The sequence below is a fragment of the Ectobacillus sp. OTK genome, from assembly GCF_059698935.1.
The window spans coordinates 167501-225171 of record NZ_AP048547.1 but is presented as its reverse complement, the minus strand read 5'-3'; the positions used below and the strand labels follow the sequence as shown (position 1 = coordinate 225171).

Sequence of the window (57671 nt, the reverse complement as noted above, 5' to 3'; positions counted from 1 at the left end):
TCATTATTATAAATTTCAATATCTAAAAAGCTAAGGTTCCTGCCAAATCCAGTTCCAACCGCTTTTGCATATGCTTCCTTAGCAGCAAAACGTCCTGCAACAAACTCCGTTCTCCGCTGGCCACGCAGCCGTTCTGCTTTCTCTCGCTCCCGTCCCGTTAAAATACGCTCCAAAAATTTCGGCTGCACCTCCATTAGCTTTGCAATCCGATCCAGCTCAATAATATCAATTCCCGTTCCAATAATCATAGAAGCACCTTCCTTCTTCTAATTCTCTTTTTCCATTCATAGTGTAGAATAGCAGAGACAAACAACTTTTCGCAAAAGGAGGGTAGAAATTGATTGTACAATCCCGTTATCTACCGATTCGTCTTCCTCCCGTTACCGTCGCCATACTAGCAATACAGATAATCGCTTGGAGCTTTTCTCGCCTGCTCATTCCACTTGGGGCCGGCTGCAATTCATGTACAGCTGCGGGGGAATGGTGGCGGCTCCTAACGCCCGTTTTCCTTCATGTAGATCTTTCTCATTTACTTTCAAATTGTCTAGGTCTATTGCTCCTAGGAACATATCTTGAACCTCAGCTTGGTAAATTGCGATTTTGTTCCCTTTTTCTTTTTACAGGTATTTGCGGCAATATAGCTACCTATTTTCTCATGCCTCTTTCCTTTATACATATAGGAGCATCTGGTGCTATTTTCGGCTTGCTAGGAATGCAGCTTTATCTCTTCTATCTCCAAAAACATCGCTATGAGAAACAACATCTAACCATATTCATTCTGCTTCTTTTCCTAGTTTCCATGACCTTCCTGGAAAGCTCGGTAAACATTGCTGCTCATCTAGGCGGACTGCTCTCCGGGGGAATCCTATCGCCATTTTTTATAAAAGAATGAGGCTAGCTCTATTTGACATAAAAGCTAGCCCCATCCACTATTTCGATATCTTCCTGCTTTTGCATATCATGCATAAGCTGAAACAACGCTTCATCCTTTCGCTTTGCTTCAATACCAGAATTATGCTTTAACAACCGTAAGCAATTCTCCAAATTCGAGTTTGCAATACGCTCAAGCTTTCGGATGGCTGCTTCCCGATCTTTCAAGCGCTGAAATTGTGCAAATGTCATCGTTTGAGACGGCGAGGCGTTCTGAGGATGGACGCTCATGGCAACGTAGCCAAGTCGTACGAGCATACAACCCCTCTTTTCTTAATTAGAATGTATGTAGTATTCCCAAAGTATAAGAAAAAGAAAAAGCGCGTTTTGCCAGTACACTAGGGAAGGTTATTTTGTAGAAGGGAGCAGGGCGGCACCCAAAAGGTATACGTTCTTACCTGCAAAAAAAAGAAACCTATACTAGTCGTATAGGCTTCCTCCATATATTCTATCTTACAGCTGCTTCGCTACAGGTGATTTACGGCTGCGTCCGTCACCGCTGCGTCCATCATTACGATCTCTTGGGAAATCCTTGCGAGGACCGCCTTTGCGGTTTCTTGCTCCACGATCTCCGCCACGGTCTCTTCCACGATCCCCGCCTCTGCTTCGATCGCCGCTTCTGCCGCGGTCTCCGCCTCTGCCACGGCTTCTATCCCTTGACACGACAGGCGGCTCCTCAGTTAATTGAACCGGTGTTGTATCTGGCTCTTTTGTCATAAGCTTTAACGCTGCCGCTACCACTGCTACAGAATCATTTTCTTCTAATAGCTCTTCAGCCATGCGCTTGTAGTAAGAAAGGTTTTCTGTTTCCAAAACGCTTGCCAGCTTTTCGGCAATCAGGCGCTGCTGTCCTTCCAATGCCTCATCTAATGTAGGCGGGTTCATACGATCCATCTTACGGTTTGTTGTACGTTCAATATTTTTCAGTTGTCCGAATTCACGCGGCGTTACAAACAGCATTGCAATTCCTGTTTTTCCAGCGCGTCCTGTACGGCCAATACGATGTACGTACGATTCTGGATCTTGCGGGATATCGAAGTTATACACGTGTGTAACTCCGGAAATGTCTAAGCCTCGTGCAGCTACATCAGTTGCTACAAGCACTTCAATAGAGCCTTCCTTAAACTTTTTCAAGACGGAGAGACGCTTAGCCTGAGACAAGTCGCCATGAATTCCTTCAGCAGCATATCCGCGTAGGTTTAAAGCCTCAGATAATTCATCTACACGACGCTTTGTGCGTCCGAACACAATTGCTAATTCCGGAGACTGAATATCCAGTAGACGAGTTAAAATGTCAAACTTCTTCTTCTCCTGCACTTCTAAATAGAACTGCTGGATATTTGGCATTGTTACCTCTTTTGCCTTAACCTTAATAACCTTAGGCTCCTTCATGAAGCGCTCAGCAATGCGACGAATCGGCTCTGGCATTGTAGCAGAGAACAATAATGTTTGATGCTCTTCTGGAACATCGCTTAAAATAGCCTCAATATCTTCAATAAAGCCCATGTTCAGCATTTCATCTGCTTCATCTAGGACAACTGTTTCAATATTTTGCAAACGAAGTGTTTTACGGTTAATATGGTCTAAAATACGTCCCGGCGTTCCGACGATAATATGAGGGTGTTTCTTTAAAGAGCGAATTTGGCGGTTAATATCTTGTCCGCCGTAAATCGGCAAAATGCGCACGCGCTTATGATAGCCAATTTTGTATAACTCTTCAGATACTTGAATTGCGAGTTCACGTGTAGGGGCAATAACAATACCTTGAATCGTGTCAGATTTTGTATCGATTTTATCTAATAGTGGCAATCCAAAAGCCGCTGTTTTTCCCGTTCCTGTTTGTGCCTGCCCAATAATATCTGCTCCCTCAAGCGCAGTTGGGATTGTTTGTGCCTGAATCGGCGTCGCTTCTTCAAAACCCATTTTTTCTACGGATTTGATCAGTTGTTCACTTAATCCTAATTCTCTAAATGTTGTCAATGTTTACTTCTCCTTTTCTCTTTCGTATTGCTACCTACTGAAAAAAGACATTCCCCGCACCCGCAGAAAATGCCCTTAGCTGATATTTCCCAAAGTCGAACTTTTCACTTATGATAACGGGCGAACTTCATTTATAAATATTGGAAAATACGAACTCTCATGTACTTTACCCATTATAAGTTTTGCGGTTGGAAAAAGCAAACTCCTTCTTCCATTATTTCGAATAAGGGCATATTAATCCGCTTTCTAGTCCCTAAACGGCCTCGGGTAGCCTTCTTTACTAAGTATTGTCTCGTTTCATATTTATAATCCATCCGCGTATTCTTTTTTACCTGCATAAAAGAAGAAAAAAGAACATGTGAATTATCTATTGAGAAATGACTGTTTCAGCGGGCAGTCTGCCTGTCTCCTATACCTATACGTACAAGGTGGTCCTTATGCCTCTTTCATAATATCCTCTCTTTATGTATATACGAAAGAAAGTATATCATGCTTTGAGCTCAAAAACAGCAAGACTCTAGTGAAGTCTTGCTGTTTCCCATCTTATTGCAGCCACGCGATTACTTCTTCAAGCCGCATACCGCGGGACGCCTTCACTAACACAACATCCTGCGCATCTGCAAGCTCTTTTAAGTCTTTTGCCAAAGCTTCTTTATTATCATAAGCCTTCACACGATTACTGCCAAGGCGTTCAGACGCTCCTTTTGCAATATACTTCCCTAAATCACCGTACGTAAATACGTAATGAATGCAATCCGGACTGATGCTTTGCCCAATTTCATAATGAAACTCTACTTCTTGATCACCAAGTTCTAGCATATCGCCGAGAACAGCAATTTTACGAGAAAAGCCTTGCAGCTCATTCATCAGCAAAAGTGCTGCCCTCATTGATGTTGGGCTTGCATTATATGCATCGTTAATAACTGTCACACTATTTGCCGTCTTTATAACCTCCATACGCATGCCTGTCATCTGCAGCTGCTCTAATCCTTGTTTCATCTCCTCCCATGTTACGCCGAAGAACTCCGCAACTGCCATGCATGCTAACGTGTTATACACATTATGCTTGCCGAGAACAGGGAGGAAAAAGGACATAGATGAAGCACGATTCACCGTAAACGTTGTACCCGTCGCTCCTAGCACAATAGAAGTTGGATAATAATCATTCGTTTTGCAATCGCCAAAGGCCGCCGTGGTTACCGGCAGATTCATCGTACTCACCCTTGATGCAAGCAGCGGTTCATCACCGTTATAGACGAACAAGCCCCCATCCTGCAAGCCAAGCACAATCTCTAGTTTTGCTTCCGCAATACCGGCACGTGAACCTAGCTCCATTAAGTGTGACTCTCCGATATTCGTAATAATGGCAGCGTTCGGACGAGCCAATTTAGAAAGAAACTCAATCTCGCCGCGTGCAGACATGCCCATTTCAAGCACAGCCATCTCTGTATCCTCTTCTAGGCGTAAAATCGTAAGTGGAAGACCGATATGATTATTGAAGTTACCTTCTGTTTTTTGTACCTTAAATCTCGTGCCCAATAGGCTTGTAACGATATCCTTCGCCGATGTTTTCCCGTTGCTTCCTGTTACCCCAATTACCTTGACGTCCAATTGATCCCGATAGCTTCTTGCCAGCTGCTGCAGCGCCTTCAACGTATCATCTACCAAAATCACCGGCACATTGTCAGGGGGATTTTGTACATCCTGTTGCCAAAGGATCGCAGCTGCCCCATTTTCTAAAGCAGACTGCGCAAAAGCATGCCCATCAAAACGTTCGCCTTGAATTGGAATATACAAATTACCGCTGCTTATTTTGCGCGAATCAATAGACACTCCCTGTATGCGTACATCTCCCCATTTCGCATCTAAACCGCTCCCATTTACCATTTGCTGAACCTGCGATAACGATCGTCCAATCATAAAAAACTCTCCTTACAGAAAGGAAGCACTGCGAGCAGGGCTTCCTTGTTTTTAGATAGTATATTTAATTTTTTGCTTCTCTTCATACCGCTCAATTGCCAGCTGTACAAGCCTTTCAATCAGCTCTGGATAAGACATGCCAGAATGCTGCCAAAGAAGCGGGAACATGCTGAATGGGGTAAAGCCAGGCATTGTATTTACTTCATTAATATATACGTTTCCTTCCTTCGTTAAGAAGAAATCCGCTCTCGTCAAGCCTGCTCCATCAAGTGCTTTAAAAGCTCGAATTGCATACTCTCGGATTGTCTCATACTCCTCCTGCGTCACCTCTGCTGGAATTATAAGAGCTGTATCACCATCTATATATTTTGCCTTATAGTCATAAAATTCCTTTTTCGGTGCAATCTCTCCAACAACAGAGCATTGCGGATCATCGTTACCGAGTACGCCGATTTCAATTTCACGACCCGTAATATTTTCTTCAATAATAATCTTTCGGTCGAATTGAAACGCTTCTTCAAACGCAGCCTCTAGCTCCTCTCGGCTTTTACACTTGCTAATGCCTACGCTAGACCCTAAGTTAGCCGGCTTTACAAAGCACGGATAGCCCAGCACTTCTTCAACCTTGATATAAGCCGTAACGCGCTCCTTTTCCCACTCGCTGCGAATAAATGAAACATAATTTGCTTGCGGAAGACCCGCCTGCGCAAAAATATTCTTCATCGCAACCTTATCCATACCAGCCGCGGATGCCAATACACCATTTCCAACATAAGGAATATTTAAAAGCTCTAATAAACCTTGTACTGTACCGTCTTCTCCATTTGGGCCGTGAAGCAGCGGAAATATAACGTCAACTACATCTTCTTCCTCAGAAGACGGCGCAAGCTCACGACTCAGTGAAAATGGAGATATCTTCCGGCCTGTATTTGCCATTTGAAGGGCCTTTACGTCTTCAACCTCCCCTTGCAAACAATCGCCCTTGATCCAGACTCCCTGCTCTGTAATATAAATAGGATATACCTCGAACTTTTCTGTATCCAGCGCTTTCGTAACAGCAAGAGCTGTTTGCAGCGAAACTTGATGCTCTGCAGATTTGCCTCCATATAACAAACCTAACTTGATTTTCATACAAAAACCACCTTAATCATTTTTTCTCATCTTTCTATTGTAGCACTTTTTAGGAAAATAGATAGCAACTGTTTCAAAGGGAGCTATTGATTTTACATTTCGACCTAGTCATTCACCTATGTCAGTATATGAACGAACGCCTTTATCGGTTACCGTTCTTGATGATGAGCTTTGCTGTGTTACCTTAATTTTCTATAAGTTTATCTTTACCACCCTACAAAAAGAAAACGCATACAATTACAATACTTAAAAAATGAATAGTTACTATCTGGAAAACTATCATGTATGATAGATAGGGAAGGAGTGATCACTATGAAACTAATAGCTATTGATATGGATGGCACCTTGCTATCTCACGAGTTACAAATTTCTGAGCGCAACATGAATGCCATTCAGCAAGCACAGCAGGATGGGCATATTGTGATGATTTGCTCTGGACGAGCAAAGGATGATCTTTTAGGGCTGTTACAGCGCTATAACCTATCCCTTCCTCTTGGGACAAGCAATGGAGCTGTTGTATATGTAAATGACACATTGCTTCAAGCTTCCTACATAAACAAAACGATTGCGCTGCAGACAGCGCTGCACCTTGAAGCGGAAGGTTTCCCGTATAAGGTCTACACAAATCGGGGGATTTATGTACCAACCAATTGGAACGAAAATGTAATGCGCGCATGGCAATCAGCCAGCTCACAATCTCATAATTTCACAATAGAAGATCTACAGAAAGTGACTGAGCAACAGCTGAAATCCAATGTCATTCATTCCTTTGATAATATATCCACCCTTCTGTCATCAGATGAATTGCAGGTAGAAAAGTTTTTTATTCTAACATTGGATAACCAGACACGAATACAGCTTCTAGGACATTTACAAGCAATAGAGGAAATTGGCATTACCGCCTCTGCGCCGACAAATCTGGAGGTAATGGATCGAAACGCCCATAAAGGGAATGGCTTACGAGCGATGGCTGCACACTTCGGCATCCCAATGGAACATACCGTTGCGATCGGCGATAATTTTAATGATGTTCCGATGCTGCAGGCAGCCGGCTTTTCCATTGCAATGGGGAATGCAGAACAGGAAGTGAAGGATCTGTGTGATGCTGTCACACTTTCAAATGACGAACATGGTGTGGCACACGCGCTAGAAACATATGTCTTACAAAAAACAAAACAGTTATAAGAAACAGCCGATATGACCTGATTTGATTGCGAAGGGGACAGTTCTCAGCACAACGGGGCGCTTTTTATCTGTTTGGAAGGGAGGCTTTCCCCACAGCAAGCAGGTCATGGGAGCTAAACAGGGTCCAAAAGGGTTGCTTCCTTAAAGGATAAATTACAGAAGCCTTCCATGACGGAAGGCTTCTTTTCTACTCTTGGGCCGTTAGCAATATCGGCCCTTCCTCTGTTATCGCAAGCGTATGCTCATACTGTGCGGACAACGACCCATCCACTGTTCTGGCCGTCCAATTATTATCATCCATTTTCGATTGCCATGCACCAATATTAATCATTGGCTCAATCGTAATCACCATGCCTTCCTTTAAGCGAAGGCCTCTCCCGGGTAAACCGAAATGCGGAATATGCGGTCCTTCATGAATCGATGGACCGATACCGTGCCCAGTGAACTCCCTTACTACAGAATAACCCTTGGGTTCCACGTAAGATTGAATCGCATGACCAATATCTCCAACGCGGTTCCCTGGTACCGCCTGTTCAATTCCTTTATACAGAGCTTCTTTTGTTACCTCAAGCAGTCCTTCTGCCTCTGCAGAAATGCGGCCGACTCCATATGACCAAGCAGAATCCGCCAGTGCACCTCCTAGGTTAACAACCATATCAATTGTCACGATATCCCCTTCCTGTAAAGGTGTTTTTCGCGGAAAGCCGTGACAAATTTCATCATTAATAGAAGCACACGTTGCATACGGGTAGCCCTTATATCCCTTTTGCTCCGGCTTGGCTCCATGCTGAAGCAAAAACTTCTCTGCCGCACGGTCAAGCTCCATTGTTGTAATACCAGGTTCAATAAGCTTTGCCAGTTGCTTATGACAAGCAGCTAACAGCTTCCCCGCTTCATGCATAAGAGCAATTTCTCGTTTTGTTTTTAATGTAATCACACAAACACTTCCTAACAAAATTTTACTTCTATCTCTCTCTGGACAAGCATAACATAGTACAAAATAAGAGAAAAGCAGGAGGAAACGATGGAGAATATCTTTTCCTATATCGCAGGCGCATTTGCGATTATTTTTGTTGTACTAGTAACGCTACTGCTATTTCCCTTTTTCCCGATGCTGGCATTATGCTTCGTGATTGCCTGCATGTTTGCCACTGCCATTATTGCAACCTTCGCCCCCGAAGCAAATGAAGAAAACGAAGAAAACGGAGTTGAGCGCATGGAAGCGTAAGCTCCGTTTTTTGTTCCCAAAATGCATCCTTTTCCCCATCTTTTTAGTTAAACAGGGGCCTTTAGTGTCATTTTAGTAAATCGGAAAACCTGAATTAAGAACCAACAGGAAATCGGATAGACAGGGATGGAATAGTATAACTTCCATCCTGTATACGTAAAAACATCATTTTTTACATTTAGCCACTCAAAAAACACTCCAAATGCATCCCAAGTTAGAATATAAAAGACGAGGTTTTTTCCATGTAATCTCAGCTTTTCGTAGAAGTAGAGAAAAATAAACGAAAATGCGGGATATAAAAATATATGTATCAAGGTTGCGGCTGGTTCGTATATCTTATTATCTACTATACTGTACGTCAAGAACAAAGAAGATATACAGGAGAGGAGCCCTTCTTTGACATAAACATCTGGTTAAAGAAGTTACACTATGGGTTAAGAATGAGCATAAGTATCTTTTCTCCTGCTGAATTACAAAAACCCAATCCAATAAAAATTGGATTGGGTCTTCTAGGAACAGGTTTCCTTATTAAAGGACAATTTATCAGTTCCCGGCTTTATTGTAATTTAACAACTTGTTGAAAGACAAAAAAGTCGTGTACTGAAATAGAGCTATATAATAGAAGGAACCATGTCCCATATCCCCCCATCCCTTCCCTGCCCTATCTCTTGCTATATGGGGCTTCAGGGGGGTTTTTAATCAAACGTTTGTTGAAATGCAAAAATTTCAGGATCGTTCCTAAAATTCCTTCGGTTTGGGTACATCCTTATTTGTTAAGAGTAGGGTTTGTTTGAGTGGAACAACAGATGAAACCCTCGAACAAAGCCCTGTTTTTCTAGAAATTTGCTATACAAAAACCGCCTACCTTCGTTAGTGATAAGCATGAAGGGACTCCCATTATGAACTGCACCCGATTGTTAGTTGTGTCTAACAATCGGGTGCAGTTCACAGATGGAGGTTCTTTTTTGTTGTTATCTGAACATCGAATGTACAATTTTGTGATACAATCTTTCCTCTTTTTCAGTAACTCTTATCTTACAAGAAAGCGGATGTACGAAAAGATATATTTTCATACATTCAGACTTTTTACTACTCTTAAATTACAAAGAATTGTGATACTTCCATCAAAAAAAAAGGCAGCCTTGTGGCCACCGATACCTGTGTAACTCGATGTAGATTCCTTGTTCAATCAACTCATCTTTCTTTCGTTGGGCTTGTTCTGCATTCATATCTGTTACTGCAACTATTTTTGCTCTTGTTAACGTATGGGTAATTCTGCGAATATGATCCTGTCCAATGGCACATGTTCCAATTATGTCTAATCTCAATGTCATAATAAAATACCTTCTCTAATCATTCCTAAGTAGCTAGTAGCTATTACTTCTTATATTTCGCGATGAACTCGTCTACATTCTGTGCTGTTACAAGTTGGTATGGTACGATTACATTCTCTACCTTTTCACCTTTCGCTGCTTTTACAGCTGTATCGATACTGGCTGTGCCTTGACCAACTGCATCTTGGAATACTGTTACTTCTAGCTTCCCAGCTTTTACAAGATCTAAGGCTGCTGGTGTCGCATCAATGCCTGCAACTAAAATGTCATCTAACTTTCCTGCCGCTTCGATTGCTAAAATAGCACCTATTGCCATTTCATCATTATTCGCTACTACTGCATCAATTTTCTTTCCGCTTTGCAGCCAGTTTTCCATCAATTTCATAGCGTCTGGACGGCTCCACTTTGCTGAGCTTTGTACAGTAACCTTCATATCAGAATGTTTAGCGATGATTTGTTTATTTCCTTCTGTGCGCTTAATTTGTGCCTCATGACCTAACTCGCCATCCATAATTGCGATATTGCCTTTTCCATTCAGCTGTTTTGCCACCTCTTCCATTTGGAGTAACCCTGATTCAATGGACTCGGAGCCAACATAAGCAGTTGCTTTTTCTACACCGTCGAATGTCTGATTAGATACGATAATGGGAATGTTTTCTGATGTAACGCGATCTACAATATCTACTGCGGCAACTGTATCAACCGGAGTGAAAATAATGGCATCTACTTTTAATTCAATGAAATTTTCGATTTGGTTCATCTGCTTTGCGCTATCGTTTTGAGCATCGCTGTACATAAATTCATAATCTGGATACTTTTCCTGCTCTTTCTTCATCGCATCGATCATATACGTACGGAACTCATCACTAAAGTTAGATAGCGAAACCCCTATCACCTTTTTACCACTGGACTTCCCTTCCGCCCCTTTTCCGCTTGTAGTCTCACTCCCGCTACTGCAAGCTGACAGTACCAACATCATGAGTAGAGTGAAAATCGCTACCAGTTTTCTCTTTACCTTCATTACCCATTCCCCCTGCGTTATAATGTAATAAAAGCAAAGAAGTGTAATCGCTTTAATTTATAGGTTTATGCAAAAAATCAAAAGTAATCGATTACACTTCTAAGTATATGGCACTCTATTATAGAGTCCTTATCTTAATAAGATACATTTTTGTTTTTGTGGAGACATCCTGCTCAATAGTTATAAATTATGAATTTACTTTGCTGAAGCTTCAACCGTATTTAAATCGTTCTGGGTATCTCGATTATCGTAGGTACGGAAGTAATGTTCTAGCTCTTCAAGGGTGCGTCCCTTAGTTTCCGGCAAGTATTTCTTCACAAAAGCGATAGCTACAAATCCTATAACCGCAAAGGAGAAGAATGTTGCGGACAAGCCAATCTTATCGAGTAATATCGGGAACATCAGACCAATACAGAAATTCGTTACCCAGAGGAAAAACACGCTAATGCCCATACCTAATCCGCGCAAGCGCAAAGGGAATATCTCAGAAAGTGTAACCCACAATACTGGTCCGATAGCTCCCTGCATGAAAGCTAGAAATGTGACTGTCAGGGCAAGCATAATATACGGAAGTGAGGCAGACCCCTTAAGTACAAATGAAAATATTCCAATGAGCAAAAGTACTAGTGTAGTTCCTGTCAATCCAGTCAGCATCATTGATCGACGACCAACCTTGTCAAGGAGCCAAATGCCAACGAAAGTTGCCAAAACTGAGATTGCACCATTGGCAATGTTTCCAATCAATGCAGCGGATGTCTCAAATCCGGCATCTCTAAGAATTTCAGTTCCATAATACATAATCGAGTTAACGCCCGTAACTTGCGATACAACACCAACTCCAATTCCAATAAACACAATGCGGCGTATCCACGGTACGGATAAATCCTTAAAAGTGGCTTTATCCATTTTTGATTCCTCAGCTAAAGCAGCCTTAATCTCATTGAATTCCGACTTAGCTCGGTTTTCCTCCCGTATCTGTCTTAGAATACGAAGGGCCTCATCATTCCTCCCCTTTGAAACAAGCCAACGTGGACTTTCTGGTACTCTAATCATACCAAAGAACAGGAACACTGCTGGAAGTGCTGCAATGGCCAACATGTAGCGCCAAACATGTACGTTATCAGCCATTGTGTTACCTAAGATGGCATTAAAAACGAAAGCTAATAGTTGTCCACCAACAATCATCAATTCATTCTGGGTTACCATTTGACCACGGCTCTCTGCGGGTGACATTTCTGCTAAATAAGTTGGAACTGTTACTGATGCACCTCCCACAGCAAGTCCAAGCAAGAACCGGAAGATAATCATAACAGTAACGTTCGGAGCAAGAGTACATCCCATTGTAGCAACAAAAAACAATACCGCAAGATAAAGAATGTTTTTCCGGCGACCACTATAATCAGATAATCGACCACCGAATACTGCACCCAGCGCAGCTCCGAAAAGCAGTGAACTTGCTATAAGACCTTGAGTAACTGAATTGAGACCGAGAGCTTTAGACATAGAAGGCAAGGCGCCATTGATAACACCCGTATCGTATCCGAAAAGAAGCCCGCCGAATGTTGAGATTATGATAATCGTACGTAAAAACGAACTTGGGGTTCCGTGTTTACTCATGTTAATTTCTCCCCTCTTCCTGTTAAAAAATATATAAATACTTTTTTTGTTTATATGTTTTCGTATCAATAAAGCGTCTACCAATGTTAACGCGTTCAGAATACGCTTACATTATTGGACTGAAACAATTTATACAGATGAATCTTAAGGATTGCTTGTTTAGTTGATCATTTATATTTATAAAAGATAGTTACTATTCAAAACGTTTTCTTTAGTTGATGATTAACTGAAGAAAACGTTTTGAATTTCCAGTAAAACAACTACTTTTTGTGAAATAGATTTTTCAAAGAATGTATTAAACCTTTAACTTACTTTATTCCAATCAAAAAGGTGATCAGTTGTCCTTATAACTGTATATATCATGTTAAATAAGATCATTATTTTCTATTGTAAAACACATTGTTTGCTGTAAAATGCCGGACGTTCTGGTATAGAAATTGGAACAATCTGACCTGTATGCTTGGCTTTCACACAAGCATCCGCCGTCACTGCTACAACATAACCATCCCAAGCTGATGGTCCATTCATTTCACCTTTTACAGTACAATTAATCCATTCTTGCAGTTCAACATCATAAGAATCAATGAAACGATCCTTCCAATCTACTAGAATTTCCGTTGAAAGCTTCGCTTCGCTTCGCATAAGTACACTGGATGGCTCAGGTAAGTTGGCTGTACCTGTTTCTCCAACAACCTGACATTGAATGTCATATCCATATTGACAATTTACAAATATTTCGGTGCCAATTCGGATTCCTTGTTTAGTTTCCAGTAAGACGATATGCGGATCCTGTACCCCTTCAGCTGCAAAACGTGTGTTTCTTGGCAGAATTACCTGGGCAGAAACATAATCGTCATTGAGTAACCAACGCAAAACATCTATTTCATGAGGAAAAGAATCAGTAAGCGCCATATCACCGGTACAGCCTGGAGCTGAAGGAGCTCGGTGTGCACAATGCACCATTAACGGCTCACCGATTCTTCCATTATCAACAACACGTTTCAATGCGCGATACCCCTTATCATAACGTCGCATGAATCCTACTTGAACCAACTGTTTACCGTGCGCAATCTCTGCATCAACGATTCTCTTACATCCCTCAGCAGTTGTAGCAAGTGGTTTTTCGCAGAAAACTGGTTTACCCGCAGCAATGGAAGCCAAAACAAATTCTTCATGAGTAGGGCCCCAAGACGTTACGATAACTGCATCAACATCGTCGGAGTTAATAACGTCATGTCCATTTTCGTAAACCTTTGCATCAAGATTTTCATTTTTAACAACGGCGTTAGCTTGTTCTGCATTCACGTCTGTCACTGCAACAATTTTAGCTCCCGATAAAGTGTTGGAAATTCTTCGAATATGATCTTGACCAATAGCACCTGTACCAATAACGCCTATTTTTAAAACCATACAATATATACCTCCTTATTTTATTTATTGGTTAACAATTGAATAAAGGTTTGAGCTTTTATTCTTAAAATCTCTAGGTAACGCTTCTTTGAGAACATCCATAGATTTTTTAACACCAGTAAGCGGTTCCATTGTTAGATCTTCCATTTCAAGAACTACCGGTCCCTCATATCCTGTCATTTTCACGACAGTGAAGAACTCCTTCCAATAACTAACATCGTGTCCGTATCCAAGTGCCACATAATTCCATGAACGATCAGCAAAACTTTCCATCGGTTTCACGTCGATAAGTCCATGTATATCATTTACTCCTCTTTCTATCCGTACATCTTTAGCATGGACATGATATATTGCACTTCCTAATGCCCTTGCTGCTGCAATCGGATCTCCACCCATCCAAAATAGATGACTTGGGTCAAAGTTCATGCCAACCATATCTCCGACTTCATTTCTTAATTTGAAAAGTGTTTCTGGATTATGCACTAAATTACAACCAAGATTCTCAACGGCAATTTTTTTGACGCCGCGTTCTTTCGCAACTTTCACGGCTTTTTCCCAGTATGGAAAGGCCACTTCATTCCATTGCCATTCTAGAATTTTAAAATGGGGAGGTAAAATAGGGTGTGTTAGCCAATTGGGCGTCACATCATTTGGACCCCCGCTAGGGCAACCTGACATCATAACAACTGTTTCTACCCCTAAAAGCCCTGCAAGTTGAAATGTTTTTTCAACAACTGCTTTATGAGCTTCTCCCTCTTCCGTTGGTTCGAGTTGATTTCCTGAACAATTTAAAGCTGCAATTTCAAGTCCTCTGCTTTTAATAGCATCTAAAAACTTCTCGCGTTTAACAGCACTCTCCAGCAAACCATCTAAATCAACATGTGGCGCTTTAGACCAATTGCCGCATCCTAATTCTAGAGCTTCAAATCCCAAATCTACACATGTATCAAGCATTTCTTCCAACGGCATGTATCCTAAAATATCAGTAACTAAGCCAGCTTCCATCATCAATACCTCCATATATAATAAATAAACATTGAAAGATATACTATTTCATTTTAAAGACATACAATTACAGGGAAATTGGTTCATAACCTTCAATATTAGCCTACCTTTTAAGTTACTATTCAGCAGGAAATTCCTAATGTAATCGTTGTCATCACTGTTAAACCTGAACAAAAATTTCTCATTTACAATTATGATTATAGGATATTACACAATACGTGTATTTAGATTATCAAGACGCGTTTTTACACTTTTCAGACACGCTCTTTCTAAGAAAACCATTGACTCATCGTATACTTATCTTTTTAGCAAAAAAACCCCCACGTTAATGCATAGCATTAAGCGAGGGGGAATTCAATACTCTGTATATTCAATTGTTTTTGAGTCTATATAAAGCAAGCGAAAGATTCCTGGTGGACTACCCATCACAGAGTGAAAAACACGAGTAAAATAGTGAACCGTTTTAAAACCAGTTTGTTTTGCAATATCCTTGATGGATAAATCTGTTGTTTTAAGTAATGCGGCAGCTCTCTGTATTCTCTCATTTTGAACAAACTCTGAGTAACTTACACCTAATTCTGATACAAACATTCTTGACAAGTGCCGGCCTGATATGTGGAACTGACTAGCTACATCGTTAAGTTTTAAAGAACTTGCTAGATTATCATTAATGTATAACTTTGCTTGACTAAGAAGGGGAGAAATCATTTCAACAGGTTTTTTTTGACTCTTACTGTGCGAATAAGGAACAAAAATTTGTAGTAATGAAAGAATAAGAGAGTAAGCTAGATTTGTTAGCATTTCTTCATAAAAAACCTGTTCATACTTTGTTGTTTGGATAAGAAGAGATTTCCAAAGCAATACAGCGATTGTGTCATCGCTTACAGGTACAATTACTTTGGAACATTTCCGAGCTTCCCTTATTATTTCTATCCATTCTTCACTTGATTCTGATTCTGTTAACTCAAATGCTACATAAAGAAGAGCTAATCCATCTTCACTTTTTATTTGGTGTGAAACATCTGGTCTTGAAAGGAACATCGTATTTTTTTGTAGAGAGTAAGTACAATCGCCTTCTATATAATACCCTTCACCATCAACCACAAAACAGATCTCAAAAAAAGAATGTTGATGCGGTACAACGTCATAATGCTTTGGCATGACTCCCCAATAATGTACATGAAAAGATGACCCATTTTGTACTAAACGATGAATATATTGATTCAAATAAAATTTTCCTGATATAAATTTACTTAAATCCAAAAAAACCCCTCCAGTTAAACGTGAGTTGAATCCGTAAAATAGGAAAATACACAACACCTATACTACCTGTTTCTTGCTTCTATGGGGGACAGGTAGTGCAACTTCTCTTGAATTCGCACACAATTATACTAATGGAGATATTCTGACACAGCTTTTTACCCACTTGTGTTGGATAATTTTGTTATTTCTTCTGAGTAGAAAGGCTCTCTTTCTCTTGTTACTATATCTGTTATAAGAAGTGAACTTCCCTTTTTAACGATTCCCATATTCCAAGTATTTTATCGATTTTGATTTTTTACTTTCCTCTTTATATTTTTCGTGCACCTCTTGCTCATCAATATTTGCATACCTCACGTAAAAACCAAAAAGTAATCGATTATATTTTTAAATATATTACACTCTAGTATAGGAATCCTGATAGTACAAAAACATCTTTTTGTCTTTTAAAGAATAGCATTAAAAATTTTATCTTATGAGGCTATATTTTTGTCTTTTAGAGACATCTTGTTCAATTCTTATGGTATCTAATCTACCTTAACTTCTGGAGTATTATCACCTGCAAAAACTGTATTGGAAAGTAAGTCAAGTATACCTACTTGCTTTATCCTACTCTCTTCATTTTACCCCCATTACTTCCCCGGTATCTGATACACCGATTATTATGCAACAATCCCTGTCATGTACCGTATTTGCAAAATTTCAAAGCCACAACCTGCGCTTGATGTAGAGATATAGAGTTAGCAGATCCAATGTATAGAAAAAAGCATCGGTATTAAACCGATGCTTTTTTCTATATTGATCAGTACTCAACTTTGTTGTCCAGTTCCTGACTTTATTGTAATTTAACAACAACTGTTGAAAGACAAAAAAGTCGGGTACTATAAAACCTTTAAACCCGCATTCTTACGTTGTGTGAAACACTTCACGGAAAACAAAGTTGGGTACTGAATTTTTATTAAACATGGCAACAAAGTCGGGTACTCAGCATCCTCGATTTCCTTCATATATTAACGTTTCTTTTAACCATTTCCCATTCATTCGTAATGGCAGGATTTAACCTGTGGAAAATTTTACTCGATAAGTGAACTCCCATACTTGCCACAACCGTTTCATATCGAAAGACAAGATTTAATATGGAAGCAATGGCTTGATCATTGCTGTTTAATCCATTTGTTAAAAAGATTTGTCTAAACTCCTTAAATAATTGGTTACATGTACTTCTCAGAATTTCCAACTTCATATGGTTTACAATCAATCCGGTAGTAAATACTGTTTGGGCTATAATAGCTATAAAATTTAAATCTACATTTCGAATAAGAATGGCAATTAACCAAATTAATAAATAGATAAAAACCTTTATCCTTTCCTTTTTTGCCATTTCTTCGGTTACCCTCCAGGTGAATAAGGAATTTTCAAAAACATTGACACCTAAACGTAATATGGAAGGGCTATGTGAATTATTGTAATACAGATTTGTTTCTTCATCATCGAGTCTTACTCCAAAAGAATCCGATAATAAATGTATTCTTCTTTTACTTTGAGCTTCCCTTAACAAAAAAAAGCTAAGCCAGTTACTGATACCAAAATAAGCAACTGTAGTAATAATAAAGATAATATTCAAAATGTAGTTTACAGCGGGTTTATTACTTGTAAAAAACACAGCAATAGAACAAATTATAGAAAACCAAAATAAAAAGCTGCTCCACGAGTTAACTCGCGATACGTGTTTAAAATAAACATCTACTGTATCAATTCTTCCAGTCGTCATCTTTTTTATCTCCTTTTAAAAGTCAGGAAATATTTTTTCTATTTCCAATTGGGCTGTATAAGGTAATCCCTGTTTTTCATAATCTTTCGTATTAGCTATTATTTTTTTTGCACGGTCCACTTTATCTTTATACCATTGTGGGTCACTATAATTATAATCTAGTGTTTCAAAGGTATTATAAACAAAATCCTTTAGATTGTTACAGTTCCAATAGAATCTGTCCGTTATCCAATTTTCTAATCCATACGAAGAAAGATAACTTCCATTTAATCGGTTCCAATATTTCATAAGCCGAACCAGTGGTTTAATTTGGTAGTAATAATTTATGTTTGCATCTGTTAATTTTTTATTAAATGCATTCGGGTCAGTCTGCATCCAATCTTCATAAGAAGAAGACGGAGATGGGATATAAATAGTCCCCCACATATCCTTTTTGGCAGGTACCAATTCAAATTTAATGTGATTTAACTCAAGTACAATCGTTGGATGGGATTGGTAAATCTCTGAGGTGCTGTAATAATACTTAACAAAGTCTTTTAAATGATTTAACAGCGTTTGAGGTTTATAATTATGTGGATTTTTAAAAATAACCATATAATCTACATCGGAATATTCATCAGCTTTTCTTGGCAGAATAGTCCCCCTTGTATATGAACCAAATTTAAAATGATCAGTAAGTTGACCATCAAAATATCTGTTTAACCTGTCCGATAAAGTATCAATCGATTTTTTTACTTTGTCTTTTTCGTCTTGTTTTAAATTTAATTTACTTGATAAATTATCCAAATGCGATTGAACACTCATTATACCTCGCCTACTCTCAACTTATATTTTGTAAATATTAGTATAACAGACATCTAGTTATAAGAGCATATATTCTTGTCCTTTAATTAAACTATGAAATTAAATTTTATTAAGATGAAAGATGAAAACAAAAAACCGCGATTTTTATTTTAAAACGCGGCAGTTTTTCACATTTATTATTATTTTAGTTTTTTTGATAGAGTGTCATACTCGGTTACTCTTAATGTAATTAACCTTTTTACCTCATCTGAAACCGTTGAACGAAGAGCTGCCTTTCTATAAATATGCCATTCAAGAATTGGCTCTCCCTCTTTTTTTAGTTTTTCAACCCAAAATTCAACCCTCCTCTTTTGAAAAGCTACTATATCCTCCGATACTTTACTAATGTAATCCATAGTTTTTGGCACCTTTTCTGCTTTTTTCTGTAATAATGATAGTTGATTTATCTTCTTACCGATAGAAGTAGCTGTTATTTGGGTTATTTTTCCAACATCTAAATCCCAATTTTGTACCACTTTTTTCACTTGCTCCAATAATTCAATATCACGTTTTTCCCAATTGATTCGTTGATTAGGAGCCTGGATTCTTTTCTGAGTTGGGGAAAATTCATTGAGCCAATCACGGTCATTTCGGTATAAAAAAGCATAAACATCAGGTACCAACTTTCGTAATTCCGTTTTTGATTTTTCGGGATATTCATCTTGAAGCCTTAACCACTTATTTTTTCTTTCATTTAACTGAGTCTGGTAGTCTTCCAAAGGCTCACTTACGTTTTGCTCTTCGATTTTCGGCATTTTCCAAGGAGCCTTTAGTCCCAAATCAGCAGCATATTTTTTGATTGTAGTTCGGTCTGCCTGTAATTCCTTAGCTATTTCTGTAAGAGTGTTTCTCTCATTAACCAGTTCTGTTAATTTTTCTTTCCAAACATGACCGTAATCCTTTATCGTGCCTATACGATACTTATCATCATTGTTTTGATCAGGTCCTCTTCTTGAAAAGACAAAACCACAATCGCAGCGGAATGTACCAACTGGATTTCCAGTATCGCAACACCTCGTAATCGTTAATGATTTTACGACAGGTTTATGATAATTTGCGCAAGCAACATTAAGGCATAGCCAAGGTTCGTTTCCAAAAGGAGTATATTCCTTTTTATCAAACAAATTATCTAATTCTGTATCTAAAAACAGCATTACTAATATATGACGAATCGGATGAAAAGACTTGCGGTGTTTTTGAAATATCATTGTTAACCAATCAGTTTCTTCGAAAAATACTTTTGATTGTAACAGTTCTAAACAACGGTCAGAGAATTTCGTACCAAAACTTTGGTATAGTCTCTCCCTATTCAAAAATCCATTAACACTTGCGTATCTCTTTTGTTTTAACAGCTGTAAATAATTGTTTCGAACAGTGTTATCCGTTGTTTGAAGATGAATATTGAGTAGAAGAGATTCAGTTAATTTAGCAACAATTACCATTAACTGAAATTCCTCTTTGTTTAATCCATCTAGATTTATCTTTGTTCTTTCAACAAAAGGCGTAGCAATATTAAATTCATGTTGGTTACGGGCTTTTACAGAGACTGTTGTTTCTTCTAATAATGTTTGATGTTTAGGACAAATAAAAACACCTGGAGCTTGATGCACCCTACGCCAGTATGTTTCGCCATAAGTATCCATATCTTCTTTTATACAATCACTACATACCCAAAGGTTGTTTTTTAATTTGACATTACTTGCAGATAAACCAATTCGAGTATGTATCGTGCTCCCCTTTCTATCCAACATTGACTGTTTTACTTGCCTTGCCTGTTTTGGAAGTAAAAAAGCTGCATAATAGGGATACATCGTATGATTAAAAATTAATTGATCTGCATTCCAATAGGAACCTAGTTGTCCCAGCAAAGTATTTAAATTTGCTGGTAGATCCCAAACCGACCGAACTGTTCGTTTTTCAAACAACTCTTCCATCGTTATTTTTGGACTAGTGTTTCCGGATCTTACATGATATCTAGCAAACACGCTGTATAACAGCTCATCAGGATACGGTGTCGGAAACCAGTTCAGCATTTTTTTCATCCTCCCAAAACTCATCTAATGGTTGTTTAATGATATGTTTATCCAGAAAATATTCATAAACCGATTTTTTCTTCTTCCTTGCTTCTTGCAACAAGCGACCCAAATAATTTTCATTCGCAGACAAAGTTTTCTTTTTCCTATTAGTGCTGTTTTCTTTCTTTTCATCTTTATCAATAAGAAGTTTTACCGTTTCTTTTAACACTATGGATTTTTCAAGATCATCCCCTAATTTTTCAAACACTTTCTTCACAGAACCTTCGACTTCTTTAGGGTCAAAATCCATGGATAGCAATTGTAATATCACTTCTTCTAGAAGAGATTGTTCCTTTTTTTCACGTTTTTGTTTTTGTAACTTCTTTTGAATACGAATTTTTTCATGCAAATCAATCGATGCTTTATATTTTTCGATTTCCTCAGCCATATCAATTGGACGGATATCTTCGTATTTGGCAATTTCACTTGGAATACCTGATTTTAATGCTGCTAACATCGGTTGAACCAATCTTAAACTGTCCTTACCCACTTGCTGAATAATTTGCTCGGTTAATCTTTCTTCCCCTGTGGCAATTGCTCTTATCTGTGATAGCATAAAAAGTTTTACAGCAATGTCTAGAATGCCTTGGCTTTCCTCATAAAGCAGGTCACTCAATTCTTTTGTTAGTGGCGTATAGTTCGCTGTCCACTGATACTCCCACATACCTTCGACAAACAATTCCCATGATTCATCTTGCGGCATCTGGGACCAAACCATATCCCCTTGCCCACTTCCACGTCTTGCCTGTCGAAATTCACTTTGCAAAACGGAAATAGCTTTATTCGTTCCTACCAATAAAACAGGAATACCGATAGTGTTTACCAGTGTAACGAAGAAGTTGAGCATTTTATCCGAACCTCCACTTTTACTGAGGCTTAGGTGTTGAATCTCATCGATAATGAGTAAACCAATCCCGTGAAGGTTTGCCAGATGCGCCATTCGTTGCAGCATTAAGTCTGTTGTATTTCTTTGTGAACCGAATTTGTTTAAATAGTTAGAACCTAATAGCCGGTCTAATTCTGAAAAGAAACTTATACATAAACCTTTTAAAGAACCATCAAATGGGCAATCAAGTTTCATCCAACTAATCTGAGTAAATAAAAAGGGTTTTCCTTGGTATTCTTGATGTTTGATGATTTGCGGATAAAAAGACAAAACCCGTTCAATGGCGGTTGACTTACCGATTCCGGAAAGACCAATGATAGTAAAACCAGCAACTGTTCTTTTAGTTTCTGTTTGGTACCTTTTTAGAAACTTCCCCGCTTTTATTGCTTCATAGCTTTCATGAACCCGCATGACTTCTTCTCTTTTCATCGGACTTCGGTGTATGTATCCTTGGCGAATGGATCTTGAAATTTTTTGTTCAAGCTCCAAATGCTTTTCGAATGGCTGAAAATATTGAAATAACCTTTGCACACAATGAAATCGATAGTTTGCATTTAAGGACCGCTCTTTTTCGTCAAAAGGAGGAAAAACTGATATTTGGTCGACCACCTCGTCCTCCGTAAAAATAGGTGGAAGTGCTTCGATTAACGGATTTGATGCATAATCTTGGACAATTTGGTCAGTATAAATAGCATTTACCATTTCTTCACTAGGAAAAATCTTAGCTTCACTTACTGCTAAATTTTGCATGCTTTAACTTCTCCTTTTGTTTTTGACGTAACAATTCAATCCTTGAAACAGACTGTTTAGGAATTATTTCTTCGACAATTTCAGTTTCATCAGGTTGGTAAAAATGTTCTGCATCCGCCAGTAAAAAGGCTTCTTCTTTTCGTCTTGTCTCTTTTTCCATCGACCTATTTTCACGGATTCCTTTGACAGCCTGATTCTTACTAGTTTCTATCTTTTCTTTTTCCAGTGATTCTTGTGCCTTTTGAACAATGTGTTCAATTTCACTAGTCAAGTCAACTTTTTGTTGTGTTTCTTCATGAGCATACTCTTGATTTTTCAATGTTCCATAATCAAAATAATACTCCACTTCTTCCATTGTTTTTCCTTGGTATTTTTTTTGATGTTCAAGTAAAGTCGCTATCTCATAACTCCTACCATCTTCGCTTGGTAAATAAATGTGTGACATATTTCGGGGATCATAACAAATAGGAATTTTCCACGTCTTCTCTCTTGCTTCTCCAAACCAATTTTCTTTTAATGCTGTTTCGCTGCTAAAACGCATCCTATTAAATTCAATTCCTTGGTACGTTACTGTTGCTTTTGCGGTCGGCAAGAGATGAAGCTTTACAAGATCTTCTGGATAAGAGCGAAGTTTTCCGGAACGGTTTTTTATACCCCAATTCCATAATTCGCGAGGAATAAGGGAAACCTCATCATCAATCATCATTTCATCTCGGTTATAATTCTTTAACAAATGATGATTGTTGTGATAGAGAACGCACCTGATAATAACGCTTGTAAATTCTTCTATTGTCAAAGTGGCATCTAAACGGTAATCCTTATCACCTCTTACAGCATCTTTGTCCACCACCCCTGGTAAAAATGGTTTAACTCCTCTTAAATTAATAGTCCGGAAGTGTTGCTCAACAATACCTTTCCAATCCGCACGGTATGGCGATGTATTTTCAACTTTCAAGTTGAAAGTAGAAATTAGTCGCTCCACATTATAACCTTCTAATTCACCTCGGTCAGCTAACAACGTTTGAGGAAGGTAATGGCAATTCCATTCCTCCTTGGTTATCGGAATATCATATTGTTTACAATAAGAAACTTTATCGCTGGCAGTGTTGGCTAATGCCATCATTGCTCCGACCCAAGACGGTCCTTCCAATCCTATATACAGTCCAACGACCATGCGGCTAAATACATCAATGACCACATAAATGACAGGGCGACCAATAATCCAGTTTCTATTAAATGAGCTAACGAGATAAACATCAGCAATTGTTGCATCGATTTGATATTTTGTTCCTGGTCCGTACAAATCACCTACGGATGTTCCTAATACTGCACGATGATTCAATTCGTATTTTCGGTTCCCTTTTCTTTTTCGGATTTTTTCTTCTATATTATATGTATTTTCATACCAATATCGGAATTGTCTAAAAGAGGGGAGTTTATCCTGTTCAAGGAGAATAGGCTTTTTCACACCATTTTCATAACGATAATCTGCGACAAAAAAAGTTTTTAATATTAAATCAAATGTCGTTGCAAGCGAAATTTTTTTAGTGGTATGATAAAACCTCTTAACACCAACACTAAAAATTCTTTTGATTTCATCAGTGATAATGATTCCCTCTCCAATGACATTTTGGAACTTTCTTGGTCGTCCCGTTTTGGTAGTAAATTCTTTTTCTTTCCCTTTTCCTCCGGAATTTTGATAGTCGGGCAGCAATGCATTTTTCACTTTTCCTCTTTGCCAAAATTGAGTCATATATTTATAAAGCAAACGTTTTGTCTTCCCAGTCCTCCCCATTGCTAAATTAATAAGGGGACCTCTTTTTTCTTTTCCATAAATTTCCGGCTCCTGCATTACCAATTTTTCAATACTTGCCCACCGTTCCTCTCTAATTGTTTTATTTGTTTCAGAAATTTTATCCTCATCTTGATAGATAAATGCAAAAGGATCTGTCTCGATTAACACCAATAATTCCTCATGATGTAACTGCTGCAAATCAGCGATTATTCGTTTTATTGGGAGCGCCTTTTCTTTCTCAATATTGATGGTATAACAAATTATGTTACCTTCATCAATCCAAAGAATGCGTTCTATTTGTTCTTCTCCGGTAGCTTCTTTAATACTGATAATGTCATTAACTACAAACATTCCGTCCCCTCTTTCCTAATCTAGTTTTATAACGTCTTCTACCCAAAGATGAGTGTAAATTTTTTTGTTAATATCAACAGGTAATTCTTTATGTGCAATTAAGTGCTTTAAAATTTCTAACCCTCTCCCATTATCTAGTTGAAATTTTTGATCAAATTCTGTTACAACTTCAATAATGGAAGTATTCATTCTTTTGATGGAGGATTTCATTTGCTGAGCATATCTTTGGAGTGCCGCCCTCGGTAGATCTTCTATTTCAAAGTAAGAGGAATGAAGCCATTCAACATTTTCAATCAGATTTTTTAGCATTTCTTTTTCAGTAACAATTCCCCAATCAATTCCGCGACTTTCCCAATAGGAACGTTCAATTTCAAATTTCTCAATCGTTCGCTCATTTTCCAAATCCTTTGACGGCTTAATTGTTCTTGCAACATGTAGGTTTCCTTCTGGAGCAGCTATTGTAATAAGAAAGTCGGTTGTCATAACAATGGGTATTTGAGTTTTTGGATCAGTTGGATGTTTAATCCCTTTATTCTCTGCTAATAACATCGTATCTTCACGAGTTAATGGAAACTGTTCTCGAATATCCACAACAGATTGATTCCACTCTAAGAAATAAAAATAATCACGTTCCAATTTAGAAAGAAAATGATGGATTCGATTTGTTTTCCACCCTTTGCCTCTGGTTGACAAACCAATAGAGGGGAAGTCTTGGATGTTAATCCAAGGTTTATAATTCTCTCCTTCTCCTTGACCCCGCCCCTCCTTTTCCATTTCCGCGATTTTCTTTTCGGTTAAACCAGTTTTTCTTTTTGCCATGTGTTCTCACTCCTTTAACAAACGTTGAACCCAATTACAATTAAACACTGCAGTAAATCATTCAGAACAAAATACCTGACCATTTCTTAAATGCTCATATGTAAGTGATTTAAAGATTTTATTGACTGCTGACCTTTGTTTTAACATACATCGATTTTTCAGATGCTTTTTTTAAGGCAAAATAAGAACATTTGTTCGTTTTATTCATTATATACCAAATGTTTTCCATCTGGAACACCACTGACAGAATATTTATGTTAGTCTGACTGAAAAACAAAGTAATAATGTAAATACTAATTTATCACTTTCAAATGGCTAAATTTTTTATTAAAAAAAGAAAAAAATAAACATCAAAAAAAAATGGCGATATCACGCCATTTTTAAGATAAAAAATATTTTAAAACGACACATTATGTCGTAAAGCTTTTCAACTCATCCATGAAATCAGTAAGCATTTTCCTCATTAATTCATAATTTTTTACCGAATCAATTTTGCTTAACGATTTACTTCTAATTTCTAAGTCACTATATATTTTAGAAATATCCTTAAGTATCTTCTTGATATCTTCCGAAAGCATCTCATTTTTTTTCATAAGGCTATACAAAATTCGAAATTCTTTTATGTCACTTAGATTCCCCATATTCGGATCACTTGTTGAATTAATAAAATCACCTAATAGTTGATCCCGGTGTATATTTAAAACCTCTTCAAACATTAATACCACTTCAGCTGTTAACTCGGAATCACCGTCAAGATATCTTTCTGCTTGTCGTGGAGAAATTCCAGTATTTTCACTTATTAGCCTTGCTAGTTTAGCTTTCTTTCCCCGTTCTTTTTTTAATTGTCCCGAAACCTGATCAAAATTTTTATTAACGATTTGAGACCACTTTTGATTATCAAACCTTGGGACTGGTACATTTTTTTCAGCTAAGTCGTAATATTCTGTATCGAAAATCGCGTTTACAAGTTCTATGGGTATAGATTGAAGCACACTAAAAGTGTCCGATATAAATTCTAATGAATGAAAGAACTTCTGATCTTTTATTGTTAGTTCTTTACCTTTTGCTTTTTTTCTAAATTTTGTTATCGCTTTAGATATATTTTTATTATGGGCAGCAATATCCTGTGCAGCTAGATAAATTGCATACCGTTGTTTGTTATTCAGATCACCAAGGGTATTAACTATTTCGGGATGTATTTGATACTTAATAAATAAATCCTCCGTTAGCTTTTCTATTAATTGTTCCCTTATACCGGAAGGCATATTTGAAATTTCAACGATTAGTTCATGCCAATTCTTTTGCATCTTGTTCTCCTAAATATTCGATTTATAAGATATTCATTAGTCTTTTCATCTTAAATTATTTAATACAGGAAGACTGAATATACCAAGAAAGGAAAAAAAGAAGGTCATCTGGACATTTGTAATCATTAGACCTTTGCAAAAAAGTTGGAGTTTTCAGAGTTACCTTCTACAAATACTATCGCACTGTTTACGATATCATGCATGTGAATAGCGATGAAGTTATTAAACAACTTTCCGAAGAGATTGCTGGTTTGGACCCACACGATAGTCTGCAACTGATTATTCAACATATAGTAGAGGGCTTTGGCTTTGTATGGAATATATTCAAAAAATAAATTGATAAAGGTTTTGATTGGAACATATTGCGAATTCACTTCAAAAAGAACAAATGATATAAAAAATGACCATCTTTTGACGGTCAAATTGTTATATTCCCTTAATAAATTAGGTCTTTTTGTTATGAGATGTTTATCTTATATTTATGAGATAACATAAGATATTTATTTAAAGACATAACTTATCATTAATCATTCCCTGTATAATTTTTATCAGCATGTTCATCGAGTTTTTTTAAAATAAAATCATGGAATGCTCTGCAAATTTCGATTGAGAGTTCTGGTGCATCCCATGCTATGAATTCTGAAAGAGATAAATTCTCTCGAAACACTTCTAAAATACGCTGTTGTGGTAAAATCTTATGTTCAAGCGCAAGTAGTCTGACATCTTGTAAATTATACATTTTAGCATCCTTTTCCTTACTTAATTCATCGAAACCCCCAATACCTTTTTCATGTAAAAACCTACGAAAATTATGCAGCGATAAATTACATAACTCAGCAGCTTCTGATAAGGACAATTTATCATGTATGAAGAGACCAATCGCCATACAGTTTATACCGAACTGTAAATAAGAGATTCTCATTTCATTCTCTGCAATTATCTCACTCTCACGTTCAATATCTTCTTCATCTTCATCTTTCGTATATAGTTCAGTAATTGCATAGCGTCGATTATCATTTTCATTTTTCAAATCAGCAAGGGATTCTTGTAAATACTTCAATGCTTCAAGGCTCATTTTATCACTCCTATTGATATCGAATTAAATAATACAGAATCCCAGCAACAGCTACTAGAATCGATAAAAGAAAGTTATCAAGCAAATTACTTTTGTATTGTTTGATTGTTACTTCTACCATATTTTGAGCTGAAATCAACTCTAGCAGTGAAATAAAAATTGTAATAACGGAGATTATACAGTTGACAAACTGTGCACTCCATATGAAATCGCCCAAAAACAAGCCTCCTATTCAATAACTCTTTCAGGGCTCTTTTCCATTACTCACACTTTTTTCTAGATTTTTTAATTACCTTAAGGCTATTTTTGCGACAATCAACTGTATGCTGATACTTTATATTTGAACTTGATGCTAACCGGATGAGTGATTGGCTAATTATTATGAGTCTGTCTCGACCAAACAACAGCAAATTCATTTCCTCAGGGCTTAGGTGCTCCGTTTTTAAATTTACTATCACTTTTTCCAAATTATCAATTGTTTCTTCAAAAAGCCGACTATTCGAAACATCCCTTTGGGATATACTTCGCCGGGGCTTTTTCATATTTAACGATCCTCCTTTTTTCTCTTTCTAACAACAAATTGCTTGTACTTCTTCTGTAAAACCTGTTGGATGAATTTCTGTACTTCGGCAGGTATAGCAAGAAAAATAGGCACATCATGTCTTAAACCTTGCTGGTCCAATTTCCAGTCAGAACGCCGTTGTGCGCATTCTCCACTTACCAGAATAAATTGATGATCAGTTTGGGCTATGTAGTAATAAACAAAGTCTTGCTGTTCCCATTCAAAGCCCTCATAACCCTTTTTTTGAGCCATACCTTCTACAATGTACCCAAGCCCAAAAGCGAAAATATGAGTCCTTACAGAGAGAATCTTATGATAGTAATTCTCTGTCTCGTCAATCAATAGAATCAACTCCTAATTTTTACTAATTTTTATTCCAAATTATTGTAATAAGGTGTACTTTTTATTATAATAGAACATATGTTCTTTTATACCAGGTACAATAACAGAGTTACACTGTTAGTTATGATATAAAAAATTGGAGGTGGTGTTTTATGGAGGATATATACAGGAAAGGAATGGCACGAATTAATCCTAGTACAAAGGCGTTAAAATCGACATATTTGTATTTGCCACCAAAGTTATTTAACGAAATAAGTGATTCAGCAGATGAACTAGGTTTAACTAAAAATGCTTTAGCAACCATTATCTTAATTGCATTTTTAGAAAGATATGAGGAGGAAGGTACCTACGTATTTGCGACAATGAAAGTGCCCCAGGGCGAAAATAGGGCGAGGATGCAAGTTAATATCACCGAGGAGGTTAAAGATCAACTTGCACAAATCGCTTCCAAACAGAAACGCAGTCTTAATTCACTTGCCAATTTAGCTTTTAATGCCTTTGTACAGAATTTTAAAATAAGCGGCACAAAAGTGTTTTTCGATTTATTAGATACAAAATATAGATAAGAATAAAAACAAAGGGGATCCCCTTAAACTGGGGTAAACCATTGTTTTTTCTTTTTGGGATCAATATTCATAGTGTAGAAGTTCATATTATCAATTTTTATTTTATGTATAATAAAGAGTGATTCTCAACATTTGTGTAGTTAAGGTAAGAACGGAACAGGTAGCTAGTTTGATAGAAATATTATAAACTTTTATATAAGTAGATAAAAAAGAACATTGGGGAGATTTATTTGAGCAACCGAACGCATATCACCAAAACATTTAAATCATTAGATGAACAGATTGCACTGCTAAAACAAAGAAGATTAATTATTAGGGATGAAGAAAAGGCTAAACAAAATTTATTAGAAAAAAATTATTTTGATTTAATAAATGGATTTGAGTCCTTGTTATTAGTGGATTCTAAAGCTACCAATAAAGAGTATGATGGTCCTTATTTCGAAGACTTTTTATTGTTGTATGATTTCGATAAAAAATTGAACTTAGAGATTTTGAAAATTTTAGATAAATTTGAAATTCGTTTAAAAGCGTCTATGGCACATAGATTTTGTGAAAAACATTTTTTAACTGCTGCGGATTCCGGGTGTTACATAGATATTAATAAGTATACAAATCCACGTAGAAATCATTTAAGTTTACCTAGTGATCTAGCTAAGCCTATTTCTGGTCATAAAATATTTAAAACAGATCATCGATTCAACGGCAATACATATAATTTTATTGATTTTTGCAGAGTGAAATACCCGTATGTAGCTACTTATGATCACCCGCCGTTTTGGGTAACTATCAAAGTTCTTGAATTTGGTCCGCTTTTTAATTTGTTATTGGGATTTGAAAGAGATGTTTTTGAAAAGGTTATTAAAGATATGGGAATGCGTTACATAGATAAACAAAAATTTATAAACTCAATACGGATTTTTATTGAATTGAGAAACACTTGTGCGCATTTTCAGCTAGTCAATAGATTTCGAACGTCAAATAATATAAGAATTGATAGAGGATTGCAAAATGATTTAGGGTTGAGAACAAAAACTAATACTGCAGGGGTTTCAACTCACTATGAAATAAGATTATATGACACTTTATTAGTGCTTTCCCAGTTCGAAAACCTTAAAGAAATAAGGAAATTAATTAAAGAATTTTATTTTAAACGTTGTAATTCAAAACGTGAAAAAACATTGATGATAAAATTGTTTGAAAGAATGGGTCGAAAAAAACTTTCGGATTGGATAAATATAGGGATTAAATAAAATCTTTCGCTTTAATATTTTTAGAATATGTGTTATTATCTATGCATAAAATATATAGTGCGTGACGGCGAGTTATCCGAGACAAAGGTTAACTGTATAGTCAGGAAAAAGAGATGCCTTTAAAGTATCTCTTTTTCTTATTTATTTCGTTATGAAGAATCTAATTAAAGTAATTAAATCGCCTATTCAAATAAAAAGGAGAATTTTAATATCTAACTTTAATTAGAAAGTCACTTCTTTGAACAAACTTTCTTATTTAGCAAGAACTGAATTGGTTTAATTTGAAGCTAATATAAAGCGACTTAAGAATCCTTCTGTCATCTCAATAGTTACAACATACAGTGTTTAATGAATAAAATTAAATAACTTTACTATCATTATCCAAGTGGGTCTAAAATAGGGATTAAATATTTTTTTCTTTACTAATTTTAGGATATGTGTTATTATTTGTACATAAAATATATAGTGCGTGACGGCGAGTTATCCGAGACAAAGGTTAACTGTATAGTCAGGAAAAAGAGATGCCTTCAAAGCATCTCTTTTTCTAATTTATTTCATTATTAAAACTCTAAATGAGGAAACTTAATCAGCTATTCAAATAAAAAGGCGCATTTTAATGTCTATCTATTACTAGAGTACCACTCATGATAATTCAACTAATAGAGGTTTTAGTTCAACGAAAACTTAGAAAAAATACCCATCCAAATTTTAACCGCTGTTGCTAAAATCAACACAGCTAATACTACTTGAAGAACTTTCGTGTTTACCTTCTTCCCAGCCATTGCACCTAGTGGTGATGCAATTAGGCTAGCAACCACCATAATCAGGGATGGGAAAAATTCAACTTGCCCTGTTGTAATCTTTCCAACCGTTGTCCCAATAGATGAGATAAAGGTAATTGCTAAAGAGGAAGCAATTGTCATTCTTGTAGGAATTTTTAATACAACAAGCATAATGGGTGCCAGTAAAAATGCCCCTGCCGCTCCGACAATGCCTGAACCAATGCCAACGATGAATGCCAAAGTAGCGGCTACTATTTTGTTAAATTTTACTTGATCAAACGGTATATTATCCAATCCTTTTTTAGGAATAAACATCATTACAGCGGCAATTAATGCTAAAAGACCGTAAATTAAATTAATACCACTCTCCGGCATTAATTTTGATCCATATCCCCCAATAAAACTACCTGCTAAAATACTAATGCCCATGTAAGTAATTAATGTTTTATTTAAGTATCCTCCTTTACGGTATATCCAAACTCCACTAAGCGTGGCAAAAAATACTGGAATTGCATTAATCCCTGACACTTCATGAGCACTAAATGCTGCAACACCAAACAATGGAGGAATATATAAAAGCATGGGATAGTTAATAATGGAACCACCAATTCCTAGCATTCCTGAAATATATGACCCAACGAATCCGATTAAAAAAATCGTTACAATAAAACTTAGTTCCATGATGTACCCCCCTTTTTAAAGGAGGAAGGGTATCTTTTACATGGATATCCTTCCCTCTCGTCTATTTCTATTAACCCTTTTTAATTCGGAACTTGAGTACATCTCCTTCTTCGATATACTCTAAGAACTCATATCCTCCTGATTTTGCCCAGGCAGTAAGGTCACTTTTCGCACCTTTGTCAGTTGTATGAATTTCTAATACTTGCCCTGATTCTAATTCATTCATAGCCTTTTTTGTTTTTACGATTGGCATCGGACATGCTAAACCTTTTGCATCTAACACTTTATCTATTTTCATCATTTATTTCTCCTTTTCCCTTTAATTACTTCTCGTAATACTTAACGAACAGCACAACGGTTTGGACCAATTTCCATTTCACGTTGCTTTTCTTCATCTGGGTTGATTTTCCCCATGTTTGTTTCACGAATTTCTTGGTATGCATTTGGTTGTGGCGGTAAGTTTTCTGTCACTAATTTTCTAAACTCATCCTCATCTTCGATATTTAAACCATGATTTTTTGCGAATAAGACACCTAATTTTTCTGATACAGTACCGTCATCATTTAACTCATCAATAATCATAAAGTGAGCTGGCAATACAATCAGTTCCTCAGATAGTTCTTTGTATCTTTTGTAAAGCGTTTCTCGTAAGTCTCCTACCCAGTCTTCCGCCATACCTGCTAAGTCAGGTCGTCCAATGGAATCAATGAACAAAATATCACCTGACAGTAAAAATGTTTCATCGACCACAAAGGAAGTAGACCCAATGGTGTGACCTGGGGAATATAGAGCATGAATATTGATTGTTGTATTACCGATTATTACTTCGTTACCATCCTCCAATGGTTGGTATTCAAATGTTACTTCTGTTGCGTCTTTTGGCGGAAGATAATATGTTGCACCTGTTGCTTCCGCAATCTTTCTGCCACCTGAAATATGGTCAGCATGAAGGTGTGTATCAAATACATGTGTGATATTTACTCCGATTTCTTGTGCAAAGTCCAAGTACACATCTGTCATACGCGTTGCATCGATGAGTGCTGCTTCTCTATTTGAAACAACCATGTAGGATAAACAACCTTTACCGATTCGAACGAATTGATACAGCTCTCCACCATCTTGCAAATCACCAACTTTGATTGGCTCTAAATGCTCACTCCAAGCCTTCATTCCACCTTTTAAGTAGGAAACTGTCAGCCCTTCTTCTGATAGCATATCGGCTACCATGATAGATGAGCCTTCTTTCGCACATACAACCAATACGTCCATACCCGTAGGAATTTGATCCAAGATTCCTTCTACCCCATCCAATAATTCAAAATAAGGTACGTTTAAGTATTTAAAGTTTTCCCCTTCGATTTTCCAATCTTGAAAGTCACTTTCATTACGAACATCTAGAATAAACAACTCTTCTTTGTTAATAACTTTTCTTGTTACCTCTTTTGATGTCATTTGATTAACTGGCATCCCAATTACCCCCTATGGTATATTTTTATTTAAAAATTTTTATAAAGATTAAAATGTTAATGTTACATTCGCATCCTTCGCAAACTCTAAGAACGTCACAGCTCCACCAACTTCAATTCCATCCACAAACGCCTCTTTCTCTAGTCCCATTACATCCATTGTCATTTGACAGCCGATAAGCTTGACACCCATTTCTTGTGCCATTGCAACTAGCTCAGGAATAGATGGTACATTTGCTTTCGCAAATCCTTCCGCAAAATGTTCTTTCCCTTCTGGCATCGGAAGCTGTTTGTATGCCTCCTTATGGATTAAGTTCAATCCTTCGAATGTGAAGAAGATAGCTACTTCTTGATCTGTTGCAACGGCTGCTGTCGCAACATTGAATACTTTGTATGCATCAAATAAACCACCGTTACTTGCAATAATTGCTAATTTTCCATTCATTGTATATTCCTCCTATTGTTTGAATGCAATCATGATGTTATTAGGGTCAAAACCTACAATCCACTTCCCATTCACCTCAGTCTGAGGTACTCCTAATTTTCCTGTAGTTCTTACGAGTTGCTGCATCATTTCAGGTTTAGATTCTACATTCACTTCTTGAAAAAGAATGTTTTGGTCTGCTAAAAAGTTTTTTAACATTACACAGTACGGGCATCGAGTTGTCGTATAAACAGTTACCGTGTTCATGTTTAAACCTCCCTTAGTTGTTTGTGTTAGCTGTTTCCCCAGACCATTCACTCATACCAGGAACTACATTCAATACTCGTTTAAATCCCTTTTCAGTTAACTTTTGTGCTGCTAAATCACTACGAGTTCCTGTTCGGCATACTACATATACCTCAGCTTCTGGATTTAATTCATGTAGACGTTCCTCAAGCTCTCCTAATGGAATGGAGATTGCGCCTGGAATATGATTGAATGCAAACTCAGCCGCTTCACGAACATCCAGAACCGCTACATTCTGATTTTCTTTCAATTTTGCTTGCAATTCTTCATTTCTTACTACGTGCGGATGTTTCTTTTCTTCTTCAGCCTTTTCACTCGCTTTACGAAGGTAATGTTTTAATACGTTTCCTTCTTCCACAGTTCCTAAATAATGATGTCCTGTGCTTTTTGCCCAAGCCTGAATATCAGCTGTTGATCCCTTATCAGTTGCTTGTACTTCCATGACCTTTCCAGGTTGTAATTCATTCAATGCCTTCTTTGTACGTACAATCGGCATTGGACAAGCCAATCCTTTTGCATCCACTAAGATATCTGCCTTAATATTTTCCATCTTGTAGTTCCTCCTTGTTTTATCAATTACCCATACGGGTATATCTCCCCCTAAAAAATTACTCCATTACACCTTCCCAAGCAAGCATTCCACCTGTCATGTTCGTGACAGAAAAACCATGACCTTCTAAAAACTCTGTTGCGCGAGCACTTCTAGCACCTGAACGGCAAACCAATATATACTCTTTTGTTTTATCTAACTCATGCATACGAAACTCTAATAAGCCTAACGGAATGTTTAAGGCTCCTGGAATCTTCCCAGTCGCTACTTCTTCTACCTCGCGTACATCAATGATATTCAAGGACTGGTTTTGCTCCAAAAAGCTTTCCACTTCTTTTGGTGTGATATGTTTCATCATGACTTCCTCCTTTTGATTAGTTCCAAACATTCATACCGCCCTTTACATTTGTTACCTTTTGAAAACCTAGTTTTTTCAACATTTTACTTGCCTTATTACTTCTCATTCCACTTTGACAAATCACAACTACCTCTTTCTCCTTTGATAATCCATTTGCCTTTTGAGCAAGCTCGTGGAGTGGAATGTTTTTAAAGTTACGAATATGATTTCCTTTGTATTCTCCAGGTGTTCGAACATCAACAAACTGCTTGTTTTTATCCTGTAATTCCTTTTTCAATTCAGCAACATTAATGTGTCTGACACCTTTTGTAGGAAGAAGACGTTGTATCAGAAAGAGAATACCTAGCGAAATGATTATCACATTTAAAATTTCCATACTACCCCTCCATGTGAGTAATGTGATCTTATCCCTTACCCTGCATAATTAGATGAATAAGTTCACATTTCCCTCTTCTGCATCTGCTAAATAAGCAGCTACCCCTGCATATTCGATGTTATCCAGCAACTCTTCCTTCTGGAGTCCAAGTAAGTCCATCGTCATTGTACAAGCAATCAACTTCACGTCTTGTTCCTGTGCCATTTCGATCAATTGTGGAAGTGGCATTGCATTATGCTTTTTCATCACATGTTTAATCATTTTCGGACCAAACCCTGCAAAGTTCATCTTGGAAAGCCCCATCTTGTCAGCACCGCGTGGCATCATTTTTGCAAACATTTTCTCAAGAAATCCTTTTTTCGCCGGTACTGGTTCCTCTTTACGCAAAGCATTTAATCCCCAAAATGTGTGAAAAATCGTTACTTCATGGTCATAGGCTGCAGCTCCGTTTGCGATAATATAAGCTGCCATTGCTTTATCATAGTCACCGCTCAATAAAACAATGGTTGTTTTTTTCTTTTGTTCACTCATGCTGTATCCTCCTTGTTATTTATATCTACCCCTATGGGTATATTTAAATGTAAAAAAATTTATCCTTTTTGAATTTGAAAAATAAACACATCATTTTCTTCTTTAAAATCCACGATTGTATGACCTGTTGACTTTGCCCAAGCAGTTAAATCGCTTTTGGCACCTTTATCTGTTGTGTGTACCTCTAATACTTGCCCTGTTTCTAAACCGTTTATTGCCTTTTTTGTTTTCACGATGGGCATCGGACATGCTAAACCTTTTGCATTTAATACTTGAGTGATTTTCATTGCTTTCCCTCCAATTTATCATTCGTATACCTGTATGGGTATATTATTATATAAATTTAAGTTCGTCAACCCCTCACTATATCGAGATTGATGAACATTGTAACTTGCTTTTAACAAATAACTCGGTTACTTCTCTCACTTACATACCCATGAGGGTATATTAATACATTCAAGCTACGTTCGTCAACCCCTCACTTTATTAAGATTGTGAACGTTTCTTACCTGCTTTTTATTAATAGTTCAACCGCTTCTTTGACAAGATGCTCGGTTCCTTCGCCTTTTTCAACACTCTCTCTTACACAATGTTCAAGATTAGCACTGACAATTACCCCTACTGCGCGATCAATTGCATTACGTGCAGCTGATAATTGCGTCACAATCTCTCTGCAGTCTTTCCCTTGTTCCATCATGTGCAGTACGCCCCTGATTTGTCCCTCAATTCGCTTTAAGCGGTTTTTGACTTGCTGATTATATTCCATGTAAAGTTCCTCCCTTTGGACAACATGTTCTCATATAAGACATAGAATCACACTCGGTTAATGAATAGCCTATAACATGAAATCCTTTGCGCTTTAAAAACCTTGCGCCCATATTTATGGTGATTGCATCTGAAGCAATCAGTATGATATTTTCTCGTTGGATGGTGCTATAGTACCTTTTTAAATACGCAAGCGGTAAGTTGTACACACCGCTAACAGGCACTTTTGTTGCTTCATTATAGTCCCTTAGATCTAATAAGAGAATGTTCTTAGTATCTAAAGCACTATAATCATGTATACAGTGTAAACCTCGAACCGGGATCATTCTCACGTATATCGCATGTATAATTACAGCTAACATAAATAGGATAAGGAAACCTGTCACGATTTCTATCACCTCTTTTCTTACATACCCTATGTCGTATGTGATGCCCTCATTATATACCCCTTTAGGTATGTAGTCAAATCGTTTTGAATTGTGTTTTACATACAAAAAAGGAAGTATATTCTACTCCCTTCTTTCCATTAGACACTCCTATCAATACAGTGCTTCAGACGTTCCTCAATATCTTGTGCTAATTCTTTAATTGTTTCATCATTGACCATACTGACTAACATGGATGGCTTTGGCATTCCAATTTTTGTTTTCCCCTCATCTTCATACACGACCATTTTACAAGGAAGAAAATAACCAACTAATTTGTTTTCATGTAAAATACGCTGAGCTTCATGCGGATTGCACACTTCTAATACTTTATAGTTTTCATGAAACTCTAATCCCTTGTCTTGTAGTTTTTCTTTAATATCAAACGTCCATAATACACCGAACTTTTCTTCTTTTAAACTTTCCTGTAGGCTTTCAATTGCCTCATCTATACTTTTATTTGTTTCAACTGTGTAGTCAAACATTCCTTATTCCTCCCTATTCTTTTTATTTATTTGTGGTCTTTAAAGTATAAATCGCTTCATTTATATGTAATAATTCTGTTTGAAAACCGTTTTGGATAAAAATTCTATTCATCTTCTCAGAGGAAATTCGCTCATGAAGGGGAGGACCTATTTCAGTTTCAACTGCTTCCCATTCTAGTGCCAGTAGTACACCTCCTGGTTTTAAAATTCTTTTACATTCCTCTAATGCTTGTCCTAAATTTGGTACCTCATGTAATACAAAAGCAACAACAGCTTTATCAACACTATTTTCATCTAGATTGATCTTCTCTAAGTTGCTTACTACATACTCAATATTTGTTATATACTCCGCATCTGCTCTTTCTTTTAAAAAATCTAGCATCTTCGGTTCAATGTCCACCGCATATACTGTCTCTTCCGTTTCTTTAGCTAATGGAATGGTAAAATAACCATTTCCAGCCCCCAAATCAGCAATATGTTCCTCTTTTTGAATATCAAGAACTTTTATCACTTCCTCAGGGGGTATCAGTTTCTGTCGCTCAGGATCTAATAATTTATGTGCCTTTTCAGGTTTAAATCGATGTCCAGTCATTATTTTAACCTCTCTTCTATATGTAGTTGTACAAAAGGCTTCTTCTCTTTCTGCCAATTCATAAATGTTTCAAACATATAAGTTGAACTAAATATTTTCCCATGACCTCATCGCAGCACAAAGTCATACAGAATACGTTGCCCTACAAAGGCAATTTGAAAGATGATTTAGCAATTGAATTAAGAAGGTGTAAGAATTAAATTCAACTTATATAATTATTATTCATCCATATAGTTATAAAAAATAAGTTACATTCCAATCTATTGACCGATTTATCTTATCCATTTATAATTCTTAGTAAAAAGGTCAGTTTTATTGGTATTTGTTTTTAAGGGAGAGTGAGATAGAATGAAATTCTTTAAACTATTTTTAGATGAACGTTGTCCAAAATGTAAGAAAACCTTAGAAACAACAAAATCAAATATTCTCTACGCAACTGTTATTAAGTATTGTCCGGATAACCATTATCAAAAGGAATATCATCCGGCTTTGGAAACCTTCATTGAAAGTGATAAAGTGTCCTAAAATAAAATATCTGACCAAATTTTTAGAGAAGTTGCTAAAATTAATGTAGCCAAAATCCACTTGAGGATTTTGGTGTTTATTTTTTTACCAAACATTGCTCCAAGGGGGGCAGCCATCAAACTTGCAACAACCATGATCAAGGTGGGGAAAAATAAAACTTGTCCCGTTGTTATCTTTCCAACGGTTGCACCAATTGAGGAAATGAGGGTAATAGCTAGGGAAGAAGCAATCGTCATTCGCATCGGTATCTTTAACACAATTAGCATAATAGGTACTAATATAAAAGCTCCCCCTGCCCCGACAATTCCAGCTCCAACTCCAACAATAAAAGCTATGCTAGCAGCTATCCATTTATTAAATTCAACCTTTTCACTTTGAGTGCGGTTTGTTTCTTTTATCGGTATAAACATCATAACTGCAGCAATAAAAGCAAGGAAGCCGTATACGATATTAACTGTACCTTCAGTCATCGTTTTTGAACCATATCCCCCAATGACACTGCCAACTAAAACGCTTATTCCCATATAACTGATCAGAACTTTGTTCAAGTAACCGCTTTTTCTGTATGCTAAAACACCACCAATTGTTGCAAATAATACCTGAACACCCGTAATACCAGTTACCTCATGGGTGCTAAAATGACCTGTACCTAACAACGGGGGGATATATAATAACATCGGGTAGTTAATAATGGATCCTCCGATACCCGCCATTCCTGAAATAAAAGATCCAATAAAACCAATTAAAAAAATGGTGACAATTAATCCTAAGTCCATCGTCTATTCTCCAAAATATGAAATAGGGTACAGAAAAGTACCCCCTTGTTCAATGCTTTTTTATCCAGAATTTTAATACTCCATCTTCTTCTGTGCTCTCTAACAACTCATGCCCACCAGATTGTGCCCATGCATTCAGGTCACTTTTAGCACCTTTGTCAGTTGCATGAATTTCTAACACTTGCCCGGATTCAATTCCATCCATTGCTTTTTTCGTTTTAACAATAGGCATAGGGCATGCTAAACCTTTTGCATCCAGAAGCTTATCTGCTTGAATACTCATTTTCCTATTCCCCTTTCCTTACTCACGAATCGCACAACGATTTGGTCCTATTTCCATCTCACGTTGCTGTTCTTCTTCTGGAGTTATTTTACCCATGTTTGTTTGACGAATTTCTTGGTATGAATTTGGTTGAGGTGGGAGGTTCTCCGTTACAGCTCTTCTAAATTCATTCTCATCATGAATGTTCAATCCGTGATTTTCTTTGTATAAAACACCAAGTTTTTCAGATACACTTCCATCTTCATTCATTTCTTTCATTCCCATAAAGTGAGCAGGGAGAACAAGTAAATCATCTGCAAGTTCCTTATAGCGTTGGTAAAGTGTTGTTCTTAGATCCCCCACCCAATCTTCTGCTTTACCAGCTAAGTCTGGTCTTCCAATCGAATCAATAAATAATATATCTCCTGTTAACAGATACTGATCATCCACAACAAATGAGGTGCTACCGATTGTATGACCAGGCGAGTAAACTGCTTTTATCGTCACATTACCAACTTTCACTTCGTCTCCATCATAGATTGGGGTATACTCAAACGTGACTTCTCCCGCGTCTTTTGGTGGAAGATAATACATTGCGCCAACTTTTTCAGAAAGTTTTTTCCCTCCTGAAATATGATCGGCATGAAGGTGTGTATCAATGACATGCTTAATATTTATATTATTTTGATTCATAAACTCCTCATACTGTTCAAGCATGCGATTTGTATCAATCATGGCACCTTCACCGTTTGATTCAATTAAATAGGAAAGACACCCTTTACCGATACGCACAAATTGATAAATCGTTCCTCCACTATTCAAATCACCAATTTTGATTGGTTCCAAGTGTTCACTCCATGCTTTCATTCCACCCTCTACGGAGTAGACATTATCGTATCCAGCCTCTACAATTTGTTCAGCAACAAATTGTGAGGAACCACCTTTGGCACAAATCACATAAATGGGTTCACCTTTAGGCAACTTGTCCATAATTGGATCGATATTGTCCATGAGGTCAAAATATGGTTGGTTAATAATCTTGACGTTTTTTCCCTCGATTTTCCAATCATCAAAATCACCAGTGTTACGAACATCTAGGATAAATAAATCTTCACCACTTAAAATCTTCTTTACCATTTCTTTTACGGAAATCCCTTTGACAGCCATTTAAGTCTCCTTTTTTCCTGTTTATTAAAAAGCTAGCGTTACATTAGCATCTTTTGCATAAGTCAAAAATGTGACAGCTCCACCAACTTCAATATCCTCAATAAATTGGTCCTTATCTAAACTCATCACATCCATAGTCATCTGACAGCCAATTAATTTAACACCCATTTCTTTTGCCATGTTTAGCATTTCCTCTACCGGAGGCACATTCGCTTTCTTAAATCCCTCTTGAAAATGCTCCTTTCCCTCTGGTAATGGCAGATTTTTATGAGCGTCTTTGTGAATCAAGTTTAATCCTTCAAATGTAAAAAAAATCCCTACCTCTGCATCCGTTGCAGCAGCTGCAGTTGCTACATTAAACACTTTATAAGCATCAAACAACCCACCGTTTGCAGCAATAATTGCTACTTTCATTTGCTTTCATCTCCTGTCTGTTTAATGGATTCTCTCAGTAGTCCCTGTCCATTCCTTCATACCCGACATCACATTCTTAACATTTGTAAAACCTTTTTCAGTTAATTTTTGTGCGGCTAAATCGCTGCGCTTACCCGTTCTGCAAATAACATGAATCTCATCGTTTTGATTGATCTCCTCAAAGCGTTGTTCCAATTCCCCAAGTGGGATATTAATAGCACCTGGAATATGACCAAATGCATATTCTGCAGGTTCGCGGACATCTAACACAGTAATTTTTTCATTGCCTTCTATTTTTTTTGCGAGTTCATCTAATGAAACGACATGGGGGTGTGATGTTTCCGGCTTCTCTTCTTCTGCACTTGCCTTTCGCAAGTAGTGTTTTAAAACATCCCCATCTTCCACAGTACCTAGGTATTGATGACCTGTACTCTCCGACCATGCTTTCATGTCCGCTGTCGAACCTTTGTCTGTTGATTGAATTTCCATTACTTGCCCCGGCTCAAGGGTGCTAATTTCCTTCTTTGTTCTAACAATTGGCATGGGACAAGCTAATCCTTTTGCATCTAAAATTCTATTCACAGTAACTTCCAACATGTTTCCCTCCTTCCTATTTATTATCTTTCTAAGTCACCTTTCCATTCGAGCATTCCACCGGTCATATTTTTAATTTTAAACCCGCGTTCATGCAACCATTCACTCGCTAATCCACTCCGGTTTCCTGAGCGGCAAACAATAATATGTTCCTTGTCTTTTTCAATCTCATTTAATCGTCGTAGGACTTCTCCAAGTGGAATATGTCTTGAACCTGGAATGCGTCCTTCTCTTACTTCATTCGGTTCACGAACATCTATAATACTGTCTAACTTCCCTTCTTTAAGACGTTTTGACACCTCTTCGGGTGTAATTTCTTCAATTGTTCTTGTTTTGGTCATTTTCATTCCTCCAGCTAAGTACAAAAAAACTTAAATCCTTCACTAAAATATTATTTTGGCTAGATACACCGATAATACTCAGTTATTTTTTAGAACTTAGATATCTTCTTTTTCTACATACAGAAAAAGCAAATTACTTTAATTAGAAATTTACCTTTTCACAAATCTAGGACTTATGAATTATTTCATTAAAATGCAGCAGTAACATTTCCATAATTAGGTAATAAAAATGTTTTCCATCTGAAATAAGAATGATAAGTTTTCAGGATAGAACTTTCATGATTTTATCAAAAAATGCACCATTGTAATGGAATAAAAAGAATTTCGTCCAGTAGAAATCAAAGAAAAAAAGACCCAATCCAAAATAATTGGATTGAGTCTTTTTTAGTTACCGACTTTTTTGTTCAGTTACCAACTTTTTTGTCTTTCAACACTTTCAACAGTTGGAAGAACATTACAAAGTCAGTTCACAACTTTTTTGTCTTTCAACAAATAGAACAAAAAGAATTTTGTCTGATAGAAATCGAAGAAAAAAAGACCCTATCCAAAATAATTGGATTGAGTCTTTTTTCAGTACCCAACTTTGTTGCCTTTCAACAACAATCATAGAAGTTGGAATTGTAGTAAGTTCATCTGGATAAATAATTGAATATTTCATTCATCATGCACAAACGAAAAGGGTATTGAAAGGTTATCAATTGGTTCGTCCATTGCTATTGATTTAGATACCTCACACTTTATAATACTTAAATAACCCTCTATTACCTTTGACAAGTAATCAGTTAAATCAATAGTCATTTGCATGTGGTGTTTATGTCTGTCCTGCGAACCTATTCCATCTCCAACTTCAAATAAGCAATATTCTCTCTTATTAATGCCATTAATGTTCAGACAAACGGAGTATCTCCAAATTTGCATGCCATCAATGGGGTCTTTAGCAATAGTTAATTTAGCAATTAAATCCCCTTTATCCTTTTCCGAAAAGTGGCTTTTTATCTCACTGGCTATTTCATGTATATTAAATATTTCCATGATATCCCTCCCTTTTTAGTTTAATTATTTTCAATAATCGATTATCCTTGAAAAGTGATGAGAACTAAATAAGGAGAGATATTTTTATGAGTGTCGGAAAAAATCCAAAAACAAAAGAAATATTCGAACGTTTCCATGGTAAAATTGAAGAAGTTTTGGAAGCTAAATTTGAAATGAGCTATAACACGCTGGATGATATAACAATGATCACTTTTGGTTCTGTTAAAAATGCATCAAACTTTAAGATGACTATTTATGAAGAAAACGGTAGTAAATACGTACCAAACACTTTAATCAAAATAGACAAATGCACGTTAAAAATAAATTATTTTGAAGTTTATCCTACTAAAGTAGGGCTTGGAACTAAGTTATTCGAGGAATTATTAAACCTTATTAGTGGTATTCAGATTAAAAGAATAGTTGCGATTCCAGAAAGTGATGGAGCAAAAATATTTTGGGAAAAGAACAATTTTATTACTTTTGGAGATTATGATACTCAATTGTATTTAGATATCTAATCTTTTCACCGAACATCTGTAATTCCTGTCTCAGCTGACTCGTGTTCCCGCTGGCATTGAAGCAGCATCTTTGGATCATTACTGTACATAGAATCGGGGTTATTTCTATAAGAGTCAAAAATTTCACAAGTAGCCTTTGTTAATGGAAAATTTACGTTTAGATTTAATTGTAACTTCATGGAACAAAAAGAATTTCGTCAGATAGAAACCGAAGAAAAAGGACCCACTCCAAAATAATTGGATTGAGTCTTTTTTAGTTACCAACTTTGTTGTCTTTCAACATCAACATCTGTCCGTTTTTGAGTATACAACTTTATTTTTCAGTATACAACTTTAATTGCTAGTAAATGACTTTATTTTTCAGTATACAACTTTATTTTCCACGAACACCATATTAATCGCCATTCTAAAATCCAAATAGTTGACAAAGCAATTAAATAATAAAAATCGCTTTTCTCTGGGCAGATTTTTATTTGTAAGAAATTTAAATATAAGATTATTCACCAACTCGTTAAAGGGCTCGCTGTATGATTTTTTGGATAACTAAACCGATGATTACACCAGGTATAACACTAATGATTGGCAGCCAAACGGGTCCTAATAATACTCCAAAGAATTTTGCATTAGGGGAATACATACAGCCAACAGTAACAAAATAGGCAGAAAATACAAAGGGAAGAAAAGAAAAACGCTTTTTTCCTCCACCTGCATCTTTCCAGGCATCCCACATAGCAAAGAAATATAAACATGGGTAAAACATAATCCATTGATAATCAGTTAGAACAGTGGCTTCTTGTATCTTCCCCTGAAAACTTAACATAATGATCATATTGAAGTTTGCCTTTACATTGATAAGAAACTCAAGAAAAACAAATACTAATCCCTTTATTATTTTTCCATTTAGGAATTGACCGAACCCAGGAAGAGCAATACTCCATAATAACTTTTCTATTGGAGTAGAAGAATTATCCATTAATTAACTTCTCCCGCTCATCTGCTTGTGGGGGTTCCTCTAACCAGCCATGATTAATCATAATATTGGCTCCATCCTCTGCGTACAGGGCAATTTCAGGAATTAATGTGGCATATCTTAATCCCAAATCTCTTCTTGGGCTTGCTGCCAACGCCATACCATAATTTCCAACTCCTGCTGCAACCATCGCCGATATTTGAAACATCATCAGTTTATCAGAAAAAATTTGTGTGGTACTGTCTGAAATACCTGAATCCCAACTCATTGGAGCAGGCAAGTCTTCTTTTGTCAAAAAGTTGGTAAATATGTCTATATGCTTTTGGGCGATTTGTTTTCCTCTTAAAAAATATTGCTTTACCTCGTCTCTTTTCGCAGTCTGTGCAAATCCAGTAATCAAGGCTTTTCCAATCGCATTAGTTTGAACATTTAAAAACAAATGAGTAACTTCCACCGCAGTAATTGCTCTTTTCTTTCCAAAAAAGCCAGCCAAAAACTGTTGCTTCTCCACAAAATCAACCTTGTCGGGAGTAGATATAAAAGGTGGTCTTATATGAACTCCTTGTTTTAACATCAGTCTCCGTGCCAGGTCTTGTAATCCTACTACATCATTTAATACACCTTTATGAAAATCAACAACATCTTCACGTGTAACTAAACCCAATGCTGCTCCACTTGCAGACATTCCAAGGATGGACATCTGTTTTAAATACATTAAAACAAATGTATCTGAAAAAAGTCTGGGTGCGTTAGGATTTACATCGTCTTCGGTAAACCCAATAGGAATTGGAAAGTTTTCTTTTCTAAAAAGATCTTTCAAATCAGATATATGACTTTTAGAAGTATTCAAAGCAAATTCAATAACAGGGCGTATCTCTTCGTCTTCCACCTTTTCTATAAAATGGCTGTTCATGCAAATGGAGACCGTATCGTTGATATATTGAGCCCATAATCCTGACATTTCCGCTGCGGTTAAACGAATTTTTGTTTTATTTTCCATATGAATAATCCTACTTTCAAGATTTTTCTATACTGTGTAAAGGAATAACCCTATAAAAAGCATTTTGTTATGTTTATTTTTTATCTGAAAATATGTTCTATGCCAGATTAAATTTTTTCATAAATGGATATTAGGAACACTTTGAATATTAAAATCCATTTTAGGACTAATTTACCTATGATAAGAAGTTACCTCTAGGAACAAACTTTACTTAAAAAGTGTGGAGGTAAATGTCTTTGGATATTTTAACAAACCCAATATCTGTATCAGAAATAGGAACACTGTGGCTCACATACCAAGAAAAAACAATGATTATGAGATTATTGGAATATTTTATAGAAAAATCGGATGACCAACAAGCTAGGAATATTTTGGGTGGCTTATGGCAAGAACTGAATTATTATGTTTTAGAGATGGAAAACATTTTTAAAGAAGAAGGGATGGCAAAACCTGTTGGATTTACAAAAGAAGATGTTAACTTAGAAGCTCCCGAACTTTACGACAAAGGATTTGACATCATGTTTCTTCGGATAATAAAAGAAGTTAGCATGGGTATGTACACCATGAACATGAATATGGCGTACAACACTAAAGTGATGAATATCTATGAGGGGCTAACGACTGTTACTCAAAAGATTTATAAACTATCTACCCTGTATCTTCTTGAAAGAGGAATTCTCACACTTCCTCCAAAAGTAACAATGCCTAAAAAAACGGAGTTTATTAAAGGAACAGACTATATGAACGGATTTAATTTGTTTAGCGAAAAAAGACCTTTAAATGACATTGAATTAGGTTTTCTCCACCACGGCATTGAGTCAAATAATATTGGATTACAGTTGATAACTGGTTTTGCCCAATGTGCTGAGAATAAGGACGTTAAACAACATTTTGTGCATGGATTAGAACTTGCCAAGAAACAAATTAAAACATTTACAGAAATCCTTTTAGAAAGTGATATTCAGTTTTCTGCCACTTCTGGAAGCTCAGTCACTACTTCAACCGTTGCTCCATTTTCTGAAAAGTTAATGATGTATTGCATTTTTTTCCTCAATGGATTTAGTATGGTTGGAAACAGCTTTGGGGGTTTTTTTAGTTTGAGAAATGATATAACGATGAAGTCAGCATTAATTGCTAAAGATATATACTTATTTGCCCAAGAAGGAATTAAAATCATGATAAAGCATGGATGGTTTGAGGAACCGCCACAGATGGAGGACCGACCTGAATTAATAAAGAAGTGAATGGTATCAATATGTTTTTCAGGGGAAAATTATGCTTAGTGTTAGTATTAACACTAAATTCCAATGTGGAGGGATGTATTTTGAAAACACTTGTTAGCTTAATTTCAAACTTGATTACTTTGGTAATTAAAGTTGCATTCTTAATAGAAAATATTGACGGTAAAGTTAAGTTATTGCTTAATAAGATAATCGACAGATTAAACTCTTTATTAAGAATGCCAAATTTGACTTAAGTTTGAAGTGTACCATCACAATTGTCCAGTTCCACATTATTTTAAAAAGGTAAGCACATTTATCGCGCTTACCTTTTTTCTATATTGCGAAGGAATGCAATTAAATTAACCTGCCCGTTACTTTAAGTACATCGCTTCACAGACTTTTCATCCAAGAAGTTGGATGGATTCTTATACAGGGAATCACAAAGCAAAACGCCATCACTGCTGCCTAAACCGATCAGACCCAGAATTAAATGAACAAGATTCCATCGTTCGTAGCCCCCATTTATAAAGTTTTATTTCAATTATGCTTCTTTAAAAGTAAATTTTTTATTTGTAACCGAACTTAACCCTCATAACTTTTTATAGGATCCTTAATAATAATATGAATAAAAAAGACCCAATCCTAATTGGATTGAGTCTTTTTTCAGTACCCGACTTTGTTGTTCAGTACCCGACTTTGTTGTTCAGTACCCGACTTTGTTGTTCAGTACCCAACTTTGTTGTCTTTCAACAACAACTATATGTTCAGCATTACCTATTATTCAACCGTCACAGACTTCGCTAGGTTACGTGGCTTATCTACGTCACACTCACGATGTAAGGCTGCATAGTACGCAATCAACTGCAATGGAATGACAGACACAAGCGGGCTCAATATTTCATGAACAGCTGGAATGACGAAACGGTCGCCTTCCATTTCTAAGCCCTTCATGGAAATCATGCATGGGTTCGCGCCGCGTGCTACAACCTCTTTCATGTTTCCGCGAATACCAAGGTTTACATGCTCTTGTGTGGCAAGGGCAATTACTGGTGTTCCGTTCTCAATAAGCGCAATCGTACCATGCTTTAACTCGCCGCCTGCAAAGCCCTCTGCTTGAATGTAGGAAATTTCCTTCAATTTCAATGCACCTTCTAGACCAACATAAAAGTCTACACCACGACCGATGAAGAAGCAGTTACGTGTTGTCGCAAGATACTCACGTGCGATTTGTTCCATCTCTTCTTTTTGGTCGCAAAGTGCTTCCATAGCACTCGCAATAATTCCTAGTTCCTTTGTTAAGTCCAATCCTACAGACTGTCCTTTTGCTTTTGCGATGTCTGCCGCCAAAATAGACAGAACGGCAAGCTGCGCTGTATATGCTTTTGTTGAAGCTACTGCAATTTCAGGACCTGCATGCAATAACAGTGTATAATTGGCTTCACGGGACAGTGTAGATCCCGGTACGTTCGTAATTGTGAGTGACTTATGGCCCATTTCATTTGTTTGAACGAGAACCGCACGGCTATCTGCAGTCTCACCGCTTTGTGAAATATAAATGAAGAATGGTTTTTCTGTCAACAATGGCATATTGTAGGAAAATTCACTCGCCACATGCACTTCTACTGGAATTTTAGCAAAATTTTCAATGAATTGCTTACCCACAAGCCCTGCATGATAGCTTGTTCCCGCTGCAATAATATAAATGCGGTCACTTTCTAAAATTGCATTGCGGATATCTTCGCTTAGCTCAACCTCTCCATCCTCATTGCGGTATTTGCTAATGATATTGCGAACAACAAGCGGCTGTTCATCAATTTCTTTTAGCATAAAGTGCGCATATGTTCCTTTCTCAATATCACTCGCATCAAGCTCTGCAGTAAAAGGAGCACGCTCAACAGTTTCGCCGGCTAAATTTTGAATTGTAATGCTGTTTTCTGTGACAAGAACCATTTCCTTATCCATAAGCTCAATAAATTGATTTGTCACTTGCAGCATAGCCATTGCATCACTAGCTACTACATTGAAATTATCGCCAACTCCGACTAGAAGAGGGCTTTTATTTTTAGCAACATAAATGATGCCAGGATTTTCTTTGTCAAGCATTGCCAATGCATAAGATCCGTGAAGCAGCTTTAATGTTTGGCGGAAGGCTTCCTCTACATTGGATCCTTCATGTACATATTTTTCAAGAAGCTGAACGATAACTTCTGTATCTGTTTCGCTTACAAATGTCGCACCTTGAAGATACTCATTCTTTAGCAGTTCATAGTTCTCAATGACACCGTTATGAACAAGCGTAAAACGCTGCGACGTGCTTTGATGAGGATGTGCATTCACCTTGCTCGGTACACCATGCGTTGCCCAACGTGTATGACCGATTCCAATGCTTGCCTCAATTGACATATCTACAATTTCGCGAAGCTTCGCAATACGTCCCTTTTCCTTAAAAACAACAACGCCATTCTCTGATTGAATTGCGATACCAGCTGAGTCATAGCCGCGATATTCTAATTTCTCCAACCCTTTTAACAAGATTTCTTTTGCATCCTGTTGACCAATAAAACCTACGATTCCACACATGTTCGAGTCGCCGTCACATCGACTTACTCTCTAACAAAACCTTATCCCCAAAACAAATGGTCTGAAAAACACATAAACATAAAACAACAGGGGCGTGCGTGCCTTCCGGTTGACACACACACTTTGCTAGAGCCGGTAAGCCTGTAACGGCTTCACCTGCCTCTCCTTAATTTAAATGGTATTCCCCCGTCCTTCTCCTGCATCATATTCTTACCTTTGTCCAGGAAGTCACCCTCCTGCTTTAAATAAGAATTTTCGGTTGTGATGAGCAACCGGGAGTCATCCGCCGAAATCTCGATAAAACTCCTCCTCGTCAACTACGTAGCCTGTAGTTCTGGCGCTTTATAAAAACTGTCTACATCCAGAAAAAGAACAAGATAATCGTACTGTAAAATAGGGAATAACGTCAATGAAAATTTAAATGAATATAACAAATACTATGCAAAAAAGAACAGATTTGTTCCTCTTCGCATAGCATTTGTAAAAATGAGACGACTACTCTATTCCAACTTCTTCCTTTATAACCTCTACGATACGATTTACATATTGCTCGCACATTTCTTGTGTCGGTGCTTCTGCCATAACACGAATTAAAGGTTCCGTACCAGAAGGTCTCACAAGGATGCGTCCGTTTCCTTGCATTTCTTCCTCTACAAGACAAATAATTTCTTGTATACGAGTATTTTCCAATGCTTGTTGTTTATCTTTAACACGAACATTGACTAATAGCTGCGGGAATTTTGTCATTTCGCTTGCAAGCTGTGATAAAGGCTTACCCGTTGCTTTCATAATATTCACAAGCTGAATGGCACTTAACATACCATCTCCCGTTGTAATGTAGTCAAGGAAGATAATGTGCCCAGACTGCTCTCCGCCGAGATTATAGCCGCCTTTACGCATTTCTTCCATAACATAACGGTCGCCTACTCCAGTTTGAACACTCTTAACACCGTTTGCTTCTAATGCTTTGTAAAAGCCAAGATTGCTCATAACAGTAGAAACAACAGTATTATGCTTTAATTTTCCTGTTTCACTCATATATTTTGCACAAATATACATAATTTGGTCACCATCTACAATCTGGCCATTTTCGTCCACCGCAATTAGGCGGTCACCATCACCATCAAACGCCAGACCAACATGTGCACCCTTTTCCTTCAAAAATGCAGCTAATGCCTCAGGATGCGTGGAACCAACACCTTCATTAATATTTACACCATTTGGAGATGTACCCATTGTTGAAATGTCCGCTTCCAAGTCTGCAAACAAATACGGTGCCAAAGAGGAGGTTGCCCCATGTGCGCAATCAAGTGCAACATGCAGACCCGAAAAATCCTCATCAATCGTTTGCTTTAAATATTGTAAGTATTTTTGTCCGCCTTCAAAATAATCATTAACTTGTCCAAGTTCTCCACCAACTGGACGCGGCAGTTCATCTACCTCTTTGTCAAGCAAAGCTTCAATTTCTAGTTCTTGTTCATCAGACAGCTTAAAGCCGTCTGAGCCAAAAAACTTAATTCCGTTATCTTGAACTGGATTATGAGAGGCAGAAATCATCACTCCTGCCTGTGCGCCCAATGCTTTTGTCAGATAGGCTACACCCGGCGTAGAAAGAACTCCCAATCGCATAACCTCTGCTCCAATAGACAGAAGGCCTGCTACAAGTGCTCCTTCCAGCATATGTCCTGACACGCGTGTATCGCGTCCGATTAGCACTTTAGGACGTTCAGTATTTTTTGTTAATACGTATCCACCGAAGCGTCCAATTTTAAAAGCTAATTCTGGTGTTAATTCACTGTTAGCAACCCCGCGTACACCGTCAGTACCAAAATATTTTCCCATCTTTTCAATCGCTCCTTTACACTGTTCCCTTAACTTTTGTCCACAATTTCTACTCTTGCATTTTTTTGTTTTAGTTCGAATGTCATATTGTTTGGACCACTAATTTGGACAGCTACATCATGTGTGCCAGGACCAAGATTCTCTACATTTACAGAAGCCTCCACGTCCGAAGCATCTAGTTTTTCTACACTTGCTGACTCTCCAGTCACATCAGCACTGATTTTCCCATTACTTGGATCAAGAAAACTCAATTGATATGCATCTTCTAGTCCCGTTATTTTAAGTGGAATATCATTTAGTGTTCGCTGTTCTTGCTGCTCTTGCTGTTCTTGCTGTTCTTGCTGTTCAATCTGTACAGTTATTTTGACTTTAGCTGGGGCTATTCTAACAGCCCCCTTTGGCACAGAAACAGCTGCATCAAATGTAACAGTGTCTGTTATCTCACTCAAGTCCACGACAACATCCTCTAAGGATTCAATACTATCTAATACATCCTTTGGACCATACACCGTGATTTCACTCGGTTCTACTGTAACACTCTTTAGTGTTAAGCCTTTCTGCAGGTTCCCCTCCTGCGTTACCTTAATTGGTAATGTCTTTTCTGGGGTAGCAACAGGCACCGTAACGTTTACAACAGAAGGATTTGCTTGTAAATTCAAAGTATTTCCAGACTTATCATATACCACTACCTTTGCTTCCTTTGTAAAGGTTTGGTTCACACCTTTTAAGTCTACATAAGCCTTAACTACCCCCACTTGTTCCAGCTGCGTTTCAGTTCCGGCAATTTCAATAAAGTTTGGCTTTGCAGAAGCCTTCCCTGCTGTATAGCCTTCTTCCATTTGATTATTATTTAAATATCCAACTTCTACGGGAAAGGCCTTTGATTTCTTTGGTTCAATCGTTACCTGTACTTTAGCAGGCTGTAATTTTACCTTTAAACTATCTGGAATACCGTTATATTGCAGACCAACCTCATATGTCCCTGGCTCATAGCCATGAAGATTTACAAAAACCTCAAATTGTTCTTTCATCTTTGTTTGGAGAATAGATGTATTAGATCCCTCCAAAGTTAGATCTACATGCTGCGGAAGGCCGCTTACAACATATTTATCCTGGTCATAATATGCCTCGACCTTCACATCTTGAATTGTTTCAGCAGCATCTCCCAGTGGAAGAGCAGCAGTTCCCTGCGGCTGTTTATCCAAATTAATAACCATGTATAGCATAAGAGCGAGTAATAGTGCAATACCTCTGAGAAACCAATGGTTGTCCATCAATTTATCCATCTCGTTTTCTCCTCCAGTTCCATAAAGATGCGGAAGAGGTTTTCATACTTCCCGTCAGTTCCTTTGTCAGCATTTCCTTGAGCTGTGCCGACTTTAAATCCCTGTGAAGCTCCCCATTTTTGGTAAGTGAAATATGCCCAGTTTCCTCAGAAACGACAACTGTCAAGCTGTCAGTAACCTCACTTATTCCAAGAGCCGCCCTATGCCTTGTACCAAGCTCTTTTGAAATGAATGGACTTTCTGAAAGCGGTAAGTAGCAGGCTGCAGCTTTAATCTTATCATTTTGCATGATAACGGCACCATCATGAAGCGGAGTGTTTGGAATAAAAATATTAATAAGCAATTCAGATGAAACATGTGCATCCATTAAGATACCTGTTTCTATGTAATCGCTCATACCCGTTTCCCGCCCAATTGAGATGAGAGCACCAATGCGCCGTTTCGCCATATACTCAGTTGCTTTTACAACTGCATCCACCACAGCCTCCTGCTCCGTTTCCACCGGGTGACTGCTGCGAGCAAATAGACTTCCCCTCCCAAGCTGTTCCAATGCTCGTCGCAGTTCAGGCTGAAAAATAATAATGACCGCAAGAAATCCCCAAGTCAACGTTTGCTTCATCATCCAATAGAGTGTATTTAACTCTAAATAATAGCTGAGAATGCTCACCAAAATAATGACTGTAATCCCCTTTAAAAGCTGTACTGCCTTTGTGCCGCGGATTACAAGGATTAGCTTATATATAACAAACCACACGAGGGTTATATCTACAATATTGCTGAGATACGTTTTGAGTTCAGTCATATCTCCTAAAGACATATTCTTACCCTTCCTCCATGAACACGTATTTACAATAACTAAATAATTATACCATAACAATAGCATGCTTACAAAGAAAGGGAAAAGCAACCAAAGCTGCTTTTCCCTTTTACTTTAACTTTTCTCCAAATAATGAGCCCATTAAGGCAACTGCTGTCATTGCTGTCTTATTCTTCTCATCTAAAATAGGATTTACCTCTACAAACTCAGCTGATGTAATAAGATCGGATTCAGCAAGCATTTCCATGGCAAGATGTCCCTCCCGATAACTAAGCCCCCCAATAACAGGGGTTCCCACGCCGGGCGCATCGTGCGGATCCAAACCATCTAAATCAAGAGATAAATGAACTCCATCAGTATGGGCTAAATAGTGAATCGTTTCCTCCATGACCGCCGCCATTCCTAATCGATCGATTTCATGCATAGTAAATACTTTAATGCCTTCTTTGCGGATAAATTCTTTCTCCCCATCGTCAAGAGCCCGAGCTCCAATAATGACGATGTTCTCCTTTTTTACCTTCGGACATATCCCATAGAGATTTGTAAGAACAGCATGACCATATCCTAAGCTTGCGGCCAGGGGCATACCATGGATATTACCAGATGGCGTGATATCTTCCGTATTTAAATCCCCATGGGCATCAAACCAAATAACTCCCAGATTCCTATAATGCTTTGTAACTCCAGCTAACGTTCCGATAGCAATGCTATGGTCTCCTCCAAGAACAACAGGGGTGCGCTTGCGCTCTAACACATGATCAACCTTCGTCGCCAGTTCTGTACACACTGTCACAATTTGCTTTAGGTTTTTTAGCTTTGGGTTCTCATCAGGTTCATTTCGATTCGGACGCTCTACATATAAATCGCCTAAATCCTCTACATTATAGCCTATATGCTCTAGTCTCTCAATCATACCGGCATAACGAATAGCACTCGGCCCCATATCCACCCCACGCCGCATTTGACCTAAATCCAAAGGAACCCCAATAACCGAAATTTCCTTCCGCATGTGTCATCCCCCTATTTACTTGCTAACATTCTAAATATTCTTTATTCTATGATTCAACTCAACATTTCTTGTATACTTACTAAATAAGAAAAGCTGGAGCGCCTCGTTTAGCTCTGAAAGGAAAACAACCCATGGATAAAACGCGAGATTCGGGCAAATCCGATTTACAAAAGCTTCCTGTATGTTTCTTTCCTATTGTAAAGACACTTTTTTTGTAGGGAAGATTATTTGACTGCGGGGGATTGAGCACTACAGCTAGACAATACCTCCAGAATTTATACTTTTTTATCCTTTAAAAATAAAAAAGCCCTAAATCTTTTTAGATTTAAGGCTTTTTTCTTTATAGATTATGGAGCCTAGCGGGATCGAACCGCTGACCTCCTGCGTGCAAAGCAGGCGCTCTCCCAGCTGAGCTAAGGCCCCGTATGGAGCGGAAGACGGGATTCGAACCCGCGACCCCAACCTTGGCAAGGTTGTATTCTACCACTGAACTACTTCCGCATATTTTCATGTGAGCCATGAAGGACTCGAACCTTCGACCCTCTGATTAAAAGTCAGATGCTCTACCGACTGAGCTAATGGCTCGTAATGGCTGGGCTAGCTGGATTCGAACCAACGAATGACGGAGTCAAAGTCCGTTGCCTTACCGCTTGGCTATAGCCCATTGATTTAACTACAAGACATACATCCTCGAATTCACTTCTTAGAAGTAAAGGTAAACAATTCGACATTTCTTAGATACTTGCTACTACACATAACAAAAACAACCACTGTTACATAGCTGCTTCTTCATACATATAGTATAACAATCTTTAAACGCTTTATTCAAATAAAATGGTGGAGGGGGACGGATTCGAACCGCCGAACCCTGAGGGAGCGGATTTACAGTCCGCCGCGTTTAGCCACTTCGCTACCCCTCCAATATGAGAATAAAAATGGAGGATGACGGGCTCGAACCGCCGACCCTCTGCTTGTAAGGCAGATGCTCTCCCAGCTGAGCTAATCCTCCATATGTTGGTGACCCGTACGGGATTCGAACCCGTGTTACCGCCGTGAAAGGGCGGTGTCTTAACCGCTTGACCAACGGGCCAAAAAATAAATATTTCAAGAGCTCCCAACCGGGCTTGAACCGGTGACCTCTTCCTTACCATGGAAGTGCTCTACCTACTGAGCTATGGAAGCATGGCTCCGCAAGTAGGATTCGAACCTACGACCTATCGGTTAACAGCCGATTGCTCTACCGCTGAGCTATTGCGGAATATGATCATAGTCGTTTCAATAAAAGCTTTTGTTCCAGGGGTTAAAAAATCCATAGCAACCTAATAAGGCTGGCCTAGCGACGTCCTACTCTCACAGGGGGAAACCCCCAACTACCATCGGCGCTGAAGAGCTTAACTTCCGTGTTCGGTATGGGAACGGGTGTGGCCTCTTCGCCATCATCACTAGACCTATTTTGTTTGAAGGATATTCCTTCAAAACTAGATAACATGCTGTGCTGTGTAATTATGATTAAGCCCTCGATCGATTAGTATCTGTCAGCTGCACGTGTCGCCACGCTTACACCTCAGACCTATCAACCTGATCATCTTTCAGGGATCTTACTAGCTTGACGCTATGGGAAATCTCATCTTGAGGGGGGCTTCATGCTTAGATGCTTTCAGCACTTATCCCGTCCGCACATAGCTACCCAGCGATGCCCTTGGCAGAACAACTGGTACACCAGCGGTGCGTCCATCCCGGTCCTCTCGTACTAAGGACAGCTCCTCTCAAATTTCCTGCGCCCGCGACGGATAGGGACCGAACTGTCTCACGACGTTCTGAACCCAGCTCGCGTACCGCTTTAATGGGCGAACAGCCCAACCCTTGGGACCGACTACAGCCCCAGGATGCGATGAGCCGACATCGAGGTGCCAAACCTCCCCGTCGATGTGGACTCTTGGGGGAGATAAGCCTGTTATCCCCGGGGTAGCTTTTATCCGTTGAGCGATGGCCCTTCCATGCGGAACCACCGGATCACTAAGCCCGACTTTCGTCCCTGCTCGACTTGTAGGTCTCGCAGTCAAGCTCCCTTATGCCTTTACACTCTTCGAATGATTTCCAACCATTCTGAGGGAACCTTTGGGCGCCTCCGTTACACTTTAGGAGGCGACCGCCCCAGTCAAACTGCCCACCTGACACTGTCTCCCGCCCCGATGAGGGGCGCGGGTTAGAACTTCAATACAGCCAGAGCGGTATCCCACAGGCGCCTCCACCGAAGCTGGCGCTCCGGCTTCCCAGGCTCCCGCCTATTCTGTACAAGCTGTACCAAAATTCAATATCAGGCTACAGTAAAGCTCCACGGGGTCTTTCCGTCCTGTCGCGGGTAACCTGCATCTTCACAGGTACTATAATTTCACCGAGTCTCTGGTTGAGACAGTGCCCAAGTCGTTACACCTTTCGTGCGGGTCGGAACTTACCCGACAAGGAATTTCGCTACCTTAGGACCGTTATAGTTACGGCCGCCGTTTACTGGGGCTTCGATTCAAAGCTTCGCCTAGAGCTAACCTCTCCTCTTAACCTTCCAGCACCGGGCAGGTGTCAGCCCCTATACTTCGCCTTGCGGCTTCGCAGAGACCTGTGTTTTTGCTAAACAGTCGCTTGGGCCTATTCACTGCGGCTCTCCTTACGAAGAGCACCCCTTCTCCCGAAGTTACGGGGTCATTTTGCCGAGTTCCTTAACCAGAGTTCTCTCGCTCACCTTAGGATTCTCTCCTCGCCTACCTGTGTCGGTTTGCGGTACGGGCACCAAATACCATCGCTAGAAGCTTTTCTTGGCAGCGTAGAATCAGGGAGTTCGCCCATAAAGGGCTTCCCCATCACAGCTCAGCCTTTACGGTAAGCGGATTTGCCTGCTTACCAGCCTAACTGCTTAGACATGCACAACCAGCGGCATGCATCCCCTATCTTTCTGCGTCCCTCCATCGCTCAAACGGTAAAGAGGTGGTACAGGAATATCAACCTGTTGTCCATCGCCTACGCCTTTCGGCCTCGGCTTAGGTCCCGACTAACCCTGAGCGGACGAGCCTTCCTCAGGAAACCTTAGGCATTCGGTGGATAGGATTCTCACCTATCTTTCGCTACTCATACCGGCATTCTCACTTCTAAGCGCTCCACCAGTCCTT

Annotated in this window: 56 protein-coding genes, 9 tRNA genes, 2 rRNA genes and 1 pseudogene (2 of these 68 running past the window's edge); 8 read left to right on the top strand and 60 right to left on the bottom strand. The window is 38.0% G+C overall.

The features are described 5' to 3' along the window. Positions 1-248: the 5' portion of a holo-ACP synthase gene (acpS, locus tag AC6HZ4_RS01260; RefSeq protein WP_497493236.1), read on the bottom strand. It extends 112 nt beyond the left edge of the window; only the first 248 of its 360 coding nucleotides appear in the window; the start codon lies at positions 246-248; the stop codon falls past the left edge of the window. Positions 249-337: 89 nt separating this feature from the next. On the opposite strand from acpS, the gene AC6HZ4_RS01255 reads away from it, so the two are divergent. Further along, a complete protein-coding gene (locus AC6HZ4_RS01255) occupies positions 338-892 on the top strand; it encodes a rhomboid family intramembrane serine protease (protein ID WP_497493233.1) in 555 nt (184 codons plus the stop codon). A gap of 113 nt (positions 893-1005) precedes the next feature. Here AC6HZ4_RS01255 and AC6HZ4_RS01250 read toward each other — a convergent pair. The 4 genes and pseudogenes from AC6HZ4_RS01250 to AC6HZ4_RS01235 all read right to left on the bottom strand — a co-directional run. Continuing rightward, positions 1006-1188 (bottom strand): annotated as a pseudogene (locus tag AC6HZ4_RS01250) (UV DNA damage repair endonuclease UvsE); the annotation flags it as partial. 195 nt (positions 1189-1383) lie between these two features. After that, positions 1384-2910, bottom strand: a complete 1527-nt coding sequence (gene cshA / locus AC6HZ4_RS01245; protein WP_497493232.1) for a degradosome RNA helicase CshA — start codon at positions 2908-2910, stop codon at positions 1384-1386. Between the two features lie 543 nt (positions 2911-3453). Beyond that, a complete protein-coding gene (locus tag AC6HZ4_RS01240) occupies positions 3454-4830 on the bottom strand; it encodes a UDP-N-acetylmuramoyl-tripeptide--D-alanyl-D-alanine ligase (protein ID WP_497493231.1) in 1377 nt (458 codons plus the stop codon). Between the two features lie 51 nt (positions 4831-4881). Next, positions 4882-5961, bottom strand: coding sequence for a D-alanine--D-alanine ligase (locus tag AC6HZ4_RS01235; RefSeq protein ID WP_497493229.1), 1080 nt, complete (start codon positions 5959-5961; stop codon positions 4882-4884). 312 nt (positions 5962-6273) lie between these two features. On the opposite strand from AC6HZ4_RS01235, the gene AC6HZ4_RS01230 reads away from it, so the two are divergent. Continuing rightward, a complete protein-coding gene (locus AC6HZ4_RS01230) occupies positions 6274-7146 on the top strand; it encodes a Cof-type HAD-IIB family hydrolase (protein ID WP_497493227.1) in 873 nt (290 codons plus the stop codon). A gap of 187 nt (positions 7147-7333) precedes the next feature. Here AC6HZ4_RS01230 and map read toward each other — a convergent pair whose 3' ends face one another. After that, positions 7334-8083, bottom strand: a complete 750-nt coding sequence (gene map, locus AC6HZ4_RS01225; protein WP_497493226.1) for a type I methionyl aminopeptidase — start codon at positions 8081-8083, stop codon at positions 7334-7336. 87 nt (positions 8084-8170) lie between these two features. Here map and AC6HZ4_RS01220 point away from each other — a divergent pair, with 87 nt between their 5' ends. Beyond that, positions 8171-8374 (top strand): hypothetical protein, encoded by a 204-nt coding sequence (locus tag AC6HZ4_RS01220; RefSeq protein WP_497493225.1) that lies wholly within the window; start codon positions 8171-8173, stop codon positions 8372-8374. Between the two features lie 1124 nt (positions 8375-9498). Here the strand turns inward: AC6HZ4_RS01220 and AC6HZ4_RS01215 are convergent. The 16 genes from AC6HZ4_RS01215 to AC6HZ4_RS01140 form a co-directional block, all read right to left on the bottom strand. Beyond that, positions 9499-9708, bottom strand: coding sequence for a hypothetical protein (locus tag AC6HZ4_RS01215; RefSeq protein ID WP_497493224.1), 210 nt, complete (start codon positions 9706-9708; stop codon positions 9499-9501). A 43-nt stretch (positions 9709-9751) separates the two neighbouring features. Then, positions 9752-10729 carry a sugar ABC transporter substrate-binding protein gene (locus tag AC6HZ4_RS01210; protein ID WP_497493222.1) on the bottom strand — a complete coding sequence of 326 codons (978 nt, stop codon included), beginning with the start codon at positions 10727-10729 and terminating at the stop codon, positions 9752-9754. A 195-nt stretch (positions 10730-10924) separates the two neighbouring features. Beyond that, positions 10925-12346, bottom strand: a complete 1422-nt coding sequence (locus AC6HZ4_RS01205; RefSeq protein WP_497493221.1) for a sugar porter family MFS transporter — start codon at positions 12344-12346, stop codon at positions 10925-10927. A gap of 384 nt (positions 12347-12730) precedes the next feature. After that, complete coding sequence (gene iolG, locus AC6HZ4_RS01200; RefSeq protein ID WP_497493219.1) at positions 12731-13756, bottom strand: bifunctional inositol 2-dehydrogenase/D-chiro-inositol 1-dehydrogenase; 1026 nt, start codon at positions 13754-13756, stop codon at positions 12731-12733. 24 nt (positions 13757-13780) lie between these two features. Beyond that, positions 13781-14761: a sugar phosphate isomerase/epimerase family protein gene (locus AC6HZ4_RS01195; protein WP_497495555.1), complete on the bottom strand. Its 981-nt coding sequence runs from the start codon at positions 14759-14761 to the stop codon at positions 13781-13783. Positions 14762-15115: 354 nt separating this feature from the next. Beyond that, a complete protein-coding gene (locus AC6HZ4_RS01190; RefSeq protein ID WP_497493218.1) occupies positions 15116-16024 on the bottom strand; it encodes an AraC family transcriptional regulator in 909 nt (302 codons plus the stop codon). A gap of 1000 nt (positions 16025-17024) precedes the next feature. Further along, positions 17025-17792 (bottom strand): hypothetical protein, encoded by a 768-nt coding sequence (locus AC6HZ4_RS01185; RefSeq protein WP_497493217.1) that lies wholly within the window; start codon positions 17790-17792, stop codon positions 17025-17027. Positions 17793-17807: 15 nt separating this feature from the next. Next, complete coding sequence (locus AC6HZ4_RS01180; RefSeq protein ID WP_497493216.1) at positions 17808-18596, bottom strand: SMODS domain-containing nucleotidyltransferase; 789 nt, start codon at positions 18594-18596, stop codon at positions 17808-17810. Positions 18597-18775: 179 nt separating this feature from the next. Next, on the bottom strand, positions 18776-20668 hold the full coding sequence (locus tag AC6HZ4_RS01175) for a TnsD family transposase (RefSeq protein ID WP_497493215.1): 1893 nt from the start codon (positions 20666-20668) through the stop codon (positions 18776-18778). Further along, on the bottom strand, positions 20637-22346 hold the full coding sequence (locus tag AC6HZ4_RS01170) for an ATP-binding protein (RefSeq protein WP_497493214.1): 1710 nt from the start codon (positions 22344-22346) through the stop codon (positions 20637-20639). The genes AC6HZ4_RS01175 and AC6HZ4_RS01170 overlap by 32 nt, the downstream gene beginning before the upstream one ends. After that, positions 22324-24492, bottom strand: coding sequence for a Mu transposase C-terminal domain-containing protein (locus AC6HZ4_RS01165; RefSeq protein ID WP_497493213.1), 2169 nt, complete (start codon positions 24490-24492; stop codon positions 22324-22326). The genes AC6HZ4_RS01170 and AC6HZ4_RS01165 overlap by 23 nt, the downstream gene beginning before the upstream one ends. A 15-nt stretch (positions 24493-24507) precedes the next feature. Beyond that, on the bottom strand, positions 24508-25311 hold the full coding sequence (locus tag AC6HZ4_RS01160; protein WP_497493212.1) for a TnsA endonuclease N-terminal domain-containing protein: 804 nt from the start codon (positions 25309-25311) through the stop codon (positions 24508-24510). Between the two features lie 410 nt (positions 25312-25721). After that, on the bottom strand, positions 25722-26618 hold the full coding sequence (locus tag AC6HZ4_RS01155) for a hypothetical protein (RefSeq protein ID WP_497493211.1): 897 nt from the start codon (positions 26616-26618) through the stop codon (positions 25722-25724). Positions 26619-27141: 523 nt separating this feature from the next. Then, positions 27142-27693 (bottom strand): hypothetical protein, encoded by a 552-nt coding sequence (locus tag AC6HZ4_RS01150; protein WP_497493210.1) that lies wholly within the window; start codon positions 27691-27693, stop codon positions 27142-27144. Between the two features lie 10 nt (positions 27694-27703). After that, a complete protein-coding gene (locus tag AC6HZ4_RS01145) occupies positions 27704-27910 on the bottom strand; it encodes a hypothetical protein (RefSeq protein WP_497493209.1) in 207 nt (68 codons plus the stop codon). Positions 27911-28237: 327 nt separating this feature from the next. Continuing rightward, positions 28238-28597, bottom strand: coding sequence for a hypothetical protein (locus tag AC6HZ4_RS01140; RefSeq protein ID WP_497493208.1), 360 nt, complete (start codon positions 28595-28597; stop codon positions 28238-28240). Between the two features lie 152 nt (positions 28598-28749). Here AC6HZ4_RS01140 and AC6HZ4_RS01135 point away from each other — a divergent pair, with 152 nt between their 5' ends. Continuing rightward, positions 28750-29163 carry a hypothetical protein gene (locus tag AC6HZ4_RS01135; protein WP_497493207.1) on the top strand — a complete coding sequence of 138 codons (414 nt, stop codon included), beginning with the start codon at positions 28750-28752 and terminating at the stop codon, positions 29161-29163. A 230-nt stretch (positions 29164-29393) separates the two neighbouring features. Further along, on the top strand, positions 29394-30413 hold the full coding sequence (locus AC6HZ4_RS01130) for an Abi family protein (protein ID WP_497493205.1): 1020 nt from the start codon (positions 29394-29396) through the stop codon (positions 30411-30413). A gap of 668 nt (positions 30414-31081) precedes the next feature. Here AC6HZ4_RS01130 and AC6HZ4_RS01125 read toward each other — a convergent pair. The 13 genes from AC6HZ4_RS01125 to AC6HZ4_RS01065 all read right to left on the bottom strand — a co-directional run bounded on the left by AC6HZ4_RS01125 (position 31082) and on the right by AC6HZ4_RS01065 (position 38154). Further along, on the bottom strand, positions 31082-31876 hold the full coding sequence (locus AC6HZ4_RS01125) for a sulfite exporter TauE/SafE family protein (RefSeq protein ID WP_497493204.1): 795 nt from the start codon (positions 31874-31876) through the stop codon (positions 31082-31084). A gap of 70 nt (positions 31877-31946) precedes the next feature. Continuing rightward, positions 31947-32174, bottom strand: a complete 228-nt coding sequence (locus AC6HZ4_RS01120; protein ID WP_497495554.1) for a sulfurtransferase TusA family protein — start codon at positions 32172-32174, stop codon at positions 31947-31949. Positions 32175-32215: 41 nt separating this feature from the next. Continuing rightward, positions 32216-33343, bottom strand: coding sequence for an MBL fold metallo-hydrolase (locus AC6HZ4_RS01115; RefSeq protein WP_497493203.1), 1128 nt, complete (start codon positions 33341-33343; stop codon positions 32216-32218). Between the two features lie 48 nt (positions 33344-33391). Next, positions 33392-33787 carry a DsrE/DsrF/DrsH-like family protein gene (locus AC6HZ4_RS01110; RefSeq protein ID WP_497493202.1) on the bottom strand — a complete coding sequence of 132 codons (396 nt, stop codon included), beginning with the start codon at positions 33785-33787 and terminating at the stop codon, positions 33392-33394. 12 nt (positions 33788-33799) lie between these two features. Further along, positions 33800-34033, bottom strand: a complete 234-nt coding sequence (locus tag AC6HZ4_RS01105) for a glutaredoxin family protein (protein ID WP_497493201.1) — start codon at positions 34031-34033, stop codon at positions 33800-33802. Between the two features lie 13 nt (positions 34034-34046). Then, positions 34047-34622: a sulfurtransferase TusA family protein gene (locus AC6HZ4_RS01100; protein WP_497493200.1), complete on the bottom strand. Its 576-nt coding sequence runs from the start codon at positions 34620-34622 to the stop codon at positions 34047-34049. 58 nt (positions 34623-34680) lie between these two features. Next, the gene (locus tag AC6HZ4_RS01095) at positions 34681-34977 is read right to left on the bottom strand and encodes a rhodanese-like domain-containing protein (protein WP_497495553.1); all 297 of its coding nucleotides are present in this window, start codon (positions 34975-34977) and stop codon (positions 34681-34683) included. A 19-nt stretch (positions 34978-34996) separates the two neighbouring features. Then, positions 34997-35356 (bottom strand): rhodanese-like domain-containing protein, encoded by a 360-nt coding sequence (locus AC6HZ4_RS01090; RefSeq protein ID WP_497493199.1) that lies wholly within the window; start codon positions 35354-35356, stop codon positions 34997-34999. Between the two features lie 48 nt (positions 35357-35404). Continuing rightward, the gene (locus AC6HZ4_RS01085) at positions 35405-35887 is read right to left on the bottom strand and encodes a DsrE/DsrF/DrsH-like family protein (RefSeq protein WP_497493198.1); all 483 of its coding nucleotides are present in this window, start codon (positions 35885-35887) and stop codon (positions 35405-35407) included. 59 nt (positions 35888-35946) lie between these two features. Next, complete coding sequence (locus AC6HZ4_RS01080; protein ID WP_497493197.1) at positions 35947-36174, bottom strand: sulfurtransferase TusA family protein; 228 nt, start codon at positions 36172-36174, stop codon at positions 35947-35949. 218 nt (positions 36175-36392) lie between these two features. Further along, positions 36393-36653, bottom strand: a complete 261-nt coding sequence (locus tag AC6HZ4_RS01075) for a metal-sensitive transcriptional regulator (RefSeq protein ID WP_497493196.1) — start codon at positions 36651-36653, stop codon at positions 36393-36395. Positions 36654-37178: 525 nt separating this feature from the next. Beyond that, a complete protein-coding gene (locus tag AC6HZ4_RS01070) occupies positions 37179-37562 on the bottom strand; it encodes a DUF302 domain-containing protein (RefSeq protein ID WP_497493195.1) in 384 nt (127 codons plus the stop codon). A 22-nt stretch (positions 37563-37584) separates the two neighbouring features. Continuing rightward, positions 37585-38154, bottom strand: a complete 570-nt coding sequence (locus AC6HZ4_RS01065; RefSeq protein ID WP_497493194.1) for a class I SAM-dependent methyltransferase — start codon at positions 38152-38154, stop codon at positions 37585-37587. 348 nt (positions 38155-38502) lie between these two features. On the opposite strand from AC6HZ4_RS01065, the gene AC6HZ4_RS01060 reads away from it, so the two are divergent. Beyond that, a complete protein-coding gene (locus AC6HZ4_RS01060; protein ID WP_497493193.1) occupies positions 38503-38679 on the top strand; it encodes a hypothetical protein in 177 nt (58 codons plus the stop codon). On the opposite strand, the gene AC6HZ4_RS01055 is transcribed toward AC6HZ4_RS01060, so the two are convergent. From AC6HZ4_RS01055 to AC6HZ4_RS01025, 7 genes are all read right to left on the bottom strand, one after another. Continuing rightward, entirely contained in the window at positions 38676-39455 is a 780-nt protein-coding gene (locus AC6HZ4_RS01055) for a sulfite exporter TauE/SafE family protein (protein ID WP_497493192.1), read from the bottom strand. The two genes, AC6HZ4_RS01060 and AC6HZ4_RS01055, sit on opposite strands and share 4 nt — an antisense overlap. A 49-nt stretch (positions 39456-39504) precedes the next feature. Further along, on the bottom strand, positions 39505-39738 hold the full coding sequence (locus AC6HZ4_RS01050; RefSeq protein WP_497493191.1) for a sulfurtransferase TusA family protein: 234 nt from the start codon (positions 39736-39738) through the stop codon (positions 39505-39507). An 18-nt stretch (positions 39739-39756) separates the two neighbouring features. Next, a complete protein-coding gene (locus AC6HZ4_RS01045) occupies positions 39757-40884 on the bottom strand; it encodes an MBL fold metallo-hydrolase (RefSeq protein ID WP_497493190.1) in 1128 nt (375 codons plus the stop codon). A 24-nt stretch (positions 40885-40908) separates the two neighbouring features. After that, positions 40909-41298, bottom strand: coding sequence for a DsrE/DsrF/DrsH-like family protein (locus AC6HZ4_RS01040; RefSeq protein ID WP_497493189.1), 390 nt, complete (start codon positions 41296-41298; stop codon positions 40909-40911). A gap of 21 nt (positions 41299-41319) precedes the next feature. Next, positions 41320-41892 carry a sulfurtransferase TusA family protein gene (locus tag AC6HZ4_RS01035; RefSeq protein WP_497495552.1) on the bottom strand — a complete coding sequence of 191 codons (573 nt, stop codon included), beginning with the start codon at positions 41890-41892 and terminating at the stop codon, positions 41320-41322. 23 nt (positions 41893-41915) lie between these two features. Then, a complete protein-coding gene (locus tag AC6HZ4_RS01030; protein WP_497493188.1) occupies positions 41916-42233 on the bottom strand; it encodes a rhodanese-like domain-containing protein in 318 nt (105 codons plus the stop codon). Positions 42234-42887: 654 nt separating this feature from the next. After that, a complete protein-coding gene (locus AC6HZ4_RS01025; protein WP_497493187.1) occupies positions 42888-43265 on the bottom strand; it encodes a hypothetical protein in 378 nt (125 codons plus the stop codon). 86 nt (positions 43266-43351) lie between these two features. Between AC6HZ4_RS01025 and AC6HZ4_RS01020 the strand changes: the two genes are divergently transcribed. Beyond that, positions 43352-43783, top strand: a complete 432-nt coding sequence (locus tag AC6HZ4_RS01020) for a hypothetical protein (RefSeq protein WP_497493186.1) — start codon at positions 43352-43354, stop codon at positions 43781-43783. A gap of 511 nt (positions 43784-44294) precedes the next feature. Here the strand turns inward: AC6HZ4_RS01020 and AC6HZ4_RS01015 are convergent. Then, a complete protein-coding gene (locus AC6HZ4_RS01015; RefSeq protein WP_497493185.1) occupies positions 44295-44756 on the bottom strand; it encodes a hypothetical protein in 462 nt (153 codons plus the stop codon). After that, complete coding sequence (locus AC6HZ4_RS01010; protein WP_497493184.1) at positions 44749-45753, bottom strand: DUF3231 family protein; 1005 nt, start codon at positions 45751-45753, stop codon at positions 44749-44751. The genes AC6HZ4_RS01015 and AC6HZ4_RS01010 overlap by 8 nt, the downstream gene beginning before the upstream one ends. Positions 45754-45989: 236 nt before the next feature. Here AC6HZ4_RS01010 and AC6HZ4_RS01005 point away from each other — a divergent pair, with 236 nt between their 5' ends. Continuing rightward, positions 45990-46997: a DUF3231 family protein gene (locus AC6HZ4_RS01005; RefSeq protein ID WP_497493183.1), complete on the top strand. Its 1008-nt coding sequence runs from the start codon at positions 45990-45992 to the stop codon at positions 46995-46997. 756 nt (positions 46998-47753) lie between these two features. Here the strand turns inward: AC6HZ4_RS01005 and glmS are convergent. From glmS to AC6HZ4_RS00925, 16 genes are all read right to left on the bottom strand, one after another. Then, the gene (gene glmS / locus AC6HZ4_RS01000; RefSeq protein ID WP_497493182.1) at positions 47754-49556 is read right to left on the bottom strand and encodes a glutamine--fructose-6-phosphate transaminase (isomerizing); all 1803 of its coding nucleotides are present in this window, start codon (positions 49554-49556) and stop codon (positions 47754-47756) included. Between the two features lie 495 nt (positions 49557-50051). After that, positions 50052-51398: a phosphoglucosamine mutase gene (gene glmM, locus AC6HZ4_RS00995; protein ID WP_497493181.1), complete on the bottom strand. Its 1347-nt coding sequence runs from the start codon at positions 51396-51398 to the stop codon at positions 50052-50054. 29 nt (positions 51399-51427) lie between these two features. Further along, the gene (locus AC6HZ4_RS00990; protein ID WP_497493180.1) at positions 51428-52684 is read right to left on the bottom strand and encodes a CdaR family protein; all 1257 of its coding nucleotides are present in this window, start codon (positions 52682-52684) and stop codon (positions 51428-51430) included. After that, complete coding sequence (cdaA, locus tag AC6HZ4_RS00985; RefSeq protein ID WP_497493179.1) at positions 52677-53501, bottom strand: diadenylate cyclase CdaA; 825 nt, start codon at positions 53499-53501, stop codon at positions 52677-52679. The genes AC6HZ4_RS00990 and cdaA overlap by 8 nt, the downstream gene beginning before the upstream one ends. Before the next feature lie 109 nt (positions 53502-53610). Further along, the gene (gene rocF / locus AC6HZ4_RS00980; protein WP_497493178.1) at positions 53611-54510 is read right to left on the bottom strand and encodes an arginase; all 900 of its coding nucleotides are present in this window, start codon (positions 54508-54510) and stop codon (positions 53611-53613) included. A 350-nt stretch (positions 54511-54860) separates the two neighbouring features. Continuing rightward, positions 54861-54933: transfer RNA gene (locus tag AC6HZ4_RS00975), tRNA-Ala, on the bottom strand. A 3-nt stretch (positions 54934-54936) separates the two neighbouring features. Next, positions 54937-55011: transfer RNA gene (locus AC6HZ4_RS00970), tRNA-Gly, on the bottom strand. A gap of 11 nt (positions 55012-55022) precedes the next feature. Beyond that, positions 55023-55095, bottom strand: a tRNA-Lys gene (locus AC6HZ4_RS00965). Between the two features lie 4 nt (positions 55096-55099). Next, positions 55100-55174, bottom strand: a tRNA-Gln gene (locus AC6HZ4_RS00960). A 171-nt stretch (positions 55175-55345) separates the two neighbouring features. Beyond that, positions 55346-55430 (bottom strand) — tRNA-Tyr (locus AC6HZ4_RS00955). A gap of 16 nt (positions 55431-55446) precedes the next feature. After that, positions 55447-55519: transfer RNA gene (locus tag AC6HZ4_RS00950), tRNA-Val, on the bottom strand. Positions 55520-55525: 6 nt separating this feature from the next. Continuing rightward, a tRNA-Glu gene (locus AC6HZ4_RS00945) sits at positions 55526-55600 on the bottom strand. A gap of 19 nt (positions 55601-55619) precedes the next feature. Further along, positions 55620-55692 (bottom strand) — tRNA-Thr (locus tag AC6HZ4_RS00940). A gap of 1 nt (position 55693) precedes the next feature. Continuing rightward, positions 55694-55768, bottom strand: a tRNA-Asn gene (locus AC6HZ4_RS00935). Between the two features lie 73 nt (positions 55769-55841). After that, positions 55842-55957 (bottom strand): 5S ribosomal RNA (rrf, locus tag AC6HZ4_RS00930). Between the two features lie 58 nt (positions 55958-56015). Continuing rightward, a 23S ribosomal RNA gene (locus tag AC6HZ4_RS00925) occupies positions 56016-57671 on the bottom strand; it runs 1270 nt beyond the window's last position.

Coding starts and splice junctions, on each gene's coding strand:
- AC6HZ4_RS01240 (WP_497493231.1), bottom strand. CDS start 4,830: ATGATTGGACGATCGTTATCGCAGGTTCAGCAAATGGTAAATGGGAGC.
- AC6HZ4_RS01235 (WP_497493229.1), bottom strand. CDS start 5,961: ATGAAAATCAAGTTAGGTTTGTTATATGGAGGCAAATCTGCAGAGCAT.
- AC6HZ4_RS01230 (WP_497493227.1), top strand. CDS start 6,274: ATGAAACTAATAGCTATTGATATGGATGGCACCTTGCTATCTCACGAG.
- AC6HZ4_RS01220 (WP_497493225.1), top strand. CDS start 8,171: ATGGAGAATATCTTTTCCTATATCGCAGGCGCATTTGCGATTATTTTT.
- AC6HZ4_RS01215 (WP_497493224.1), bottom strand. CDS start 9,708: ATGACATTGAGATTAGACATAATTGGAACATGTGCCATTGGACAGGAT.
- AC6HZ4_RS01210 (WP_497493222.1), bottom strand. CDS start 10,729: ATGAAGGTAAAGAGAAAACTGGTAGCGATTTTCACTCTACTCATGATG.
- AC6HZ4_RS01205 (WP_497493221.1), bottom strand. CDS start 12,346: ATGAGTAAACACGGAACCCCAAGTTCGTTTTTACGTACGATTATCATA.
- iolG (WP_497493219.1), bottom strand. CDS start 13,756: ATGGTTTTAAAAATAGGCGTTATTGGTACAGGTGCTATTGGTCAAGAT.
- AC6HZ4_RS01195 (WP_497495555.1), bottom strand. CDS start 14,761: ATGGAAGCTGGCTTAGTTACTGATATTTTAGGATACATGCCGTTGGAA.
- AC6HZ4_RS01185 (WP_497493217.1), bottom strand. CDS start 17,792: ATGACGACTGGAAGAATTGATACAGTAGATGTTTATTTTAAACACGTA.
- AC6HZ4_RS01180 (WP_497493216.1), bottom strand. CDS start 18,596: ATGAGTGTTCAATCGCATTTGGATAATTTATCAAGTAAATTAAATTTA.
- AC6HZ4_RS01175 (WP_497493215.1), bottom strand. CDS start 20,668: ATGCTGAACTGGTTTCCGACACCGTATCCTGATGAGCTGTTATACAGC.
- AC6HZ4_RS01170 (WP_497493214.1), bottom strand. CDS start 22,346: ATGCAAAATTTAGCAGTAAGTGAAGCTAAGATTTTTCCTAGTGAAGAA.
- AC6HZ4_RS01165 (WP_497493213.1), bottom strand. CDS start 24,492: ATGTTTGTAGTTAATGACATTATCAGTATTAAAGAAGCTACCGGAGAA.
- AC6HZ4_RS01160 (WP_497493212.1), bottom strand. CDS start 25,311: ATGGCAAAAAGAAAAACTGGTTTAACCGAAAAGAAAATCGCGGAAATG.
- AC6HZ4_RS01155 (WP_497493211.1), bottom strand. CDS start 26,618: ATGCAAAAGAATTGGCATGAACTAATCGTTGAAATTTCAAATATGCCT.
- AC6HZ4_RS01150 (WP_497493210.1), bottom strand. CDS start 27,693: ATGAGCCTTGAAGCATTGAAGTATTTACAAGAATCCCTTGCTGATTTG.
- AC6HZ4_RS01135 (WP_497493207.1), top strand. CDS start 28,750: ATGGAGGATATATACAGGAAAGGAATGGCACGAATTAATCCTAGTACA.
- AC6HZ4_RS01125 (WP_497493204.1), bottom strand. CDS start 31,876: ATGGAACTAAGTTTTATTGTAACGATTTTTTTAATCGGATTCGTTGGG.
- AC6HZ4_RS01120 (WP_497495554.1), bottom strand. CDS start 32,174: ATGAAAATAGATAAAGTGTTAGATGCAAAAGGTTTAGCATGTCCGATG.
- AC6HZ4_RS01115 (WP_497493203.1), bottom strand. CDS start 33,343: ATGCCAGTTAATCAAATGACATCAAAAGAGGTAACAAGAAAAGTTATT.
- AC6HZ4_RS01110 (WP_497493202.1), bottom strand. CDS start 33,787: ATGAATGGAAAATTAGCAATTATTGCAAGTAACGGTGGTTTATTTGAT.
- AC6HZ4_RS01105 (WP_497493201.1), bottom strand. CDS start 34,033: ATGAACACGGTAACTGTTTATACGACAACTCGATGCCCGTACTGTGTA.
- AC6HZ4_RS01100 (WP_497493200.1), bottom strand. CDS start 34,622: ATGGAAAATATTAAGGCAGATATCTTAGTGGATGCAAAAGGATTGGCT.
- AC6HZ4_RS01095 (WP_497495553.1), bottom strand. CDS start 34,977: ATGAAACATATCACACCAAAAGAAGTGGAAAGCTTTTTGGAGCAAAAC.
- AC6HZ4_RS01090 (WP_497493199.1), bottom strand. CDS start 35,356: ATGGAAATTTTAAATGTGATAATCATTTCGCTAGGTATTCTCTTTCTG.
- AC6HZ4_RS01085 (WP_497493198.1), bottom strand. CDS start 35,887: ATGAGTGAACAAAAGAAAAAAACAACCATTGTTTTATTGAGCGGTGAC.
- AC6HZ4_RS01080 (WP_497493197.1), bottom strand. CDS start 36,174: ATGAAAATCACTCAAGTATTAAATGCAAAAGGTTTAGCATGTCCGATG.
- AC6HZ4_RS01075 (WP_497493196.1), bottom strand. CDS start 36,653: ATGGAATATAATCAGCAAGTCAAAAACCGCTTAAAGCGAATTGAGGGA.
- AC6HZ4_RS01070 (WP_497493195.1), bottom strand. CDS start 37,562: ATGTTTGACTACACAGTTGAAACAAATAAAAGTATAGATGAGGCAATT.
- AC6HZ4_RS01065 (WP_497493194.1), bottom strand. CDS start 38,154: ATGACTGGACATCGATTTAAACCTGAAAAGGCACATAAATTATTAGAT.
- AC6HZ4_RS01060 (WP_497493193.1), top strand. CDS start 38,503: ATGAAATTCTTTAAACTATTTTTAGATGAACGTTGTCCAAAATGTAAG.
- AC6HZ4_RS01055 (WP_497493192.1), bottom strand. CDS start 39,455: ATGGACTTAGGATTAATTGTCACCATTTTTTTAATTGGTTTTATTGGA.
- AC6HZ4_RS01050 (WP_497493191.1), bottom strand. CDS start 39,738: ATGAGTATTCAAGCAGATAAGCTTCTGGATGCAAAAGGTTTAGCATGC.
- AC6HZ4_RS01045 (WP_497493190.1), bottom strand. CDS start 40,884: ATGGCTGTCAAAGGGATTTCCGTAAAAGAAATGGTAAAGAAGATTTTA.
- AC6HZ4_RS01040 (WP_497493189.1), bottom strand. CDS start 41,298: ATGAAAGTAGCAATTATTGCTGCAAACGGTGGGTTGTTTGATGCTTAT.
- AC6HZ4_RS01030 (WP_497493188.1), bottom strand. CDS start 42,233: ATGACCAAAACAAGAACAATTGAAGAAATTACACCCGAAGAGGTGTCA.
- AC6HZ4_RS01025 (WP_497493187.1), bottom strand. CDS start 43,265: ATGGAAATATTTAATATACATGAAATAGCCAGTGAGATAAAAAGCCAC.
- AC6HZ4_RS01020 (WP_497493186.1), top strand. CDS start 43,352: ATGAGTGTCGGAAAAAATCCAAAAACAAAAGAAATATTCGAACGTTTC.
- AC6HZ4_RS01015 (WP_497493185.1), bottom strand. CDS start 44,756: ATGGATAATTCTTCTACTCCAATAGAAAAGTTATTATGGAGTATTGCT.
- AC6HZ4_RS01010 (WP_497493184.1), bottom strand. CDS start 45,753: ATGGAAAATAAAACAAAAATTCGTTTAACCGCAGCGGAAATGTCAGGA.
- glmS (WP_497493182.1), bottom strand. CDS start 49,556: ATGTGTGGAATCGTAGGTTTTATTGGTCAACAGGATGCAAAAGAAATC.
- glmM (WP_497493181.1), bottom strand. CDS start 51,398: ATGGGAAAATATTTTGGTACTGACGGTGTACGCGGGGTTGCTAACAGT.
- AC6HZ4_RS00990 (WP_497493180.1), bottom strand. CDS start 52,684: ATGGATAAATTGATGGACAACCATTGGTTTCTCAGAGGTATTGCACTA.
- cdaA (WP_497493179.1), bottom strand. CDS start 53,501: ATGTCTTTAGGAGATATGACTGAACTCAAAACGTATCTCAGCAATATT.
- rocF (WP_497493178.1), bottom strand. CDS start 54,510: ATGCGGAAGGAAATTTCGGTTATTGGGGTTCCTTTGGATTTAGGTCAA.